This window comes from Companilactobacillus kimchiensis, assembly GCF_001438805.1.
GTDB lineage: Bacteria > Bacillota > Bacilli > Lactobacillales > Lactobacillaceae > Companilactobacillus > Companilactobacillus kimchiensis.
In genome coordinates this window covers 57,672-115,342 of sequence record NZ_JQCF01000004.1, presented here as the reverse complement: position 1 = coordinate 115,342, position 57,671 = coordinate 57,672, and the positions used below count along the sequence as shown (strand labels likewise).

Here is a 57,671-nt window from a genome sequence, read left to right as displayed (position 1 = left end):
AATAACAATTTATGCAATATTTGTAAGCAGACATTTCCTATATTGAAAAATCCCCCCACCGCTTGAACTGTATAATTAGTAAATGCTTTCACATTTATTGACGGATTGTCGAATATCGTGTGGTTAAAAGTGGGGAATTGTGGTAAATTAGGAAGTGTTAAAGAATTGAGGTGAACTGTCCATGTTCATGGGTGAATTTCATCACACACTTGATACTAAAGGCAGGATTATTGTTCCTGCTAAGTTTAGAAAGCTGCTTGGTGAAAGCTTTATAGTCACTCGGGGCATGGATGGTTGCCTTTTTGGTTATCCATTGGAACAATGGGGAAAACTAGAGGATCAGTTGGATAAACTACCTCTAACCAAAAAGGATGCGAGAGCATTTACTCGATTCTTTTACTCTGCTGCTGCAGAGGCAGAATTTGATAAGCAAGGTCGGATTAATCTTTCGACATCACTAATTGAATTTGCCAAATTGAATAAGAACTGTGTAATCGTTGGCGTTTCTGACCGAATTGAAATTTGGGATGAGGAACGTTGGAATAAATTTAGCCAAGAGGCTGAAGATAATTTTGAAGAAATATCGGAGAAAATGACAGACTTTGACTTCTAATGTATATAAACATAAAACAGTATTATTAAAAGAGACTATTGATGAAATTAACCCACATGATAATGGCATCTATGTAGATGCTACTTTTGGTCGTGGTGGACACACCAAAGAATTGTTGAGTCGAGTTCACAATAGCCATCTTTATGTTTTTGATAGAGATGAGGCCGCAATTGAGGTCGGTGAAAGTATTCAAAATGATTCTTCAATAATTGGTGATAACTCATTAACTTTAATTCGTGATAATTTTGAAAATATGCAGGCTCGTTTGAATGAACTTGGTATCGAAAAGGTTGACGGTGTCGTATATGATCTAGGGGTTTCTTCTCCTCAATTTGATGACGCCGTCAGAGGCTTTAGTTATAAAAAAGAAGCACGTTTAGATATGCGAATGGATCAGCGACAAGATCTTGATGCTGAAAAAATCGTTAATGATTGGTCATATAATGATTTGGTAAGTATTTTTTATAAGTATAGTGATGAAAAATTTGCTAAACAAATTGCTCGATCAATTGAACGTATCAGAGCTGAACATCGGATCACTTCTACCTTAGAGTTAGCGGATATCATTAAAAATGCTATTCCAGCTCCAGCTAGAAGAACTGGTGGGCATCCAGCTAAACGTGTCTTCCAAGCAATTAGAATTGCTGTAAACGATGAATTGGGTTCACTTGAAAGATCCCTTGAACAGGCAATTGATTTGCTGGCCCCTAAAGGTCGCATAAGCGTTATAACTTTTCAATCCAAAGAAGACCGAATTGTAAAACACATTTTTAAAAACAATTCATATGTTGATTTACCAAGAGGATTACCTGTTATTCCAGATGATATAAAACCCATTTTAAAACAGATTACTAGGAAACCTATCCTACCTAATACTGAGGAGTTATCTGAAAATAATCGAGCACATAGTGCAAAACTACGTGTCGTTGAAAAGATATAATGGAGAATTATTAATATGAGAGAAGAAAGTACTGCAAGAAATTTACAAGAATATCAAGAAGCTGTTGAACCACAACCAGAACTTCAAGCAGCTCCAAAAACAGGCAGTGTTGCCTTGTCAAAATTTGAGACCCTTTCTATAGTTGGTCTTGGTCTTTTGATGTTGGCACTTATGGTTACTTTAGTGAGTATTAAAGTATCGATGACTTCTTCTCAAAATAAATTAGATAGTTTAACAACCCAAATAACAAAGACTAATACAAGTAATGTTAATTTAAGACAAGAGATTTCGGGGTTAACCAGTTTTGATCGTTTTTCTTCTTTTGCGAAAAAGCATAATTTGAAAATGAGTGACAACAATGTAAGGAACATTTCGAAATGAGTAAGTTTAAAAAATTATTTAAAAATAAGGCAAGACGCAATCATTATATTGTTGGTATGGTCATATTGATTGCGACTGCCTTTTCTTTTATCCTTTTTATCCAAAGATTTGCATATATTGCGATGAGTAAGCAATATGATGGTGTTAATTTGGTACAACGGACCAAACAAAAGTATGAACATGTAACTAAATTAAATGCTAAACGTGGTGAGATTCTAGATGTCGATGGTGATATGATTGCTGGAGATTCAACAATCTATAATATTTATGCGGTCGTTTCACATAAGTCGAAAACTACTGATGGTAAGCCTGACTATATAACGGATAAAGAAAAAACAGCCCGAATATTAAGTAAATATTTACCATTATCACAAAAGCAATTACGTAAGTATCTGACTCCAAAAACAAAAGATCAGTATCAGGTTGAATTTGGACCGGCTGGTCGTAGTCTTTCAATTGAAATCAAACGTAAGATTGCTGCGCAAAAATTGCCGGGAATCCATTTTGTTGAACTCCCATCTAGATCGTATCCCAACGGTGTTTTTGCAACCAATTTAGTTGGTTTTACAAAGGCTGATAACGCGAATGATCAGAACAGTAACATCAGTGGTGTCATGGGAGTTGAAAAATACTTCAATAAGCTTCTGTCTGGTCGTAATGGTAAACAGACTACTAAAGTTGATAACAGTGGTAATGAATTACCAAATTCACAGTTGGTCGAAAAGAGTTCAGCTGATGGTTCAAATATTTATCTAACGTTAAATAGTAAAATTCAGCAGTATACTGAAATTTTGGCGCAAACTGTTGACGAAAAATATGCACCTAAAGATCTACAAATATTGGTTATGAATGCTAAAACAGGTGCAATTGAGGCTGCTACGCAAAGACCAACCTTTAATCCCACAACTGGAAAAGGTTTAAGCAACAGTTGGCGAGATACCTTAGTAGAAGATCAATTTGAACCCGGTTCTGTTATGAAAATATTAACTTTATCGGCGTCAATTGATTCAGGAAACTATGAGCCTAATCAACTTTACAAATCAGGGACAGTTGAAGTTGGTGGTAGAACAATCGGTGATTGGAATACTGCCGGTTGGGGATATATTCCTCTGTCAGAGGCATTCACTAGATCATCCAACGTCGGAATGGTCAAGTTGGAAGAAGAAATGGGCTCTAAAACTTGGATGGAATACATGCAGAAATTTAATATTGGTAAAAAAACTGGGATCGAACTACCTGGTGAAGTTGCCGGTGGTATTTCTTATGAGCATACAAGTGATCAAGCAATGACTTCATTTGGCCAAAGTGTCAACGTCAATACAATGCAAATGCTACAAGCATTTTCCGCAATTGCTAACGGCGGTAAGATGATCAAACCACAAATCGTTCAGAGGGTAGTTGATCCGAATACTGGTAAAACGACTCAAAGTTTTAAACGAAAGGTTGTCAGTCAACCAATCAAAGCAAGTACAGCCAAGCAAGTTCAAAAAGCGATGCGTCAGGTTGTTACTAAGAGTTACGGTACTGGTATGGCTTATAACGTTCCCGGTGTTAAAGTTGGTGTTAAAACTGGTACAGCTCAGATTGCTTCTCCTGAGGGAGGTTATTTGACAGGCTCGAATAACTATATTTTCTCAGTTGCAGGGATGGTTCCATATGATGATCCTAATTACATTGTTTATGTAACAATGAAGCAACCACAGAAAATGACGGAGGCTCCTGAAAAGATTTTGTCAGAAATATTTAATCCGTTAGTTAAAAGATTAGTCAATCAGGGTAAATCACCGGCTAAAACTGCTGAAGCGGGTAGTCAATATGTCAGCATTCCTAGTTTGTTGGATAAATCAACTAATGATTCACTCAATGAAATTAAAAATCTCAAACTGCAATCAGGTGTTATTGGAACTGGTGACAAAGTAGTTCAACAACTACCTGGAAGTGGTGAGAAGGTTATGCCTGGCCAAAGAATTGTTCTTTTGACTAATGGGGCGATGACAATGCCTAATTTATCTGGTTGGTCTAAGAATGATGTTTTGAAGTTTGCCGAAATAACCGGTAAACAGATCACTACTAAGGGTGATGGATATGTTGTGAAACAATCGGTCAAGTCTGGTCATGTGATAAACGGGAGTGGTAAAATTATAGTTACATTGAAAAATAAATAATTAAGGGGATTTTCATGGAATTAAGTCATATTATTTTCACTATAATTAGTTCGTTTGCAATCGTAGCTATCTTCATGCCATTTTTGATAGGATACTTAGTTGCACACAAAGAAGGACAATCGATTAGAGAAGAAGGTCCTAAATGGCACGAAAAGAAATCTGGAACACCTACAATGGGTGGTTTGTTAATTATCATTGCCGCCTTGATCACCAATATTTGGGTCGGCCTTTGGCAAGGTCAATTGACTCATTCATTATTGATTACAACTTTTGTAATTGTTTTGTATGGTTGTATTGGTTTTATTGATGATTTTATCAAAGTATTCAAAAAACGTAATTTAGGTCTACGTGCCTATCAAAAGGCACTTTTGCAGGTTTTAGTCGGAATCATATTCTTATATGTTTACAGTGGTGATCAATTGCCAATGAACTTTACGGTACCTGGTTTATTTTCAATCAATTCAGTTGCAATTTTTGTAATATTTACTATCTTTTGGTTGGTAGGATTTTCTAATGCAACTAATTTAACTGATGGTTTGGATGGTTTATTAGGTGGTTTAGGAACAATTTCGTATGCCACTTATGGATTGATTGCTCTTAATCAAAACCGTTTTGATTTAGCTATCGTTTGTTTCTCAGTAGTGGGAGCTTTGTTGGCTTTCTTAGTCTTTAATCACAAACCAGCTAAGATTTTTATGGGTGACGTTGGTTCATTAGCACTTGGTGCCGGATTGGCAGCTATTTCCATTCTATTAGGTCGTTACTGGTCACTCTTGTTGATTGGTTTCGTCTATGTAGTTGAAACAATGAGCGTTATGTTACAAGTCTTCTCGTTCAAAGTTTTCCATCGTCGTATTTTTAAGATGACACCAATTCATCATCATTTTGAAATGTTGGGTTGGACTGAATGGAAGATCGATATTGTGTTTTGGATCGTCGGTGCAATCTGTTCCGCAATTTATCTAATTTTATTCGTATAGGAAGTAAATAATAGCAATGAAAACAGAGAGTAATTATTCAAACAAGAAGATCTTAGTTTTAGGTTTAGCTAAAAGTGGTTTTGCAGTTGCTAAGCTGTTGAAGCAGATGGGTTCAGATGTCACTGTGGTTGACTCTAATCCGTTAGAAAATAATGCTGAAGCGCATGCGTTGATTGATGCAGGATTCAAAGTGATCACGGGGAGTAACGATGCTAATTTGATCGACGACTCGTTTGATTACTTGGTTAAGAATCCTGGAATCGTTTATGAAAATGATTTGGTTCAACAAGCAGAGAAATTGAATATTCCAGTCATTACAGAACCAGAAATAGCCTATAGTTATTCTGATGCAACGATGATTGCTGTTACTGGTACCAACGGTAAAACAACTGTAACGACTTTGATTCAATTGATGTTGAAACATTCACCAGAGTTTAAAAATTCATATTATGCGGGAAATATTGGTATTCCCATTTCAGATGTTATTCAAAAGGCAACTAAAAATGATGTTGTGGTTACAGAGTTATCAAGTTTCCAACTTCAAGGCACAATTGATTTGCATCCACATGTTGCTGTGCTGAATAATATTTATTCAACCCACATTGATTTTCACAAGACTCGTGAAAATTACATTAAAGCTAAAATGCATATTACTAAGAATCAAACAAAGAATGATTACTTTGTTGTTAACTGGAATACAAAAGAATGGCAAAATTTAGCCCAACAATCAAATGCTCAGATTTTACCTTTCTCTGATAATCAAGAATTAGTTCATGGTGCCTGGATCAAGGATGAGAGTATTTATTGTAATGGCGAACGTATCATGGCTATTAGTGATATTCAAATTCCTGGTGAACATAATGTTCAAAACGCTTTAGCAGCAATCAGTGTTGCGAAGTTATATGATGTAAGTAACGAGGATATCATTGAAGTATTATCATCTTTTAGAGGTGTCAAGCACAGAATACAATATGTCGATACTTTTGGGAGTCATAAATTTTATAATGATTCTAAGGCAACCAACATAGAAGCAACTATTGTGGCCTTGAGCGCATTTAAAAACCCAATTACTTTAATTGCTGGGGGACTTGATCGTGGTAATGGCTTTGATGAGTTGATCCCGGTACTTAAGGGTAAAGTTAAGAACTTAGTTGTTTATGGAGAGACAGCTGACAAAGTTATTGAATCAGCTGAAAAAGCTGACGTTGGTAATATCATCAAAGTAAACAATTTGACTGAAGCTGTTCCGGAAGCTTATAAAGCTAGTGATGAAGGTGATGTTATTTTACTTTCACCAGCAGCTGCTAGTTGGGATCAATTCCATACCTTTGAAGAACGTGGTGACCAATTTATTAAAGAGGTTGAAACTTTAAAGGGAGAAGTCGAATAAATGAAAAAAATGCGCATAATTGTTTCCGGCGGTGGAACAGGTGGACACATTTATCCTGCAATGGCCTTGATTAAGCGTCTCAAGGAACGTGACTTGATTGATGACGTTTTATACGTTGGAACTGAAAAGGGCTTAGAGAGTAAAATTGTCAAGAATGCCGGGATAGACTTTAAGACCATTGAAATTCGTGGTTTTAAACGAAAACTTACCTTGGACAACCTAAAAACAGTAGAACTTTTTCTTTCAAGTATTGGTAAATCGAAAAAGATCATTAAGGAATTTAAACCAGATATTGTAATTGGAACGGGTGGTTATGTCTGTAGTGCGGTAGTATATGCAGCTCATCAATTACATATTCCAACAGTTATTCATGAACAGAACACAATCGCTGGTGTAACCAATAAATTCTTGGCTCATTTTGTTGATAAGATTGCAATTGCTTTTACTGAAGCCGTTGACCAATTCAGTGAAAAGAAAAAAATTGTATTCACCGGTAATCCTCGAGCACAAGAAGTCGTTAATATTCAAAAAAATGATCGGTTGAAAGAATTTAATTTAGATGCCAATAAGGATACAGTAATGATATTTGGTGGTTCTCGTGGTGCAAAGCCAATCAACCAGGCAACTATTGAAACAATGGATAAGTTTATAGAGGCAGATTATCAAGTCTTGTTTGTTACAGGACGAGTACATTATGACAATGTGATTAAATTAATTGATTCTAAGTATTTAAATAGTGCAAATATTTCGGTATTGCCATATATTGATAACATGCCGGAGATTTTACCTGACATTAAGCTGATCGTAGGACGTAGCGGTGCAACCAGCATTGCTGAAATAACTGCTTTAGGAATTCCTGCTATTTTTATTCCTAGTCCTTACGTAACGCATGATCATCAAACTAAAAATGCTATGTCCGTCTCAAAGGTTGGGGCAGCTAAACTGATTCCTGAAAAGGAACTTACTTCTGAGTCATTATTCAAAGAGATTAATGACATTATGAGTGATACGACCGTTCAGCAGACAATGTCAGTTAAGTCCAAAGAAATTGGCGTACCTGATGCTGCTGATCGTTTGATAAAAGTTTTGACTGATTTAGTAAATAAGTAATGTATGAGGATTAATGGTGTTGAAAAAAAGAAGAGTTAGGATAAGTAGAAATAGTCTGATTTTTATCATAGTTTTTGTCATAATATTAATCGCTTATTTTGGCTCATCTTTAAGTAAAGTGAGAAATATCAACGTCAAAGGTGTCAATGACTTAGGTGCACAGCAAGTGATCGATGCTACCAAGATCGATGACAATTCAACTTTATTTAATGTTTTGTTACACCATGGTTCGATTGCAAAAAAAACTGAAAAGAAATTACCATCTATCCAATCGTTATCATTCCGAACACACAATTTACGAGACTTAACGATCAGCGTTAAAGAACATCCAACGTTGGGTTATATTTATAAAGATAGTGGTTATTATCGGATCATCAACGATGGTCAAGTGATAAATCAAAAGATGAGTTCACCGATTGGAAATTATCCAATTTATAGTAACTTTAGTGATAGTAGATTAAAACAGATGTCTAACATTTATGCAGAGTTACCTAGTAATGTGAAGACAAACGTGTCTCAGATTTACAATTCTCCGACCAAATTGAATCCATATCGAATCAAAATTGATATGAATGATGGCAATAAGGTTATTGCCGACATGAGAAGTGTTAAATCAAAATTAAAATATTATCCAGGTATGGCTGCTCAAATGAAAAAAAAGGGCGTTATAGATTTAGAGATCGGTGCCTACTCTTATCCTTTTAAAGACAAGAAATAGGTTTAATATAATCATTTTTGTGTTAAAATTTTTTAGTGAATAGATTTTTCTAGGTAAGGGAGGCTGCCACGATTAATGGACAATTCTGAATTTTTTGTAGGTCTTGATATTGGCACAAATTCGATAAAAGTAGTCGTTGCTGAATCGTCCGACGATAGATTAAGTATCGTAGGCGTTGGAAGTGAGAGATCCGAAGGGGTCAGCCGTGGCGTTATAGTCGATATAGACAAAGCTGCAGGCGCTATTAAGAAAGCGGTCAAAAAGGCTGAAACACAAGCAAATATTTCAATACGTGACGTTGTAGTCGGCATATCGGCGAACATGTTACAAATAGAAAAATGTCAGGGTATGATAGCGGTTGGATCACAATCGAAAGAAATCGCTGAAAATGATGTCCGACAGGTGATGTTGGCCGCCATGGTTCAAAACTTACCTAGTGAGAGAGAGGTTGTCTCTCTGATACCTAAACAGTTTTCTGTTGATGGGTTTAATAACATCCGTGATCCCCGAGGGATGATAGGCGTTCGTTTGGAAATGACTGGTATCATTTATACTGCGCCAAAAACAATCGTACACAATACAAAAAAGGCCATTCAAAAAGCAGGCCTAAATATTATTCATAAGGTTATTTCTCCAATGGCATTGAGCCAAGTCGTTTTAAATGATGGTGAGAGTGACTTTGGAGCTGTAATTATTGACATGGGAGCCGGTCAAACGACTGCCTCTGTTGTGCACGATCATAATTTGAAGTTATCTACAGTTGATTTTGAAGGTGGAGATTATGTTACACACGATATTTCAGTGGTTTTAAATACGACCGTTGAAAATGCCAATCAATTAAAGCTCTATTATGGTAATGCTTCGGCAGACAAGTCAGCAACTGATGAAAACATCAGTGTTGAAGTAGTTGGTAAAAATGAACCTACGATGATTTCAGAAGAGTATCTTTCTGAGATTATTGAGGCCAGACTTAACCAAGTCTTTACCAGACTACAAGCACCACTTGAAGATGCCGGTGCGTTATCTCTACCAGGAGGAATTGTTTTAACTGGTGGAGTCGCTGCTACACCAAATATTGAAGATTTAGCAAAGAAAATATTTGATGTCAAAGTTAGAAGTTATGTACCTACACAAATGGGTATGCGCTATCCTTCGTATTCACTGGGCCTTGGTCTAGTCACGTATGCTTCTAGACTGAATGATATTGGAGTTATCGCTGACAATGTTGTCAATGGTGCAACAATTGATCGTAATAGTAATAGACCACAACCTCAAGTAGCTCCTGAACAAACAATGGAGCGACCTGAACCAATTAGACAAACTCATGAAGATCAGCCAACAGAACAAGAGACAACTACACCTGAAAAAGGTAAGAAGACGTCGAAATTCAAGGACTTTTGGAGCAGATTTTTTGATTAAAAAATAAATAAATTAGATTTAATAGGAGGAACTCCTTAATGGAATATACTTTAGACTCAACCCAAAACAAGGGAGCGGTAATCAAGGTTATCGGTGTCGGTGGTGCCGGTGGCAATGCTGTCAATCGCATGGTAGAAGCAGGAATCAAAGGTGTTCAGTTCATTACTGCTAATACTGATGTTCAAGCTTTGGAAAGCTCAAATGCTGAAACTAAAATTCAATTGGGACCTAAATTAACACGTGGATTAGGTGCTGGTTCAAACCCTGAAGTTGGACAAAAAGCTGCTCAAGAAAGTGAAGAAGCCATTAAAGAAGCCCTTGAAGGCGCTGATATGATTTTTGTAACTGCCGGAATGGGTGGTGGTACCGGAACTGGTGCTGCTCCTATCGTAGCTAATATTGCTAAAGAAAGTGGTGCTTTAACCGTTGGAGTTGTTACACGTCCTTTCGCCTTTGAAGGTGCTAAACGTTCACGTTTTGCTGCAGACGGTATCACGGAACTTAAAAAGGATGTTGATACGCTAGTTATCATTTCTAATAGTAAATTATTGGAAATCGTTGATAAGAAGACACCAATGGGCGAAGCATTCAGTATCGCTGATGATGTTTTACGTCAAGGTGTTCAAAGTATTTCTGATCTTATTACATCTCCTGGTTTCGTTAATTTGGATTTTGCTGACGTTAAGACAGTTATGTCAGACCAAGGTTCAGCTCTGATGGGTATTGGTCAAGCTAACGGTGATAACAGAATTACTGAAGCCACTAAGAAAGCTATTTCTTCACCATTACTTGAAGTTTCAATTGATGGTGCTAAACAAGTATTACTTAATATTACTGGTGGACCAGATTTATCATTATTTGAAGCACAAGATGCAGCGCAAATTGTTTCCGAACAAGCTACATCTGATGTTAATATAATCTTTGGTACTTCAATCGATGACACACTTGGTGATCAAGTTAAAGTTACCGTAATTGCTACTGGTGTCGAAACTGAAGAGAATAAAAAGAGAGAACCAATTAGACGTCCAGCCTTGAACAATCCAAGAGCTACACTAGACAATAGCAGTAATAAGGCTGACAATGGCACAAATGCCACTCAACCAAAGACACAAGCACCATCTTCTAGTGACCCTTTGGCAGATTGGGATATTAATCGTGATGCATCTAAACAAAAGAATGCTTCTGGTGAAAAGGGAGATTTCGAAATTTTCCAAAAGCCTGAAACAATTGATTTGAGTGATGATGATGACGATTCAACTCCTCCAATCTTCAAGCGTCGTAACAATAAATAAAAGGAGATTTTCCTATGGCATTTGAAAAATTAGGCAGTTTCTTTGGTATTAACGATGATGATGAACCCAATGAAAAGAAAGTCATGACTAATACTGAACAACCTAAATCAGATTATTCAAACAATGAAAAGGTCGTATCAATGAGTACAGCTAGTGAGGCAAGAACTAAAGCTAATAGTAAAATTGCAATCTATCAACCAAGAGTTTACTCAGATGCAAAAGTTATTGCCAAACAACTTTTGAATAATAAAGCTGTAATTGTTAATTTTAATAATGTCAATGATGAGCAATCAAAGAGAATCGTAGACTTTTTAACTGGTACTATCTTCGCCTTGAATGGCGAAATTAAACGTGTTGGAGAAAAAATCTTTCTTTGCACACCACCAAAGTTTGAAATCGATGGAAGCATACCAGATATAAACGAATAAAGTCGAGGAAAGATATGGATCGAATTTTAAGTGGATTACCACAGATTATCGGTGGCGCTTTTGAATTATATGAATTTATAATTTTTGTGTATTGTTTGTTATCATTCATACCATCATTAAATAATTCAGTCTTCGGAAGGCTAGTAGCTTCAGTGGTAGATCCATTCTTAAATTTAATTAGAAGAGTTCTGCCGATTGTATCGACAGGTATTCTTGATTTTTCTCCAATAGTTGCGTTGATCCTAATTCAATTATTGCAGAAAGTGATATTTATGATGATCTAACTATGGATGATAAAAAAACAATCATTGGTGGAGGCTATTTCCGTCCGGAAGAGAAGCCTTTCATTGATAAAATGAGTGGTATTTTATTAAAAGCTCAAACAATGTATACTCCACAACTTACCGATTTCTTAAATCTGCGTGAACAAACAATTTTGAATAATCTGATCAACAAGTATAGTGACCTTTATGTGCACTATTTTGGTGGTTATCACAATGCAGAAAGAGTCAGGGGAATAATTGCTCCTGACTATTTTGTGCCTGTGGAAGCGGATTATGAACTCACAATGTATGAGATTCGGTATCCTGAAAAATTTGCTAATTTGCATCACGGTCAAATATTAGGTTCCTTAACCGGATCAGGCGTCGAGCGTGATCGTTTTGGGGATATTATTACCGATGGCGAGAATTGGCAATTTTTTGTATTTAAATCAATGGGGTCATATATTGAAGATCAAGTTAAAAAAATTGGGCCTTATAAGGTTCATTTGATTGAAAAAAACTTGAATGAATTACTTTTACCAAGAGATGAATCAACTGACGATACGATCAATGTTCAATCATTGCGATTGGATTCGATTATTGCGACCGTCTATAATTTGTCGCGGCAGAATGCTAAAGCACTAGTTGATCATGGGAAAGTTCAAATCAATTGGGTTGTGAACAAAAATGCTAGTTCATTTATTACAATTACTGATACACTAAGTGTCAGAGGCTTTGGCCGAATAAGAATTAATGATATTATGGGACGAACGAAGAATGAAAAGTATATTCTTTTCGTGAATATCATTAAGAAATAATAGGGGCGTGAAGTTATGGTATTGTCACCAGTAGAAATACAGGATAAAGAATTTGATAACAAATTTCGAGGCTATGACCGCGACCAAGTTGACAGCTTTTTGAAACAAGCAGCCCAGGATTATAATTTAGCACTTCAAAAGAGTGCTCAGTTAGAAAAAGAATTAAAGGATACTTCAGAACAACTGAAATATTTTACTGATATGAAGGATGCTTTGAATCAATCTATTTTGGTGGCTCAAGAAGCAGCCGAAAAGGTTAAGACTGAATCTGAACAAGAGGCTCAAATAATTGTTGAAGAATCACAGAAAAAAGCTCGTGATTTACTCAATCAATCAACTGAGAAATCTAATCAAATTCTTCAAGATGCATCTGATCGGGCCAGACAAGTGACGATTGAAACTGATAATCTGAAGCGAAGTGTTAATTCTTTCCGTAAGGGATTGCAAGGAATGTTGCAGCAACAAATGGAAATGGTTGATAACCCCGAGTGGTCCAAGCTTAATGACAGTACGTCTACTGACAAATTGAAACAAGAAGTTGGGACTCAACCGGATGCTAATTCGACGAATAATTATCAAAATAATTCACAGGATTATGAAAACTCGCAAGATTCAGTTTTCAATTCGGATCAAATGAACTATAATAACAATATTCAGGATGACCAACCAGACGAATCGTACACGATTAATCATCAACAAAATGAGCCAACGTTTAATTTTAAAGATGATCAGTCTAAGGGAAATCCTAAAAATAATTAAAAGAACAAGTGCTTTGGAGATATTTTTTCAGCGAGCTAGTGAATGGTGTGAGACTAGTAAAAATTATCTATGGTATATCAACTTTTAAACATTTTATTTGAATTACCAATAGGTGGTATAACGAAGAACTCGTCCTAGAATTGGATGAGTTCTTTTTAATTTCAGAAGGGGTGCAAGAATGCGAGTAAAAGATACTTTAAATTTAGGTAAAACTAAATTCCCAATGCGCGGCAGCTTACCAACCAAGGAAGCTGAATGGCAAAAAGATTGGGAAGAAAACAAACTTTATGAACAACGTCAAAAATTAAATGAGGGCAAACCAACTTTTAATTTACTGGATGGACCTCCATTTGCTAATGGTGATATCCATATGGGACACGCACTAAACAAGATTTCAAAGGATATTATTGTTCGTTACAAGTCAATGGATGGTTACCGTGCACCATACGTACCAGGATGGGATACTCATGGTCTTCCAATCGAACAACAATTAGCTAAGCAAGGTATCAAACGTAAGGAAATGAGTCTTTCAGACTACCGTAAATTATGTTTTGACTTTGCTCAAGGTGAAGTTAAGAAACAAATGGCAGGTTTCAAACGTCTCGGTATTTCCGCTGACTGGGATCACCCATATATTACTTATCAACCAGAATTTGAAGAAGCTGAAGTTAAAGTTTTCGGTGAAATGGTCGACAAGGGCTATATCTATCGTGGTAAAAAACCAGTTTATTGGTCACCATCTTCAGAATCAACTTTAGCTGAGGCTGAGGTTGAATATAAAGATGTTAAATCACCATCGATCTTTGTTGCTTTCAAGGTTCGTGATGGCAAAGGTTTAGTTGATGATGATGCCAGATTCATTATTTGGACAACAACACCATGGACAATGCCTTCAAATATGGCTATCTGTGTTAATCCTAAATTTATCTACGCTGAAGTAAATGCTGATGGTAAGAAATATGTTGTTGCTCAAGAAAGACTTCAGTATGTTCAAGAACAATTAGGATGGGAAAATGTTGAGATCCTAAAGACTTTCAAGGGTAAAGAACTTGAAGGCGTTGAAGCAACTCATCCATTCTATGATCGTAAGTCACCATTAATTCTTGGTAACCACGTTACACTTGATGATGGTACTGGTTTAGTACATACAGCTCCTGGATTTGGTGCTGATGATTTTGTTGTTGGTATGAAATACAAGTTGCCTGTTTTCTCACCAATCGACGCTCAAGGTCGCTTTACAGATGAAGTACCTGAATATGAGGGTGTTTTCTACGATGATGCTAACAAGTTGATTGCTGACCGTATGAAGGAAAATGGATCATTACTTAAACTAAGTTTCTTCACTCACAGTTATCCACATGATTGGCGTACTAAGAAACCAGTTATTTTCCGTGCTACACCACAATGGTTTGCTTCAATCGACAAGTTCAGACAACAAATTCTTGATGAAATTGAAAAGATCGACTTTATGCCTGATTGGGGTAAAACTCGTCTTTACAATATGATTCGTGACCGTGGTGACTGGGTAATCTCAAGACAACGTGCTTGGGGTGTTCCACTACCAATTTTCTACGCTGAAAATGGTGATCCAATCATGACTAAGGAAGTTATCGATCACGTAGCTGAATTGTTCGGCAAGTACGGTTCAAATGTTTGGGCTGAACGTGATGCTAAAGATCTTCTCCCAGATGGCTATACTAATCCAGGTAGTCCTAACGGTAAGTTCACTAAGGAAACTGATATTCTTGATGTTTGGTTTGACTCCGGAACAGCTCACTCAGGTGTTGCTAAGGCCCGTCCAGAATTAAGTTTCCCTGCAGATTTAATTCTAGAAGGTTCTGATCAATATCGTGGTTGGTTCAACTCAATGTTAGTAACTTCAGTTGCTGCATACGGTGTTGCTCCATATAAGGCTATCCTTTCACAAGGTTTCACACTTGATAAGAAGGGTGTCAAGATGAGTAAGTCATTGGGTAATGTTATTGCCCCAGCCGATATTGAACGTCAATTTGGTGCTGAAATTATTCGTTTATGGGTTGCTTCAGTTGATTCAAGTTCTGATGTAGCCGTTTCAGTTGACTCATTCAAACAAGTATCAGAAACATATCGTAAGATCCGTAATACGATCAGATTTATGTTAGCTAATACAACTGACTACGATCCTAAGACCAATGCTGTTTCTTACGATGACCTTCGTCCAGAAGACAAGTATGTAACTGTTAAGTTGAATGATTTGGTTAAAGATGTTTTGGCTGATTATGACAAGTATGACTTTGCTGATGTAGCTAAATCAGTTGTTAGTTTCATTGTTAATGAAATGTCAACTTTCTACTTAGACTTTGCCAAAGATGTTGTTTACATCGATGCTGAAGATTCACATGCCCGTCGTTCAATGCAAACTGTTATCTACAACGTAGTTGTTAAGCTAGCTAAATTGTTGACACCAATCTTGCCACATACAATGGAACAGGTTTGGGATTACTTGAATGAACCAGAAGATTTCGTTCAATTAGCAGAAATGCCTAAGGTTGAAGAGATCGCTGATGAGGCTGAAATCGAAGCTGATTGGGCAACTTTCATGAACTTTAGAGATAATGTCTTGAAGTCTCTTGAAGTCGCTCGTACAGATAAGATGATCGGTAAATCACTTGAAGCTAAAGTTACCGTTTATCCAGGTGCAGAACTAAAGACGGTGCTTGCTAAGATCGATAGTAACTTTGGTCAATTGCTGATTGTTTCTCAATTTGAACTTTCAGATCAACCCGCTCCAGAAACAGCTGACAAGTATGAACTTGCTAGTGTGCTAGTAGAAAAGGCTGAAGGGGAAGTTTGTCAAAGATGTCGTATGGTGAAAACTGACGTCGGAAGTGACACACATTATCCAACATTCTGTGCTAGATGTGCTAAGATTGTAGCAGCGGAATATCCAGAAACTGCAACTGATGGCTTTGATGAATAGGATTGGTGAATAATGTTCACAGGAAAAATTGTAAGATTTAATAAAAACCGTGGTTTTGGTTTTATCAAAAATGAAGGATCTGATATCTTCTTCTTTGCTGATTCAGTTCTTAACCGTGATGATTATTTCATCAAGGATGGATTGTACGTCAGCTATGAAATTGCTCCCGGTTATAAGGGACCACAAGCTGTCAACTTAACTATTATTGATGAACCAGAAGAACCAGAAGAACCAGATGATCAAGACGAAGAAAGCACATTTTAGTGCTTTCTTTTTCTTTTTGCATGAAAGCTCAATTTCTGATAAAATAACTGCCAATGTCAATCCGGGCGTTTCATGGTACAATGACATTTGCAGTTATTATTTGTTTAATCGTCGCTAGTCGACTGTAAGCACAAGAAAATCAAGAAGGTCAAACAATGGATAAAGAAGATTCAAGATATTATGAAGCAGTAATCGCTAAGAAAAGAATGTTTGGCGGTAAAATTTTTAATGTTGATGTTGAACAAGTTGTATTACCTAATGGAATCCCTGATATTCGTGAAGTGGTCGAACACCATGGTGCTGTGGCAATTGTACCCTTTACTGATGATGGAAAAATGGTTTTTGTCAGACAATGGCGAACACCATTAGATCAAGAAACCTTAGAAATTCCTGCCGGAAAAATTGATCCGGATGAAGGCGATGACTTAAAAGAAGTTGCCTTACGAGAAATGGATGAAGAACTTGGTTTAACAACCGATAGTCTAGAAAAAATTACCGCCTTTTTTGCTAGTCCCGGTTATTCAAACGAAAAATTGACTATGTTCAAAGCAACTAATTTAAAACAGGTTGAATTTAAACGTCCACTTGATCCTGATGAATTTCTAAATGTTGAGACTTTGACCTTGGCTGAAGCTAAAACTCAAATTGAAGCTGGTGTGATCTGTGATTCGAAGACAATTTATGCCATTACTTATTGGGAATTACTTCAGGCAAAGGAAAAATAAATGTTTTCGAAAATAAAAGATTTTTTTGATTCCAAAATCAAAAAAGATGATCAACCACAGACTGTTGTTCGAGCTGATCAAGTGGAAGCACAGCAACAGCGCATTCGAGAACAGGCGCAACAACGTTCCGAGGCAGATTATCAACAGCAGCATCCAGAACAAATTATTGAAAAAAATTTACAGTCTTTTGAGAATAAGACAAATAAATTGAAAAAAAAGTTAAATATTGCGATTATTACAATATTCGGCTTAATTATTCTCGTGTTTTTAATATTATTTTATATATAAGGGGTTAAAGTATGAAAATTGGCGTAATTGTTCCTATGGAAGAAGAAATTAAATTAATGAAAGAATCACTCACTGATATCACAAATGATTCAGTTGCAGGAGTCGGTATTACTGTTGGTAACTATAAAAATCATGAAGTTTATTTGGCCCAAAGTGGTATTGGTAAAGTTCAAGCTGGTATGACAGCCACAATTATCAATGATCATTATCAACCTGATTTAGTCGTTAATACTGGTTCAGCTGGTGGGATTGGCGAAGGTCTTCATATTGGGGACGTTGTTATTTCTAATAAGATGGCTTATCACGATGTTGATGCAACCGGTTTTGGTTACGAAGTAGGTCAACTTCCACAGCAAGAACTATACTTCAATGCTGACCCTGATTACGTTGATTCAATTGCTGCCGCTGCTAAAAGAACTGGCTTGACTTCTCGAGTTGGTTTGATCGTCACCGGAGACCAATTTGTTGACGCAAAAGAAAAAATTGCTACAATTAAAAAGTCGTTCCCAGATGCTTTAGCAGCTGAAATGGAGGGTGCAGCTGTGGCTCAAGTCTGTACTCAATTCCAAACACCATTTGTCGTAATTCGTTCAATGAGTGATGTGGGGGACGAAAGTGCTAGCGTAAACTTTGACGAATTTGTTTTACAAGCTGGACGCAAGTCAGTAACAATGTTATTGAACTTTTTAGACCAAGAATAGAGGGGATTTATTGTGGCATTTATTTATTTGGATAATGCTGCCACCACACCAATGGCTACGCCTGTAGTCGATGTGATGCACGATCAGATGGCTCATAATTTTGGTAACGCATCTGCTACCAATTATTTTGGACGTCAGGCTCGTAAAGTATTAGATGAAAGTCGTCATACGATCGCCCAGAGTATCAACGCGAAGGATTCAGAAATTGTGTTCACAAGTGGTGGTACCGAGAGTGACAATACGGCCGTAATCGAAACGGCATTATCTAGACAAAAACTAGGTAAACATATCATAACAACTGCTATTGAACATGAAGCAATCATTAAACCAATGGCATATCTTGAATCATTAGGTTTTGAAATAACTTATTTGAAACCCAATGTTCGTGGTGAGGTTTCTGCCCAACAAGTTAAAGATGCCTTAAGAGATGATACGATTTTAGTATCGATCATGTACGGTAATAACGAAGTTGGTTCAATGAATCCAATTAAAGAAATTGGTGAAGTTGTTAAAGATCATCAAGCTTTTTTCCATACAGATGCTGTTCAAGCTTTTGGCATGGAAGATATTGATGTTAAAGCTGAACATATTGATATGTTATCAACATCAGCTCATAAAATTAATGGGCCTAAATTTATCGGTTTTCTTTATATAAATGATAAGATTCATATTCCATCATTTATTAAAGGTGGCGATCAAGAAACCAAACGTCGTGCCGGAACAGAAAATGTTCCTGGAATTGCTGGTTTTGCCAAAGCCGTTGAATTAATTACACCGGAAGTTAAACGAGAACGTCAAAGTCGTTATTTCGGTTTTAAACAAAAAATTCAAGCAATTCTTAAAGAAAATAAAATTAATTTTGAAATTAATGGACCAACTGATGAACATGCTTTAAATCATGTTATGAATTTGTATTTACCAGGAATTAATCGGGGCGTTTTGTTAACTCGTCTTGATCTTGAAGGTTTTGCCATTTCTGGTGGTTCCGCCTGTACTGCAGGTAGCTTGGAACCATCACATGTTTTAATCGCAATGTTTGGTGAAGACAGTCAAAAAATTGATGATTCAGTTAGAATTAGTTTTGGTAAAGATAATACGGAAGCAGAAGTTGTTAAATTTACTAATAAGTTAATTGAAATTGTAGAAGACTTGACTAATTAGTGGATTTTATTCAAACTTATAATTAATAGAAAATTTTTTATAAGGGATGATTAAAATGGATAAAACACAAGCTCAAGTTCAAGGGGACGAAGAAGTTTATCAACTTAGCCCTGAAGTAAAGAAATATTCACTTTTAGATGCAGGTTTCATGGAAACTAATAAAGGCAGTTTTCGTTTGGAGCATCCAATCAATGGATCTTCTCCATATGCTGCTAGATATTATTTACGTGCTACTGTTAGTAAAGATTTGGATAGTTTAAAGTTAGCTATTACCGATAAGAGCGGTATGCACAATATCAATATGTTTAAGGTCAAGGACACTGAAAATGAAATCAGTGACTACCGATACTTAATGAACTTTTTGAAAGAAAAAAATGTTTTAGTCAAATAAATGAGGTTTTTAAAATGGATAATAAGAAGAAGCGTGTTGTAGTAGGTATGAGTGGTGGCGTTGATTCGTCAGTTAGTGCACTTCTTTTGAAACAACAAGGCTATGAGGTTATCGGTGTATTCATGAAGAATTGGGATGATTCTGATGACGCCGGTGTATGTACTGCCACAGAAGATTACGAGGATGTAGCAAAGGTTGCTAATAAGATTGGTATTCCTTACTATTCAGTTAACTTTGAAAAGGAATATTGGGATCGTGTCTTTGAATATTTCTTGGCAGAATATCGTAAGGGTAGAACTCCAAACCCTGATGTTATGTGTAACAAAGAGGTTAAGTTCAAGGCTTTCCTTGATTATGCTAACAAATTAAATGCAGATTATATTGCTATGGGTCACTATGCCCAATCATTCCGCGATGACAACGGTGTAGTTCACTTGCTTCGTGGTGGCGATGCTAACAAGGATCAAACATATTTCTTGAGTACCGTACAACAAGATCAATTACAAAAGGCATTGTTCCCAATCGGTGGGATGCAAAAGTCAGAGGTTCGTCGTATTGCTGAGGAAGCTGGACTTGCTACTGCTAAGAAGAAGGACTCAATGGGTGTATGTTTTATCGGTGAGAGAGATTTCCGTAAGTTTTTGACAGAGTTCTTGCCTGCCCAAAGTGGACAAATGATGACACCTGATGGCGTTGTTAAAGGTCAACATTCTGGTTTGATGTACTACACGATCGGTCAGAGACAAGGTCTTGGAATCGGTGGCGATGGTAAGTCAAACGAGCCTTGGTTCGTAGTTGGTAAGGATATGTCAAAGAACATTCTTTATGTCGATCAAGGATATGACAATCCTGCACTATATGCAGACCATTTGGATGCATCTGATCTATCATTTATCACTGGTCTTGATTATGGTGAGAGCTTCCATGCCACAGCCAAGTTCAGATATCGTCAACAAGATGTTGGAGTTACTGTCAACGTATTAGGTGATGGCAAGGTCAACGTTGTGTTTGATAACCCCGTACGCGCTATTACACCAGGACAAGAAGTTGTCTTCTATGATGGTGAGGAGTGCTTAGGTGGAGCTACTATCGATGCTGCTTACATGGCAGAGAAGAAGTTGCAATACATCTAAGATAGATAGTTGAGCGGATAAGTTAAGAATAACTTTTTGCTCTAATGCAACAAATACAAACTAAATTTCAACAAAACAACCAAATGGAGCTAACTCGAATATCGGGTTAGCTCTTTTTGTAACTAATTACGAATATTTTCTGTAAAAATCCGGTCGAACTTGAAAAAAGTTCTTAAAAAATCCATAATTATACTTAATTAACTTTGTAGGTGAGAAAAAATGGAATTGTACTTTGTCAGACATGGAAAGACCGAATGGAATTTAGAAGGAAAATATCAAGGTGGGCATGGAGATTCACCACTTTTGGAAGAAAGTTTGCATGATATTACACTGTTAGCGAAAAGGATGCAGGATATAGTAATCGATCATATGTACTCTAGTCCATTGCCACGTGCTAAAACTACGGCTGAAACTTTGATCAAAGATTTAAATCGTCAGGTTCCTTTTTCAATTGTTGACGGTTTACGTGAATTTGATTTAGGAATTATGGAAGGTCGAAAGTTTTCGGAATTAGAAAATGAAATGCCTGAAGTAATTTATGCTTTCAGACATCAACCTAAAGATTATGATTATTCTTTGATCCGTGGGGAATCATTTGAACAAGTAGCCAAACGAACAACAGCTGCAGTTGAAAAAATTGTAGCTGAAAATAAAGCTCAAGCTAATATTGTAATTGTTAGTCACGGAGCAGCTTTGGTAACAATGATCCAATCGTTGTTGGGTACCAGTGTGGCTGATATTAGAAAAAATGGAGGGCTCTCAAATACTAGTTTGACTCATTTACAATATAACGATGGTAAATATAAATTAATTAAATGGAATGAAACAGGTTATCTGAACAAGCAACTTGAGAGTTCAGATACGATTTGAGGTATTAGATGAACAAGAGAGCAGAACAATTATTTAACAAGGGTGATAAAACTGCAGCAATTAAGTTGGTTGTGGCTGATTTGAATCAGGATCCAAAACAATTACCAGAAATATTGCAACTGTCGACTTATTTGGTTCAAGCTGGTGATTTGGAACAAGCTGAGGAATTATTGGCACGTTCATTGGAGTTATTTAAGGACAATCAAGATTTACTTTATAATTTGGGAAACGTTTATTATTTAGCAGATGAATTTGACAAAGCCAATGGTATTTTTCAAAAGTTAGTTGATGATAATTATGCTTTTGAAGCTTATTTCATGATGGCTAAAACACTTAATCAACAAGGAGAACGTCAATTAGCAGTCATGTATGCCTTAACTGCAGTCGAAAAAGCTCCCGATGATTTACAAGCTAATGAGTTGTTAGCCGATTTATTGCTTGCTAACGGTAATTTTAGTGAGGCCCTAGGGTTTTACAAGAATGTCAACAAAACCAAGCCACAGGCGAAATATTACTTTAATATGGCCTTGTGTGCGATGAACTTGAAACAAGATTATCAAGAGTACTTAAATGAATCTAAGAAGCTTGATGAAAAGTATTATTTAAAGAACGAAAAAAAGTTGTCAGATTTACAAGAATATATTAAGCAAGGAGATAGCAATGGCGGAGAATGAAAAACCCTATTTTGTCGGGACCGTTAAAGCCATCTTTTTTGAGAACCCTGAGAACTTGTACAAGATATTTACAATTAAAGTTAAAAAGACCAATACCGATTGGGATGCAGGCGATATTGTCGTAACTGGTAGTTTTGGCGAGATATCTGAAGAAGAAGAATACCGTTTTGAAGGTCAGATTATTGATCATCCTAAATATGGCAAACAATTCCAGGCAACAACCTACAAACGAAGCCGTCCCAATGGTCGTAAAGAATTGATCAATTTTTTCTCTAGTGATGAATTTCCTGGTATCGGTAAGAAAAAAGCTGAAAAGATTGTTGATGAATTAGGTAATGATGCAATTGATAAAATTCTTCAGGACCCACATGCGTTAGATTTTTTGAAATTGGGTGAAGAGAAGACTAAAAATATTATTGATCAGATCTCAAATAATCATCAAACTGAACAAGCACTGTATCAACTAAATAATTATGGTTTTGGAGCCACGTTAAGTGCCCGGATCTATCAAAAATATGGAGTTCAAACATTAGAGAAAATTACTGATGACCCTTATCAATTGGTTTTGGACGTCAAAGGTGTTGGATTCAAGCGAGCTGATGAATTAGCTAAAAGGCTGGGAATTACTGGTGACGATCCGCGAAGAATCAAGGGTGCTTTAATTCAAATGGTTACGTCGATGGTCAATGAAACTGGTGATACTTATGTTCCTGGACAAGAATTGATCCGACGTGTCAGTGGAGTTCTAAATTCTAATTCAACTGATGATCTGTCTGATAAGCTGGTTGAAGGATTGAGGAATTTAGTCAAAGATGGTGTTTTATTAGTTGAAGATGGCAATGTTTATGAAAAAGGTTTGTCTGACAGTGAGTGGTCGATTGCTCAATCTTTGAAAATGATCACGGATACTTTCAAGGGGGTTGCTTGGACAAAGCACGCCTTTAAAAGGGAATTAAAACATGTTGAAACCAATTTCAAGGTTAAGTATGATGAGTCTCAAGAAAAAGCTATTGAGCAATCGTTGACTCATCCAGTTTTTCTTTTAACTGGGGGTCCCGGTACTGGTAAAACAACAATCATTAACGCGATAGTTGCGGCTTATGGAAAACTAAATGATATGACACTGGATCCAGCTTCAGATGATTATGCGATTTCTTTAGCGGCACCGACTGGACGTGCGGCAAAACATATGGGTGAATCAACTGGTTTACCAGCTATGACGATTCATCGTTTATTAGGTTTGACTGGAACTGAAGATGATGATTTTGCGGAACCAAGTTTAGATTGTAAGTTGTTGATCATTGATGAGATGTCGATGGTTGATACGAAGTTATTTAAAACTTTGATTAAAGCGGTTCAACCGGGAACGCAAGTTGTTTTAGTTGGAGATAAAGATCAATTGCCATCTGTTGGGCCGGGGCAGATATTCTCGGACTTGATCAATAGTCAGGTTTTTCCAACAACTATTTTGAAGAATATTCATCGTCAAGATGAGGATTCTACCATTATTCAACTAGCACATGATATTAACGAGGGAATAATTGTTGATGGTATCTTTCAAAATCGGGCTGATCGCAGCTTTATTAATAGCAACAGTCGTAATGTTCCAGAAGTTCTGTCACAAATTATCAGTAAATCAAGTGAGCGTGGTTTTGATATTTCTGATGTACAGGTTTTAGCACCGATGTATCGTGGTCAGGCTGGAATCGATAATTTAAATTTTGTGATCCAAAATGTAGTCAATCCAATGACACTCAAGAGAAAAGAAGTTTCCATGGGTAATATCAAGTATCGGATCAAAGATAAAGTTGTTTATTTGGTCAACACGCCTGAAGACAATGTCTTTAATGGTGAGATTGGTAAAATTATTGGAATTATTTTAGCTAAAGAGAATACTGATCATGTTGATAAGCTGATCATTGATTTTGATGGTAATGAAGTTACTTTGGACCGAAAAGATTGGTTAAATATTACTTTAGCTTACTGTACGTCAATTCATAAGTCACAGGGTTCAGAATTTGAAATGGTGATTCTACCATTGGTCAATGAAGAATCGCGCATGTTGCGTCGAAACCTCTTATATACAGCTGTAACAAGAGCCAAAAGACTCTTGATCATGGTGGGTGACAGGTCAGCGTTTGAACGTTCAATTAGAGATCAATCGAGTGAACGTCAAACAACCTTAAAGGAGCGAATTTTTACAACCTTTAAAGTTAAATTAGTCGCCAAAGAGGATACGGAAACCATTTCGGAAACCACAGAACCGAAAGATTATGTATTGACTATGGATATGGTAATGAATAATGCGATTAATCCTATGATTGGAATGGAAAATGTCATTCCTAGTGATTTTATCGAAAAAAAAGAAGCCTAGAAATTTTATTTTCTAAGCTTCTTTTTTGATGGGTAACCAAAATAATTGTTGGCTGATGTGAAAGGTTAAAGCAAATTTGTGTTGATTCAATTCTTCACCATCCATTTGTCCTTGTTGCTTGGTTTGATTCATCAGAGTGAACTTTTTAGTTTCAATATGCCAGACATTTTTATCCTGAAGATGTGAACCATTGAATAAGAGGCGGCCAAAGAGTTTAACAAAAGTTAAACCAGTGATTTTATTGACTACAACTAGATTTAAATGATGGTTGAAAGGATCAGCGGTTGGGTCAATCGCAAATCCCCCACCAAAATAAGGGTGGTTGGTGGCAACAACAATATATGCTGAATCGAAGTATTTCTTGTGTTCCTTAAAGGTAACCTTTAAACCGAAGGCTGGTTGACGTTTGATGACTTTTAACAAATTAGTAAAATATGATAAAGTTCCCAGATGCATCTGATTAAGAAATTCTTTTCGCTTTGAATGATTGGTGTAATAAACTGTATTGGCGTCAAAACCGATGCCGATATTATTGATAAAGTAATGTGAAAAATTTTCGCCAGTTGCATAACCGACATCAATTTTTCGGGGCTGTTCCATTGAGAGGATGGCTTGCATTAAAATAACGGGGTCTTTAATTTTTAATTTAATACCACGGCAAAAATCATTGCCAGAGCCACCTGGAATATAACCTAGGGCAGTATCAGGGAAATGAGAACTTTTTATACCATTAACAGCCTGATTGAGAGTTCCATCGCCACCAATGACGACAATCTTTGAAGTTAATAGTTTAAGATCGGCTAATTGTCGAGCAATTCTTATGGCATCACCATCTTTTTTGGTTAAATGAACCTCGTATTCCAAAGAAATTTTGTCTAAAAACTCAGTAATTGTCCGACAAGCGTTTTTAGAACGACCATTGCCGGCATGTTGATTGAGAATAATTTCAATTTTATCTGTCATCTTAATTCCTTTAAATAAAAAAAGTAGATCAAATGATCTACTTTTTAGTTAGATTGAAGTTCCGATTAACATTGGTAAGATCACAGGATTTCTTTCAGTACGTTTGTACAAGAATTCTTGTAATCCTTCAATAATAAGACGTTTGAGAATTGCTTCAGTAACAGGATTTTCTTCATCATCGAAAGCATTCTTAATTAAGTGGAAAACACGTTTTTGTGCTTGGTTGATCAATTCACCAGATTCACGCATATAAACAAAACCACGGGAAAGAATATCTGGTCCAGCTAGGACAATATGTTTTTGATAATCAATAGTTGCAACTACTACGACCATTCCTTCTTCTGAAAGAACACGACGATCATGGATCACAACGTTACCGATATCACCAACACCCTTACCATCAACGTAAACATCTCCAGCAGGGAAGTGACCAACAACATGAGCAGTGTCTTTAGTAAGTGCCAAAACATCACCGTTTTCCAAAAGGAAGGAGTGATCTTGAGGAACATCACAAAGCTCGGCTAACTCAGTATGAATCTTTAACATCCGGTATTCACCATGAATTGGCATAAAGAATTTAGGTTTCATCAAGCGAAGCATTAATTCTTGTTCCTCTTGGCCACCATGACCAGAAGCATGGATATTATTAACTTTACCATGAATAACTTCCGCACCAGCTTCAGAAAGTTGGTTGATCAAGTGGTTAACACTGATAGTGTTACCAGGAATAGGATTACTTGAGAAGATAACTGTATCACCAGGTTGAATTGTGATCTGTCTGTGGGTACCGTTAGCGATACGACTCAAAGCAGCTAATGGTTCACCTTGTGATCCAGTACATAAAATCAAGGTTTCGCTTGCAGGTGTCTTGTTCAAAGCATGAGGATCAATCAACATATCATCAGTGATATTGAGGTAACCCAATTCACGACCATTTTCAATTGCTTGTTCCATGCTTCGTCCAAAGACCGCAATCTTACGACCTTGTTGAATAGCCGCATCAACCGCTTGAGAGATACGATAAATATTTGAGGCGAAGGTAGCGAAAATAATCCGACCTTGAATAGTTTCAAATATTTGATGAATTGTTAAACCAACAGAACGTTCTGACTTAGAGAAGGTAGGTATTTCAGCGTTAGTACTATCTGATAGTAAACATAAAACACCCTTAGCACCAAGTGCAGCCATTTTTTGTAAGTTAGGTGCTGGTAATCCAGCAACTGGAGTTAGATCAAATTTGAAATCTCCAGTTTCAACGATAATTCCTTGTGGTGTATGAACAGCAACACCAAGAGTATCAGGAATTGAGTGAGTTGTTCTAAAGAATGAGACACTCATCTTGGGGAATTTGATGACATCGTCTTCACTAAGAACATGCATTTCGGTAGTTCTTAGTAAATCGTGTTCTTCCAATTTACCCTTAATCAATGCACAAGCTAATGGACCGGCATAAACTGGTATATTGGGAAGTTGTTGAAGAAGATATGGAATACCACCAATATGATCTTCGTGACCGTGGGTAATAAATAATCCCTTGATCTTATCTTTGTTTTCTACTAAGTAACTGTAATCGGAAATGACATAGTCAATTCCTAAGAGTTCATCTTCTGGAAACTTGATTCCGGCATCAATAACGATCAATTCGTCTTGATATTGAACTCCGTACATATTTTTACCGATTTCGCCAAGGCCCCCGATGGCAAAAACAGCAACTTCATTATTTTTAACTTTAAAGGCCATTAATTAAAGCTCCGTTAATTTGAATTCAGGGTTTTTCTTCTCGTATTCTAAATGCTTTTCATCGAGTTCCTGAATAAATTCAATTTCGTAGTTGGTTTTTTGTTCAACTGCTTGACGTACCTCAATACTTGAAGCAGCGTCCATGTATAGTGAATGTGTAAATTCACGACGGGGGTTATCTAGTTCACTTGTTTGATATAAAACTTTATAAATCAATATAGTTTTCTCCTTTAATCGAATTAAATGAAACAAGTCAGTTTCATTTGACGTTTTTTCCAGTCCATTTGTGCAGTATTCAATAGATAGCACAATTCTACCATATCTACTATGGTAAGTATACTTATGGAATTTTGAATTAAGAAATCACAACAGTACTTGGATCGATTTCAAATGGTTCCTTTTTGTCGATCTTGTCATAGTATAAATGACCATTTAAATGGTCGATTTCGTGTTGACAAACAATAGCAGGGTAACCCTTAACACGCAAGGTTTGTGAGTTACCTTCAAAATCATCATATTTAATAGTAATACGATCAGCTCTAGGGACGAATCCAGGAACATCTTTATCAACGGAGAGACAACCTTCACCTTCGGATAGAGCGGCACGTTGGACCGAGTTTCTAATGATAACAGGATTGATCAAGGTGATTTTTAGAAGTGGTTTTTCCTCATCTTCATCATCGTCAGGAACGAGAACTGCGGCCATCATTTCGGAAACACCGACTTGAGGTGCGGCCAAACCAACACCAGCTCTTAATTGATGTTTTTCAGCATAATCTTGGTCTTGACTCTTAACAAGATATTCCATCATGTTTGCAGCCAAAGCCTTATCTTTATCACTTAGTGGAAATTGAACTTTTGCGCCAACTTCTCTTAAAACGGGATCGCCATCACGGACGATATCTTTCATAAAATACATAGTTTCCTCCAAATGTTTAATTGTACAAAATTACCTTAGTATATCTATTATAGATTATTTTTCTAAAAAAATAGAAACATTTGAAAAAATATTTTTTCATCATTTCAAAGTAAACGCTGACATACTTTTGATATGACTCACAAGGGTATATCTTTGTGGTATTCACCGGCAAGATGATAAAATATTAATTGTATATGTTACCGATTTCATGTTGGAAACATAAAATAGGTACCGTTGGAGGTTTTACAAATGAAATTAATTGATTTTGGTGTCAGGGAAGATGAGAAGAAATATATTCAAGAATGGTCCCAAGACAATAAGATTGAAGTAAAAATCGTTTCGGAATTGTTAACACCGGAAACAGTTCAGTGGGCAAAAGGCTATGATGGCATTGTTGCCTATCAACAATTACCATATGATGAAAAAATTTTTGACACAATGAATGAACTTGGAATTCATGTCATTTCATTGAGAAATGTCGGAGTTGATAATGTTCCTATTGAGGCATTGAAGAAAAATGATATTCGTTTAACGAATGTTCCCAGTTATTCACCTGAAGCAATCGCAGAGTATTCAGTGGCTGGTCTAATGGCACTTTTGCGAAATCTCAAACATATGATCAGAAAAGTTGATAAACATGACTTTAACTGGGCTCCTGATATTGGTCGCGAATTAAATGAATTAACAGTTGGGGTTGCTGGGACTGGAAGAATTGGTCGCGCAGCAATTAAAATTTATCAAGGATTTGGTGCAAAAGTTATTGCATTCGACAAATTTCACAATCCTGAGATTGAAAAAGAGGGGCTATATGTAGACAGTTTGGATATTTTGCTCAAGCAGTCTGATGTAGTAACTCTACATATTCCAAGCTTAGGTAAAGGTCATTCGGTTATTAATGCTGAAACTATTTCAGAAATGAAGGATGATGCAATCGTGGTTAATACAGCCCGTGGTGATCTCATCAATACCAAAGATCTCTATGACGCCGTAGCCAATGGCAAGCTCTATGGTGCGGTGATGGATGTTTATGAAAATGAAGTAGGTATTTTTAATACTGATCTGAGCAATCAGGAATTTTCTGATCAATTATTGGATAAAGTAATCAAGAGTCCAAGATTCATCCTAACGCCACACATCGCTTTCTATACGACTAAAGCGGTTAAGAATATGGCAACCATTTCTTTAAATTCAATGGTCGACGAATTAAAGACGGGTAAGTCTGAAAATGAAATTGATTTAGATAAATAGTTACTTTTTTCACAATCATTAAACAAATTTTTTTAAAGCGATGAATGCCTAAACTACTTGTTTTTTGACAGATCAATGTTAGACTAAAATTATATGAAAGCCCTTACAATATTCACAAGGGATGAGTTTTTTTATGAAAGGACTGTGGAGAATGGCAAATAAACCAATTGTTGATTTTGAAGCAATTAAAAATAACTTATCAAATGTTTCAAAACCCATTCAAGTATTGAATGAAAACGCAGAAATAACAGATCAAGAGATCTTTGATACTTTTTCAGATGATGATCTTGTAGAATTTATGAAAAAGATGGTTTGGGAGCGTGCATTACACGAACAGACTATGAACTTCTCACGTCAAGGACGCATGGGCTTCTATGCACCTACTGAAGGTGAGGAAGCTTCAGAGATGGGAACTGTTCTAGCAATGAAGAAACAGGATTATTTATTGCCTGCTTATCGTGATGTTCCACAATTGATCCAACATGGTGCTACTGTGACTGAAGCATATCTTTGGTCAAGAGGTCATGTGATCGGAAATAAATTTAAGGCACGTTCAATGATGCCACAAATTATCATTGGGGCCGCTTACGTTGAAGCCGCCGGTGTTGGTTTGGGAATCAAGAAGAACAAAGAAGAAGATACAATTGCCTTTACCTATACAGGTGATGGTGGTACTTCTCAAGGTGATAGTTATGAAGGGATGAACTTTGCTGGAGCTTATCAAGCACCAGTACTCTTCATTGTTCAAAATAATGGCTTTGCCATTTCAACACCTCGTGTTAAACAAACTGCTGCACCAACATTAGCTCAAAAAGCTGTTGCTGCTGGTATCCCTAGTGTCCAAGTTGATGGTATGGATATCTTAGCTTGTTATGCCGTTGCTAAAGCTGCTCGTGATTATATGGTAGCTGGTAATGGTCCAGTCTTGATTGAAACTTTGACATATCGTTTCGGTGCTCATTCAAGTGCTGGTGATGATCCTAAACGTTACAGAACTAAGGAACAAGAACAACCTTGGTTTGAAAAGGATCCGTTGATTCGTTTAAGAAAAGTTTTGACTGACAAGGGATTATGGTCAGAAGAACAAGAAGATAAATTAACTGATGAATATAAAGCCTCATTTAAGGAATCAATCAAGGAAGCAGACGCTGTTCCCGCTGATACAGTTTCCGATATGTTGAAACGTACTTTCGAAATTCCAACTCCAGAAATGAGAAAAGAAATCGATAAATTTGAAGCAAAGGAGTCGAAGTAAAAATGGCTAAGAAAACTTACATTCAAGCAATTACAGATGCCTTAGACATTGCTCTGGAAGACGATCCCAAGACATTGATTTTCGGTGAAGATGTTGGTAAAAATGGTGGTGTTTTCAGAACTACTCAAGGTCTTCAAGAAAAATATGGTGAAGACCGTGTCTTCGATACTCCATTAGCAGAATCAGGTATTTTAGGATTAGCAACCGGTTTAGGTTTAACGGGCTGGCGTCCAATCCCTGAAATTCAATTTATGGGCTTTTCATTTGAAGCGGTTGATCAAATTGCTGGTCAATTAGCTAGAATGCGTTTCCGTTTCGATGGAACTAAGAATGCTCCTGTTACGATCCGGACACCTTACGGTGGTGGTACTCATACTGCTGAAATGCACGCCGATAACTTGGAAAACTTCTTTACTGGAATTCCCGGATTGCGGGTAGTAATGCCAAGTAATCCATATGATGCTAAAGGATTATTGATTTCATCAATTGAAAATAATGATCCAGTATTATTTATGGAAAATCTAAAATTATATCGTTCAATGAAAGACGATATTCCTGATGGTAAATATACCGTTCCTTTGGATAAAGCAAATGTTGTTCGTGAAGGAAACGATGTTACTATCGTCGCTTATGGTGCAGAAGTTAATGAAGCACTTAAGGTAGCTGATACTTTAGCAGAAAAGAACGTTTCGGCTGAAGTGATCGATCTTAGAACAGTTTCACCAATTGATACTGATACGATTTTTAAATCAATCGAAAAGACTCACAAAGTTGTAATCGTTCAAGAAGCTCAAAAGATGGCTGGAGTTGGCGCTCAAGTTGCTTCAGCTATTGCCGAAGATGCTATTCTTTCTCTCGATGCACCAATTGGTAGAGTTGCCGCCCCAAATAGTGTTTATCCATTTGCACTTGGTGAGGATATTTGGATTCCACGTGCTAAAGAAATTGAAGAAAAAGTAAATGAAATTCTCAACTACTAATTAATCGAAGGAAGGGAAAAAACTATGGCATACAAATTTAAATTACCAGAGCTAGGCGAAGGTATGGCCGAAGGTGAAATTGCTAGCTGGCTAGTAAAAGAAGGGGACACCGTTAAAGAAGATGATTCCCTGGTAGAAATTCAAAATGATAAATCAGTTGAAGAACTACCTTCTCCAGTTGCCGGAACAATCAAGCAAATCGTTGCTAAAGAAGGAGATACCGTTGAGATCGGTGATACATTGATCGTGATCGATGATGGTTCTGCTGATACCGGCGATGATGCAGCACCTGCACCAAAGTCTGATGAAAAATCAGCACCAGCAGCAACTACTGCATCAAAAGCCGCCGCACCTGCTACTGGTTCCGCTGACACACACTACTTAGCAATGCCATCAGTTCGTCAATATGCTCGTGACCAAGGCGTTGACCTTGCACAAGTTACACCTAGTGGTAAGCATGGACAGATCACTAAGACCGATATTGATTCCTACAAGAGTGGCAATCCAGCTGCTGTTGCTCCAAGTTCTACAGCTTCAGCTACAACATCGGCTCCCGCTGCACCTGCACAGCCAATCACACCATATAAGTCAGCTACCCCAGAACTTGAAACTCGTGAAAAGATGTCACTTACTAGAAAAGCAATTGCTAAGGCAATGTTGACAAGTAAGCATACAGCTCCACATGTAACTAGTTTTGATGACGTTGAAGTATCTGCTTTGATGGCTAACCGTAAGAAATATAAGGCTATTGCCACTGACAAGGGTATTCATTTAACATTCTTGCCATACATTGTTAAAGCACTAGTTGCTGTTATGAAGGCTTATCCTGAATTGAATGCTTCAATTGATGATTCAACTGAAGAAATTGTTTACAAACATTATTACAATGTTGGAATTGCTACAAATACTGAACATGGACTTTATGTTCCGAATGTTAAGAATGTTGATTCCAAAGGGATGTTTGAAATTGCTAAGGAAATCACTGAAAATTCCCAAGCCGCTTATGATAATAAGTTGAGTATGGATAAGATGTCCGGTGGTTCAATTACAATCAGTAACGTTGGTTCAATCGGTGGTGGCTGGTTTACTCCAGTTATTAATTACCCAGAAGTTGCTATTCTAGGAGTTGGTAAGATTGCCAAAGAACCATATGTTGATGAAGACGGCAATATTCAAGTAGGTAATATGTTGAAGTTATCATTAAGCTATGATCACAGATTGATCGATGGTGCCTTGGCACAAAATGCTTTGAACCTCTTGAAGAAATTGTTGCACGATCCAGATATGTTATTAATGGAGGGCTAATTTAAAATGGCAGAAAACGTAATAGAAAAAGATACCGTTATTATTGGTTCAGGCCCTGGTGGTTACGTTGCAGCAATCAGAGCTTCAGAATTAGGACAAGATGTAACTGTAATTGAAAAATCAGATACAGTTGGTGGAGTCTGTTTGAATATTGGCTGTGTGCCATCTAAAGCTTTGATCACTGCCGGTCATAGACTTCAACAAGCTAAGGATTCTTCAACTTATGGAATTACAACAAGTGATGCCACAATCGATTTTACGAAGACTCAAGCTTGGAAAGATGAAAAAGTAGTGGCTAGAATGACCAACGGAGTTCAAATGTTATTGAAGAAACACCATGTTGAACTTATCAACGGTGAGGCTTATTTGGACAGCGATACACAACTACGTATCATGCCAAGTGGTCCTAGACAATTCATGGACAATGGTGGTGGTCAAACTATCAAGTTCAAGAATTTGATTTTGGCAACTGGTTCACGTCCTATTGAAATTAGAGGTTTCAAGTTTGCTGATCGGGTGATCGATTCAACTGGTGGTTTGAACTTAAAAGCTGTTCCAAAGGAATTTGTCATCATCGGTGGCGGTTATGTCGGAACAGAATTAGCTGGTGCTTATGCTGACCTTGGTTCTCATGTAACGATCCTTGAGGGATCTCCAAGTATTATCCCTAATTTTGAAAAAGATATGGTTTCAATTGTTAAAAAGAACCTTGAGAAAAAAGGCGTTACAATCATTACTAACGCAATGGCTAAAAAGAGCGAGAACAAAGGTGACAGTGTTGATGTCACTTATGAAGTTGATGGTCAACCTACAACAATCACTGCTGATTACTGTATGGTAACTGTTGGCCGTCGTCCAAATACAGATAATTTTGGACTTGAAATGACAAATGTTAAGTTAACTGACCGTGGACTTGTTGAAGTTGATGAACAAGGAAAGACATCAGTTGATCATATTTATGCTATTGGTGATATCACACCTGGACCAGCATTGGCTCACAAGGCCTTCTTTGAGGCTAAGACCGTTGCTGGAGCAATTTCTGGTAAACATACTGCAAATGACTATATCAGCGTTCCTGCTGTTTGTTTTACCGATCCTGAGCTAGCTACAGTGGGGCTAACTGAAAAAGATGCTAAAGACAAAGGTATCGATGTCAAAGTTGCAAAATTCCCATTTGCCGGTAATGCCCGTGCTGTCTCTTTGGATGCAGCTGAAGGATTTGTCAAATTGATTGCTGAAAAGGATAGTGGCACACTCTTAGGTGGTCAAATTGTCGGCCCTGGTGCTAGTGATTTGATTTCTGAATTAAGTGTTGCTGTAAACTGTCAATTGAATGCTGAGGATATTGCTTTAACTGTTCATCCACATCCAACACTAGGTGAACCTATTCAGGAAGCAGCCGATATTTTGATTGGCTACCCAACTCATATTTAAAATTAGATTATATTTAGAAACCGAAATAGTTTGTTTCGTATACTAAATAATTGATTTACTAAAAAAGCGATGCATTTGTATCGCTTTTTTTGTATAGTAGAGTAAACGTGAAGGGAGTTATTCTATGCAAGATAATTACAGTTATCCTCTTGATGAAACTTGGACACAAAGTGAAATGGTGACCGTCATTGATTTGTACAATGCAGTTGAGAAAGCATACGAATCGGGCGTAAAAAGAGATGAATTTTTGCAAAAATATCGCTCATTTCAGCAAGTAGTTCCCATGAAAATGGAACAAAAGAGATTAGATAAAGAATTTGAATTAGAATCAGGTTATTCGATCTATCAAGTTTTTAAACGTTGTCAACAAGCTAAAAATAGCGAGAAAGTCAGGATTCAAAATGAAAGTAGATAGTAAAAAAATCGATGGTTTTTTAGTTAAACTTTTGACTCGAGTTGGAGAAAATTTACGAAGTGATTCTATTCAAAAAATGTCAGTTGCTACTAAAAAAAATCGCAATGATTTAGTGACAAACTTTGATAAAAAAACTGAAAAGTTTATTAATGGCGAAATTAAACAAGCATATCCAGAGGCTACAATTGTTAGTGAAGAGGGTTATGGCGATCTAGTTAAGGATATGTCAGGACTAGTATTTTTTGTCGATCCTATTGATGGAACCATGAATTTTGTGAAGCGTGGAGATAATTTTGCATCAATGATTGGCGTTTACATCGACGGTGAACCACTAATTGGTGCTATTATAGATGTTATGGATAATGAAATTTATCATGGTGGTAAGGAAATTGGATTATTTGTCAACGATAAGAAGATCGATGATCCAAAGAATCTACCTTTGGTAGAAGGGCTTGTTGATGTATCTGCTCCAATGGCGTTGTCAAACAGATTTTCTGTTCAAGACGTTATTAAAAAGAGCAGTGGCTTTCGAGTGTACGGAAGTGCCGGAATAATTTTTGGTCACCTTCTGACTGGAAAAGAAGTCATGTATATGTCATACTTAGCTCCTTGGGATTTAGCCGCTGGACGCGTTATGTGTGAGGCAGTAGGGATGAGTGTCGTAGGTATTGACGATGCCCCATTAAATATGTTAAAATCACAAGTCGTAATAGTTGGTACTCAGAAAGTTGTTTCTGAAGCGCTTGAGACACTAAAAACGCGTTAGTGAACTGTGACAGTCATTCACAGTTTTTTTATTGCAAAACATTATAAACATTGTATTTATGGAAGGAAGAACTAACTTGACTAAGATAAGAGAAGATATTAGAAACATTGCGATCATCGCCCACGTTGACCACGGTAAAACTACATTAGTTAACGAAATGCTTAAACAATCAGACACATTGGATTCACATTCAGAGATTCAAGATCGTGCCCTTGATTCAAACGCTATTGAAAGAGAACGTGGTATCACAATCCTTTCAAAAAATACAGCTGTTGATTATGATGGCAAGAAAATTAACATTTTGGATACTCCAGGACACGCCGATTTCGGTGGTGAAGTTGAACGTATCATGAAAATGGTTGATGGTGTATTACTTGTTGTTGATGCTTATGAAGGAACAATGCCACAAACACGTTTTGTTTTGAAAAAGGCTTTGGAACAACATCTAACACCAATCGTTGTTATTAACAAAATTGATAGACCAGGTGCTCGTCCTGCAGAAGTTGTTGATGAAGTTCTTGAATTATTCATCGAATTAGGTGCTGACGATTCACAACTTGATTTCCCTGTTGTTTATGCTTCAGCTATCAACGGTACTTCAAGTTATGATGCAGATCCTGCTAAACAAGAACACACAATGAACCCTGTCTTTGATACAATTTTGAAGACAATTCCAGCTCCAATTGACAACTCAGACGAACCTTTACAATTCCAAGTTGCCTTACTAGATTACAACGATTATGTTGGACGTATTGGTATTGGACGTATTTTCCGTGGAAAGATTGCCGTTGGTGATTCTGTTACGGTTATGAAGCTTGATGGTTCTACAAAGAATTTCCGTGTTACTAAATTGTTTGGTTTCATGGGTCTAAACCGTGTTGAAATTCAAAGTGCTAAAGCCGGAGATCTTATTGCCGTTTCTGGTATGGAAGATATCTACGTTGGTGAAACTGTTACACCAGTTGACCATGAAGAAGCACTTCCATTGCTACGTATTGATGAACCAACACTTCAAATGACTTTCTTACAAAACAACTCACCTTTCGCTGGTCGTGAAGGTACAGAAGTTACTGCTAGAAAGATCGAAGATCGTTTAAGAAGACAACTACATACTGATGTTTCTCTTAAAGTTGAGAACACAGACCAAGCCGGTTCATGGTTAGTTTCAGGTCGTGGTGAACTTCACTTGTCAATTCTTGTTGAAGAAATGCGTCGTGAAGGTTTCGAATTACAACTATCACGTCCAGAAGTTATCTACAAGATGGTTGATAACAAGAAATGTGAACCTTTTGAAGAGGTAACTATCGATACACCTGACGAATATGTTGGATCAGTTATTGATTCAATGTCACAACGTAAAGGTGATATGCAAAACATGGAAAGTACTGGAAATGGTCAAACTCGTTTGATCTTCAGTGCACCATCACGTGGTTTGATTGGTTATTCAACAGAATTCCTTTCAATGACTGGTGGTTACGGAATCTTGAACCACACATTCTCAGAATACAAACCAGTTGTTAAGAACTGGAACCCTGGTAGAAGAACTGGTGCTTTGGTTTCAATTAACCAAGGTCCATCAACTACTTACTCACTACAATCTGTTGAAGATCGTGGTAAGTTATTCATTGGTGCCGGTATTGACGTATATGAGGGTATGATTGTTGGTGAAAGTAGTCGTGATCAAGATATCGCCGTTACTGTTACTAAGGGTAAGAACCTTACAAATACTCGTGCATCTGGTAAAGATCATGCTGCTGCTATCAAGACACCTAGAGCTATGTCACTAGAACAATCTATCGAATTCCTAAACGAAGACGAACTTTGTGAAGTAACACCTAAGAGTGTTAGATTACGTAAGAAGATCTTGAGTACAAATGATCGTAAGAAGTTTGATAAATCAAAGAAAAACCAAAAGTAATTTAAAACTTAAAAGAGGGGTTAGGGACATTTGTCCTTAGCTCTTTTTGTTTTGACAAATTGGTATGCCAAGTGTGGTTTTTTTCTCCATTTGTTTGGTGGTATAATCTTATTATCAGATTTTAGGAGTTCAAATGTGAAAAAATTAAGGAAAATAGACTTATGGATAGTCATTCCATATATTTTACTATTGGGAATTGGAGTTGTTATGGTGTATTCTGCCAGTTTTTACAACGCCCTAATAGTTGGTGGTAAGACTGATCAGTATTTGATCAAACAAGCCTCCTATGCGGTTTTAGGACTCTTTCTTTGTTATGTAGCTTTTATGCTTAAAGAGAAGATTCTTAAGAGTCAGCGCATTCTGAGTTTTGTTATGATCGTAACTTGTGGTTCATTGTTTTATTTGTTGGGCCGGGCTTATCTGGTACCAAGTAGCCGTGTTAATGGGGCATCAGCTTGGATCAATTTAGGTTTGATCAATTTTCAACCACTAGAATTAGCTAAATTATTTTTAATAATGTTTTTAGCATTAATGCTGACTAATAAGCAGAATCGTTTGCTCAATAAGCAAGGCTGGAAAGAAGTCGTGCGAGAAGTGTCTCAGCCATTGTTAATTGTTGGATCAATCATTATCATGGTTTTTTTTCAACCAGATATTGGTGGAGCGCTGATATTATCTTTAATCACGTTGGTATTGATCTCCTCATCAACGATTCCTGGTAAACTAATTGCCGAACTTAGTGGAGTTTTGTTGACAGTTTTTATTGCCATGATTGTGATCATCACTAAATTCCCACCAGCTTTTGTAAAGCATAATTATGCTTATCAGCGTTTTCTAGCAATGCAACATCCGTTTCAATTGGAACAAAAAGCTGGAGCACAGTTGGTCAATTCATTTTATGCAATCAGTAATGGTGGTGTTTTTGGAGATGGATTGGGAAATAGTATCCAAAAACGTGGTTATCTGCCGGAGCCGCATACTGATTTTATTATGTCGATCATTAGTGAAGAATTAGGTTTTGTAGGTGTCTTCATCGTACTTAGTTTACTAATGATATTAATCTTGAGAATGATCTCATTGGGATTTCGTTCTAAGAAAACCTATAATTCTCTGGTCTATTATGGTGTAGCCACAATGATCTTGGCACAGATCATCTTAAATGTTGGAGGACTTTTAGGATTAATTCCGCTGACAGGTGTTACTTTGCCATTTATCAGTTATGGTGGTTCTAGTATGCTAGTCTTATCAGTTGCTTTGGGAATTGTTTTGAACTTGGAAGCGACTGCTAAATTTGAAGAAATAAAAAAAGGGTGAGTTTATGTATAAAAAAGTGGAACGTCAGGCCTTGTATGTCTGGGTCTACTCGTTAAAGTGGAGAAAAAAATTACAACGATACGGTACGATTTATTACACATCTCCCAAAATGAAATATGTTATGTTGTACGTTAATGCTAATAAGGCTCCTGAAGTTAAAAAGGAATTGATTTCCAAAAACTTTGTTAAAAGAGTGTCATTTGCGCATCGTAAAGAATTGGATGAACATTATATATTGAAAAATAAAGATGGCGAAGAGGAAGCTTAATGAAAGTTGTTTCAGGAAAATTTCGTGGTTTAAATTTAAAAGCAGTACCGACTGATAATACGCGTCCAACGTCCTCCAAGGTCAAGGAAGCAGTTTTTAGCATGTTGTCGCCATACATGGTGGATGGGAATGCTTTGGATCTTTTTGCAGGTACTGGAAGTTTGGGGATTGAAGCAGTCTCAAGAGGTTATGAGAAAGCTTATTTGGTTGATAAGGCTTATAAGGCCATTAACACGATCAAAGAGAATATCGAGAAGACACATGAAGAAACAAGTTTTGTCGTGATGAAATCTTCAGCAACGGATGCATTGCAAAAGTTTAAAACTGATGGCGTAAAATTCGATTTAGTCTTTCTAGATCCACCTTATCGAATGAAAATCACTGAACAAATTATTAAAGATATGGTCGAGCAGGATCTGTTGAATGATGGGGCTGTGATTGTAGATGAAACCGACTATGATATTGATTTAAGTGACTTTGATCGAATCAATTTACTTAAAGAAAAGAATTATAAAGATACAAAAGTTGCTTTGTATCAATTTGGAGGCTAATATGGCACAGAAAGTAGGACTTTATGCGGGAAGTTTTGATCCCATTACGAATGGTCATTTAGATATCATTCGTCGGGCCTCAAGATTATTTGATAAGTTATATGTTGTTCCTATGACTAATACCTCAAAAAATTATTTGTTTACTTATGAAGAGAAGAAAAAATTTATTGAAGATGAAATTCCTGATTTAAATAATGTGGCGGTTATTGATGGTAAAGATGAGTTATCAACTACCTTAGCCAAACAAGTTGGAGCCCAATTTATGATTCGTTCAATGCGTAATTCTGATGATTTTGGATATGAGTCAGGTGTGGCTTCGATCAATAAGGTTTTGGACGATGAGATTGAAACAGTATTCCTACTTGCTAGTAATAAATATGCTACGATATCTTCATCAATGATGAAAGAGGTTGCCAAATTTGGGGGAGATATTTCTGAATTTGTACCTCAAACAGTTGCACAAGCATTGGTAAAGAAGCTGAGAAGGGAATAAGTAACCTTGAAATTTAATAAAACTAGAAATAAAATTTTTGGAGCACTATTTATCTTTATTGTAGTTGTAGCTTTCTTCATGGTTCCAACGGGTTATTATTTGGAAGTTCCCGGAACGGCTGAAGATACCTCACAATTTGTTAAGGTTGATGGAAAACATGATAAAAAGAAGGGGAATTTACTGTTAACAACGGTAGGAATCGTTCCCGGAACAGCTTTTACTATGTTAAAGTCCATGGGGAATAGTTTTGAAACTATTTATTCACAGCAAGATCTTATGGGTGATGAAAATAGTCAAGAATATTTCCGTGTGCAACAATATTATATGAAATCAGCTACTAATAATGCTATTCAGGCTGCCTATACTAAGGCTGATAAACCTTTTACTAAGAAATATCTGGGTGTCTATGTAATGGATGTAATGGATAATTCTGACTTTAAGAAGAAATTACAAATTGGTGATACGATCACATCGATCAATGGATATCATTTTAATAATGCTGATCAGTTTATCAAATATGTAAAAAAGCAAAATAAACATTCAAACGTTAAAATTGATTTTTTACGTGATGGTAAGGCTAAGACAACTTCTGGTGGTTTAGTTAAACTAGCTGATACGAAACGATTCGGTTTGGGAATTACCTTGACTGATAACACTGAAGCTAAGGGGAATCCATCAACAAAGATCAATGCAGGAGATATTGGAGGCCCATCAGCGGGATTGATGTTTACATTACAGGTTTATTCCCAGGTGGCCAATAAAGACCTCAAAGCTGGACGAACGATTGCAGGTACTGGAACAATTGCTCCTGATGGGACGGTTGGACCAATTGGTGGAATCGAAAAGAAAATTTATGCTGCTTCCGAAGAAGGTGCTACTGTCTTCTTTGCACCAGATGATCCGGTAACTAAAGAAATTAAAAAGTATGAACCCGGTTATGTGAATAATTATCATTTGGCATTGCGCGCCGCCAAAAAAATTCATACTAAAATGAAAATTGTACCGGTGAAGAACTTAAACGATGCAATTAATTACCTTGAAAAAACTAAACAGTCCAAATAAGGGCTGTTTTTTTTGCGTAGTTTTTATACGAGGTGATAAAAATGGAAACTATTTTGAACTATTTAAAGAAAAATATTCTAAGTTCGTTGGTTATATTGATTGTGGTAGTGGCAACATCAGGTTATTTTTTAATGCATAAGACGGCATCTACACAGCCAGTTAAAAATGAATTGAGAACTGAGATTAAACCAGCTAAGAAGGTAGCGACAAAGGAAAAACCAGCTAAAGCAAATGTCTTGGTAGTTGATATCCAAGGAGCCGTTAAAAAATCCGGCGTTTATCGAGTTAAAAATGGTGCGATAGTTCAAGAAGTTTTACAAATGGCGGGAGGATTAAATAGTAACGCTGATACCAAACAAATAAATCAGGCGCAACGGGTGACTGATCAGATGCAAGTTTATGTACCTTATCAAGGAGAAAAAGTTGCTTCAACGTCTAATAAAACCGGTAATAAAGAAAGTAAATTAGTTAATATTAATTCGGCCACAGTTGATGACTTTAAGGATGTTACAGGAATTGGTCCTAAAAAGGCTGAGAAGATTATTGCTTTTCGTGAGAAAAATGGTAATTTCAAAGAATTACATGACTTAACCAAAGTTTCAGGTATTGGTGAGAAAAGTTTAGATACTTTAAAAGATCAATTGACCGTTTGATCAATGAAAGGACGCTGGATATTTTTAGGCTTAATAGTGATATTGATTATTTTTAGTTATTTTGAAACTAAATTTTTTCTGATATTGTTAATTTTGTTAGGGCTAAGGATTTTAATTCTCAAAGATTTAAAACTGAATTTATTGATAGTTATAGTGGCTGGAATGTTTTTAGTTAGATGTCAATTGATCAAACAACAACAGATCCATGAACCACAAGTTCGAGTGGGTTTATTTTCTCCAGATAAATTAACGGTTAATGGAAATAGTTTAAGTGGTGAATTAAAAGGTGAAACTGAGTCTGTTCGTTTTATTTATCAATTAAAAAGCCAAGCGGAACAAAAATATTGGCGCAATTTGCGAGAGATTGTTCAGGCACATGTGATTGTAAAAAAGATAACTGATATTTCTGGACCGAGAAATATTGGGGAATTTAATTTTAAAAAATATCAAAATAATAAAGACATTCATTATTCACTACAAGTGGTTACAATCGAGCAACCACAAGTTTTTAAACCAAAAACTATTAGTGATAAAATAAATGTTTTACGAATACATATAATTAACTATTTGGCTGCTTTGCCCCATTGGTTAAGGGTTCATAGTCAAAGTCTATTAGTTGGTTATACTGGTTACACGGATAAAGATTTTCTGAAGATCCTGAGTGTTTTGGGAATAATCCATTTATTTAGTCTGTCAGGGTTACATGTTTTAATATTATTGACACTGATTCTAAAACTTACCTCTGCCATTAAGATGCCAGTAGAGTGGGTCAATACGAGTATGCTTGCAGTATTACCTTGTTATGGGTTATTGGTGGGGTCCAAAAGTGGAATCTGGCGAGCGATTGTATTAGTGATGGTAGGAATTATCTTTCAAAAATTAAAAATATCAGTTAGTCGTTTGGATATTTTTAGTGTAACTTTAATAATTTGTCTATGGATTTATCCATTTGCAATTGTTGAGATGGGAGGACAGTTAAGTTTTTTGCTTTCGTTTGCCATACTTTATTTATACCGCCAAGCGAGTTTTTTACTGACGATTTTTAAAATGAATTTAGTCAGCTTGCCAATAATTTGTTTTTATACATATCAATTCAATTGGTTGAGTTTACTGATAAACTTTTTTTTCGTACCAATTTTCACGTATTTTATTTTACCCATTACAATTATTTCGGCACTAACCGTGAAGTGGTCCTATTGGAAAACAATCAATTATGTTTTTGATGAACTATACAGGCACTTAGATATTATTGCTAATGATCCTAATTTTATTTTTATCACAGGTCACTTTTCAGAGGGATTAGTGGTTATTTTAGTGATAATAGTTTTATTTTATGTAGAAAGCCGTAATTTTTTTAATAAATATTTGTTACAATATTTAATTGTTTTGAGCATTTGTATTCTCATCAACAAATTCCCAGTATTTGGATCGGTGAATCTAGTTGATGTTGGTCAGGGAGACAGTATCATGATTACGACCCCGTTGAATCGGAAAACTTTTTTGATCGACACCGCAGGTAAATTAAGTTTTCCTGTACCAGGGTGGGCAAAACGAGTCAATAGTGATCAAGTTACTAACAGTACCATTCCGTTCTTAAAATATCGGGGAATTACTCACATTGATAAATTATTTTTAACGCACAAGGATGTCGATCACGTAGGTAATTTGGAGAGGCTGTTAAGCACGTTTCGGGTTAATGAGGTTAATTTTGGTGTCGGTTTAGAGAATAATCCACGAATTAAAGCGGCAATTAAAGCTCACCCGACGATTAAATTTAAAAATTTGCGACAAGGAGATATTGTAGATACTGGATTTATTAAGTGGCAAGTATTGTGGCCTAAAGTCAGTAGTGTTGGGGAGAATGGTGATTCTTTGACATTATTAGCCCAAATTAAACATAAAAAATGGTTGTTTACGGGTGATTTAGATAGTGAGAGTGAAAAGAAGATTCTTTTTGATCATAATTTTCAAGTCGATTATTTAAAAGTTGGTCATCATGGTTCGAAAACAGCCACGAGTAATCAATTATTGGATGCCATCCAACCAAAATGGGGTTTTATTTCTGCAGGAATTGATAATCGCTATGGTCACCCAAACAAAGAAACCTTAGAGCGGCTTGATAATCATCAGGTCAAATATTTAAATACGGCTGAATATGGTATGATATCTTGGTATTATTATTTCTTTAATGATGAGGAAAAGATAACGACTTTTTTAAAGGGTGACTTGATTGAAAATAATAGAACTAAAAAATAATTTAAAACAAGGTAATTTGAACAATGTTTATTTAATTACTGGTAAAGAACGGGTTTTTATTAAGGATATTCAGAAATCATTTAAAGAAATTATGTCCCCTGAAGAACAGGAGATGAATTTCTCTAACTTTGACTTAGAAGAAGTTTCTTTGAGTGATGTGATTAATGAGGCCATTTCGGCACCTTTTTTTGGGGAAAGAAGATTAGTTTTTGCTGAAAACCCCTATTTTTTAACTGCTGAAAGAACGAAAAACGCAATTGAACAAGATGCTGATTTATTGTTGAGATATATTCAAAATCCAACACCATCGACAATTTTGGTTATATTTGCTTCATACGATAAATTAGACGCACGTAAAAAAATTGTTAAACAACTTAAAAAATTGGCAGCAGTTGTTGATGCGGGTCAAATGGAAGGTCCAGCGTTAACTAGGACCGTAAAAAATGATCTAAATAATGCTGGTTATCAAATTGATCCAGATGCTCTAGATTTATTGATCAATAAAACCAAGGGAAATTATTCGCTGATTATCAATCAATTAGATAAATTAAAGATGTATTCCTTAAAAACCAAACAAATTGATCGGAATGCTATTACGGAATTAGTTCCACAATCACTGGAAGATAATGTATTTGATTTGATGAATGAGATTTTAAACAAAAATATTTATCAAGCAGAGGAACTATATCATCAATTTTTATTACAAAAAATCGATCCAATTTTATTGGTGGCCATTATAACTTCGCAATTGCGCCTATTAATTCAGGTCAAAATATTATCTGAGAAGGGTTTGTCAGAAGCTACAATTTCTAAAAACCTAAAATTACATCCATATCGAGTTAAATTAGCTCATCGTCAGATAAGGGCTTTGCAGATGAGACAGTTGCAGCTCATGTATGGCGATATTGTTAATCTAGATTATCAAATTAAATCTGGACAGGGTGACAAAGAATTGCTGTTTGACCTGTTTATTGCTAAATTTGCCTAAAAAAAGAGACTCAGAATTTATTCTGAGTCTCTTTTAGTTTTTGATAAAATAAAAAAGCAACCTAACGGCTGCTTATCATTAATTCAATTTTGAAAGTCGTGACTTGTCGCGAGCAGCCTTGTTAGCCTTGATTAGGCCTTTAGACTTAGCCATATCAATGGCGCGGACAGCTGTCTTGAATAAATCTTCTTTGTTGTCAGCGTTGTTAGCAGCTGAAGTTTCGAAACTCTTGATTGCTGAACGCATTGAACTTCTTTGTGCGTTGTTACGAAGATTTGCACCTTCTGCAGTCTTGACACGTTTCATTGCTGATTTAATTTGTGGCATTAATTTCACCTCCGATTACCTAGTAAGCTTAAAACTCAATACATAGAATTATACATAATTCCTATTGCCAATGCAATAAAATGTCGATTTTTTTTCAGTATTGCAAAATTAACCATTATGTAGTAAATTAGTTAGTTGTGTTAACCATGCTCTGTTTGACGAATCACCAACGCAAACATAGTCTGGCTAAATATATAAGGAAAAGGTGAATGAAATGGCTATTTCAAAACAAAAGAAAAACGAAATCATTAAACAATATGCACGTAAAGATGGAGACACTGGTTCTCCAGAAGTACAAGTTGCTGTTCTAACTTACGATATTAACGCATTGAACGATCACTTGAAAGTTAACAAGAAAGATCACCATTCATATGTTGGTCTACTTAAGAAAATTGGTCACCGTCGTAATCTATTAGGTTACCTACGTGGCAAGGATATTCAACGTTACCGTGACTTGATCCAATCATTAGGTCTACGTCGTTAATAATGATTTTAGGAGTTTCCAGCGATGGAACTCCTATTTTTTTTGCATATTTTTTCTAAATAGTCGTGAATATGGTAAAATAGCAATCAGGTATAGCTTAAATAGTCTTAAAAGACTTAAGAATCACAATAGAATATTATGATCTATGCTATTTTAATGAAATGAGAGATGAATATGAGCAAAAAAATTAAGATAATTTTGTTAAGTGGCGTACGTGAAACTGGCAAGAATATGTACGCAGTAGAAGTAAATGATGAGATTTATATTTTGGATATTGGTTTACAGTATCCTGATAATGACCTTTATGGTATTGATGTAGTCGTACCTGATATGACTTATATCAAACAGAATATTGATAAAGTGGTGGGAGTATTCCTATCACATGGACATGCTGATGCTATTGGAGCTTTACCTTATTTAATCAGTGAATTTGATATTCCAGTCTTTGGTTCAGAGATGACCATTGAACTAGCAAAGATCGTTTGTTCAAATGATCCACGTAGTAAAAAATTTGCTAATTTCCATGTTATTGATGAAAATACAGCGATTGATTTTGAAGAGGCATCAGTTTCATTCTTCAAGACGACTCACTCAATTCCTGGTTCTTTAGGAACAGTTATCAAAACTAGTGAGGGTCAAATTGTTTATACTGGTGACTTTAAATTTGATCAAGCTGCTACACCAATATATAAAACTGATTATGGTCGTATTGCTAAAATTGGTAGTGAACGTGTTTTAGCTTTATTAAGTGACTCGGCTAATGCTGAATCACCATATGAAAACTCTAGTGAAAAAGATATTTATGAATATATCCTTGATACCTTTAATTATCACAATGGTCGAATTATTGTGGCTCAGGTAGCTTCTAATATTCAAAGAATGCAACAAGTAATTGATGCAGCTGCTAAGACAGGGAGAAGAGTCTTTCTTTCTGGTACTGATGCCGAGAAGATTTTGAAAACAGCCTTAAAATTAGGCTATTTAACACTTTCTGATAAGAACTTGATTGTTCAACCTAAAGAACTAGATGATATTGATAACAATAAATTAGTTATTATTGAAACTGGTAAAATGGGTGAACCAGTTAAATTGCTTCAAAAGATGGCTAATCCAGCTGCCAAAACAAAATTCCAAGTAGTAGAAGGAGACCTAGTCTTTATTGCTACAACACCTTCACATGCTATGGATACAACAGTTGCTAAGGCACGTGATGCCATTTATCGTACAGGTGCAGAAGTTAAAGCATTGGGTGATGATAAGCATTCATCAGGTCATGCAAACAAATCTGACCTACAATTAATGATCAATTTATTGAACCCAGAAAACGTTATTCCTATTCAAGGTGAATATCGTTTACTCGATTCTCACGCTAGAATTGCACATGAAACCGGTATTCCATATCAAAATATTTTCCTAACTAAGAAGGGTGATGTTTTGAATTATGAAAATGATCAATTCTATCTTGGAAAAGGTGTCGATGCTGGAGATACTATGATCGATGGTATTGGCGTTGGTGATATTGGTAGTATTGTGCTTCGTGATCGTGAATTATTGGCCGAAGACGGTGTCTTTATCGCAGTGGCTACAATTGACCGTAAGAAGAAAAAAGTCGTTGCTAAGCCTAAAATAACTGCACGTGGCTTTGTTTATATGCGCGCTAGTCGTGATTTGCTTAGTGAAAGCTCAGATATCATTGTCAATACAATCGTAGATTATATGCAAGATAGTAAAGATTTTGATTGGTCAGACTTAAAACAAGGTGTTCGTGACAAGTTGAATCACTTCTTGTATGAACAAACTAATCGACACCCAGTTATTTTGCCAGTAATCATGGAAGTTAATCAAAATAGACACAGAAAAGCAAAAAAATAGAATGATTTAATTTGTTCAAATATTGTTGAGGTACTTTATGGACGGAGACTCAGATAATCTGAAAAAAATTATCGATCAGGCCGACGAAGCTTTTGAACAAGGAAATTGGGACGAATCGGCTGATTTATATACACAGGCATATGCGATGCAGCAAACTTTTTCAATAAATAAAGGGCTTGCTGCATCTTTATTGAATCAAAAACGTCCAGGTGATGCTGAAGCTGTGATTTTAGATTATTTTAATTATTACCTCAGTGAACCGGACACGGCGGAATTGGCATTAGATATTATTTTAGAGAATAATGACTTTTTATTAGCTAATCAAATGTTAAGTTTCTATGACAATAATCAACAACCAAACATCAAAAATGATGTAATTGATGATTTTATCCGTCGAATTAAAGTGGCAGAAGATAGACATGAAAGATCATTTAAACCAGAAAAAGAAAAAATAACGAGTCGGTTGTTGTCGATCGTTACAGAACCCACAGCTGAACAAATTCAGTTACTCAGAAAGTTAAGGGAATTTAACAAAGATGATTACATCAATAGTGCAAAAGTATTATTGGAGAATCCCTTGCTACATCCGCTTTTAAAGAGTGAAGCACTGGAGAATTTATTGAAGCTGGGAGTCGATGAAACGGTTGATATTTCATTCTATGGTAAAAATAAGACTTGCATTCCAAGCAAGCTAATGCCTATCATGTCAACTGATGTCTATTTGAAAATGTGTGACGAATTAGAAAAATTATTAACTGATGAGAACGAATCACAAGCAGAGAACTTCAAAGGTGAGTTATCGCTGTACGCCGCTTTTGTATACCCATTTGGAAAAGAAATAATAAAAGACCCTGCCCTCTGGACAAAAGCAATGCTTTTAAGGTATGGTTTAGTAGATGAATCACAGATGCGTGATAATCAGGGGCTAGATGGAGTAAATACTTGGTTGAAAAGGTTCGATGAACTGATTAATACCTTCCAGGAGTAAAAAAATTAAACTTTTTTCACTTTGAGTATTTACAATTCCGTTTACTCCCCGTATAATCCAAAGAGTATATTTTTGGTCGGTGATTTGCGTTGAATTACTTTGCTTTCACCTCTGAAAGTAGTATAATTTTTCAGTAAAGAGTCGTCTAAAGAGCATTTTCTTTGGATCAATCTTATGAAATGAAATTTTAGGAGGATTCTTTGTAATGGCAGAAAAAGAACATTATGAGAGAACAAAGCCCCATGTAAATATTGGGACAATTGGTCACGTTGACCACGGTAAGACTACTTTAACAGCAGCAATCACTAAGGTATTGGCTGACAAAGGTTTAGCTAAGGCTGAAGATTACGCTGATATTGATAAAGCCCCAGAAGAAAAAGAACGTGGGATTACTATCAACACAGCCCATGTTGAATACGAAACTGAAAAGCGTCACTATGCCCATATCGATGCTCCAGGACATGCTGATTACGTTAAGAATATGATCACTGGTGCTGCACAAATGGATGGTGCCATCCTTGTTGTTGCTGCAACTGATGGTCCTATGCCACAAACACGTGAACATATCTTGCTTGCTAGACAAGTTGGTGTTGGTTACATTGTTGTATTCTTGAACAAGACTGATCTTGTTGATGATCCAGAACTTACTGACCTTGTTGAGATGGAAGTTCGTGAATTATTATCAGAATACGATTTCCCAGGGGATGACATTCCTGTTATCCGTGGTTCAGCTTTGAAGGCTCTTCAAGGAGACCCTGAAGAAGTTAAACACGTTGAAGAACTTCTTGATGTTGTTGATGAATATATCCCAACTCCAGAACGTGATAACACTAAGCCATTTATGATGCCTGTTGAAGATGTCTTCACAATCACTGGTCGTGGTACTGTTGCTTCAGGACGTATCGATCGTGGACAAGTTAAAGTCGGTGATGAAGTTGAAATTGTTGGTTTGAAGCCAGAAGTTACAAAATCAACTGTTACTGGTCTTGAAATGTTCCGTAAGACACTTGACTTAGGTGAAGCCGGAGATAACGTCGGTGTACTACTACGTGGTATTAACCGTGATCAAGTTGAACGTGGACAAGTTCTTGCTAAACCAGGTTCAATCAAGACTCACAACAAGTTCAAGGGTGAAGTTTATATCATGAGTAAAGAAGAAGGTGGACGTCATACTCCATTCTTCTCAAACTATCGTCCTCAATTCTACTTCCATACAACTGATGTTACTGGTGTTATTGAATTGCCAGAAGGTGTAGAAATGGTTATGCCTGGTGATCAAGTTACTTTTGAAGTTGACTTGATTGCTCCAGTTGCTATTGAAAATGGAACAAGATTTACTGTTCGTGAAGGTGGCCGTACTGTTGGTGCCGGAGTTGTTACAGAAATCTTAGACTAATTTTTAAATTAGTGATGATAATTAAAAAAGAGTTGGTTAATCCAGCTCTTTTTTTTATGCTTAAATGTTCAAAAATGAGTCAAAGTATCATATAATAGAAAAATGATGTCTTAAAAAAATCTAGAAATCACGTCAAATGTTTACAATATTATCTTTTTAAGGTAATATTACAAAGTATGAGATCGTTGAAATACCGGAGGGATAATATAAATGTCTGCTAAGGCTAAATATACAAAAAAAGAAAACAATACTGGTGAATTAAAATTTGAAATTGACCAAGAAACTATCAAGAACGGTTTAAACACTGCTTTTGATCGTGTAAAGAAGAACTTAAACGTTCCTGGTTTCAGAAAAGGTAGAGTACCTCGCCAAATCTTCAACCGTATGTACGGTGAAGAAGCATTGTACGAAGATGCTCTAAATGCTGTTCTACCAGTTGCTTACGAAAAAGCTGTTGGTGAAGTAAAAGTAGAACCTGTTGACCAACCACAAATTAGTGTTGACTCAATGGAAAAAGACCAACCTTGGGAAATTACAGCTACTATTACTGTTAAACCTGATGTTGAACTTGGTAACTACAAGGGTCTTGAAGTTAAGAAGCAAAAACGTAATGTTATGAAGGCTGACGTTGAAGACCGTTTGGCTGAATTACAAAAACAACAAGCTGAACTTGTTCTTAAAGACGGTAAAGCTGAAAAAGGCGACACAGTTATTATTGACTATGTTGGTACAGTTGATGGTAAAGAATTCGATGGTGGTAGCGCTCAAAACTACTCACTAGAACTTGGTTCAGGTACATTCATTCCTGGATTCGAAGACGAATTGATTGGTCACGCTGCTGGTGAAGACATTAACGTTAACGTTACATTCCCAGAAGATTACCAAGCAAAAGATTTAGCTGGTAAAAAAGCTGTCTTTGCTACAAAACTTCATGAAGTTAAAACAAAGGAATTACCTAAGTTAGATGATGACTTTGCTAAGGATGTTGACGAAGATGTTGACACACTTGAAGAACTAAGAACAAAACTTCACGATGAAATCAAAGATTCAAAGAAGGATGCTGCTGAAGAAAACATTCAAGAAGAAGCAATTGCTGCTGCAGTTAAGAATGCTAAAATCGACTCAATTCCTCAATCAATGATTGATACAGAAGTTGAAAACCAATTGAACCAATACTTGGCTAACCTTCGTCGTCAAGGTATCGATCCTAAATTGTACTACCAAATGACTGGTACAACTGAAGATAGCTTGAAACAACAATTTGCTAAAGATGCTCAAGAACGTGTTAAGACTGATCTTGTTATCGAAGCAATCGTTGCTAAAGAAGGAATCAAACCTTCAGAAGACGAAATCAAGAACGAAATCAAATCATTATCTACTGAATATAAGATGGAAGAATCAGCTGTTAGAAATGCACTTTCTGACGAAATGTTGGCTCATGATATCGCTGCTAAGAAGGCAATCGAAATGATTGTTGACTCAGCCGAAGAAAAGTAATCAATACTTTTTAATAAAAATCAGGAAGCCGCGAGGCTTCCTTTTTTTATAAAAGAGGGTATAAAACTAATTACTTTACTCTTAATTATTACAATGCTAGACTTTCAAAGTATTGGAACTATTGAAGGAGAAATTGCATATGTTTGATAGTACAGAAAATACTGGCACAATTAGCTGTTCATTTTGTGGTAAGACACAAGATCAAGTTAAAAAGATAGTTGCCGGACCCGGTGTCTATATTTGTAATGAATGTATAGATTTATGCAAAGAAATAATAGACGAAGAACTAAATGAAGCTACACCATTAGATTTAGATAATATTCCTACACCTATTGATATCAAGAAAATTCTTGATGATTATGTAATCGGTCAAACTGATGCTAAACGAGCTTTGTCAGTGGCTGTTTATAATCACTATAAGAGAATTAATAAAATGGAACATCTTAAAGATGGCGAGACTGAATTGCAAAAGAGTAATATTGCCTTAATTGGACCTACTGGTTCAGGTAAGACTTTCTTAGCTCAAACGTTAGCTCGTATTCTAAAAGTTCCATTTGCGATTGCTGATGCCACAACACTTACAGAAGCTGGTTATGTTGGGGAAGATGTTGAGAACATCTTATTGAAGCTTTTGCAAAACGCTGATTTTGATGTTGATAAAGCCGAACATGGAATTGTTTATATCGATGAAATTGATAAGATTGCTAAAAAGAGTGAAAATGTTTCAATCACACGTGATGTTTCTGGTGAAGGTGTCCAACAAGCACTTTTGAAGATTCTTGAAGGTACCATTGCCAGCGTGCCACCACAGGGTGGGAGAAAACATCCTCAGCAAGAGCTTATTCAAATCGATACAACTAATATCTTATTTATTGTCGGTGGTGCTTTTGATGGTATCGAACAAATTGTTAAAAATCGTTTAGGCGATAAGACAATTGGTTTTGGTGCCGAACAAAAAGTAACGATTGCGGAAGAAAAGAGTTTGATGCAACAAATCATTCCTGAAGATTTGATGAAGTTTGGTATTATTCCAGAATTTATCGGTCGTATTCCAATCGTAACAGCCCTTGAGAAGCTAACTGAAGATGACTTGGTTAATATCCTTACTAAGCCTAAAAATGCCTTGATCAAGCAATATAAGGAATTATTAGAGCTTGATGGTGTTAACTTACTCTTTACCGATGGTGCACTTAAAGAAATTGCCAGATTATCGATTGAACGTGATACTGGTGCCCGTGGTTTGAGATCAATCGTTGAGGAAACTATGTTGAATACAATGTTTGATATTCCTGGTCGCGATGATGTCGAGAGTGTTAAAGTTACTAAAGATGCTGTTAGAAAAGTTAAAGAACCTGAATTGATTCTTAAAAATGGAGAGGTTGCCTAGTAGGCAACTTTTTTTATTTTTCTATGGTAAAATTATTTCATTGAGGTGAATTATGCAAGTAAATAATGTATCAATGAATTTAAGTGCTGTTAGTTCAAAACAGTATCCAGGCGAAGGATACCCTGAGATTGCTCTTTTAGGCCGTTCTAACGTCGGTAAATCATCTTTGATTAATACACTTATAAATCGTAAAAGTTTTGCTAGAACGTCAAGTACGCCCGGTAAAACCCAAACTCTTAACTTTTATAATATTGAAGACCTATTATATCTAGTTGATGTTCCTGGTTATGGCTTTGCCAAGGTTTCTAAGAAACAACGTGAAGAATTTGGAGTCATGATCGAAGAATATCTAACAACGCGTCAACCATTGCGTGGAGTAGTTATTTTAGTTGATGGTCGTCATACACCTAGTGAAGATGATATTTCGATGTATCAATTTGTTAGTTATTATCATATTCCAACTTTGATTGTTCCTACTAAAATGGATAAAATCAAAGGCAATCAATGGAATAAAACAGTAAATGCAGTTAAGAAATCCATGGGTATTAATCAGACTGACGATTTACAATTATTTAGTGCTGAAACTAAATATGGTAAAGAAGAAGTTTGGACTTGGATCGAAGATCATATGAAATAAAAAAATACAGTGTGGGATAAAGACATCTTTCACTGTATTTTTTGTTTTTTTCGATTTTTCTTTGTTATGGTAGAAGTAACAAAAATGTTTTAGGGGGAGATTTATTTGAAAAAACTTACATCGATTTTATTAAGTGGTTTATTTATTTCAGGAATGGTATTTAGCGGTGGAATGACAACAACCGCTACGAATATTATGGCTGCTGATACTTCAACGACTACAGACCAGGCTGATCAGGTTACCAATACGGTAGTTTTTAAAGACTTATACGGTAAAACAGTTGGATCTGGGAAGGTAATGGGTAACGCTGTTGGAGACGCAATTGATTTAAAGATGCTTGACTCGATTAAACCAAAAGATTCTTATGTTTATCTAGAAACACCACTTTTTTTTAAGGCCGATGGCAGTAGTCAAAGTGTCACTGACTATCCAGAAGGAATGAATCACTTTTATGGTGTTGTCAGAATCAATGATAAAACTGAACACAGTTTTGGAGCTCCATTTTATCCCTTTGCGGGTGTTGATAACCTTGAGTTTGCTCCAACAAACTATGGATTGCCAAATGGAACTGAATGGAAAGTTTTTGAAATTTCGGTTGTAGACGATAATGATTATTATTATCGAGTAGATAATACCGATTGGATCAGTGCCAAAGATATGACTCTGATTTCAACTACACCAATTACTGCGGATAATTCAATGCGGAAGTCTGACCGAAGTATTATAACGACTAAAAATCATATTGCATTTTTAACTAATCTAGACGGTAAACAGGTTTATGATCGAGCTTTAGCTCCTAATACACCTTGGTATACTGACAAAATGGCCCTAATTAATGGAGTTAAAATGTACCGTGTTTCTACAAATGAATGGGTTAAAGAAAGTGATTTAACTTATAAAGTAGCTTAATCCATTGAGATAAAAGAAAAAATCGATAACAATATTAAATATTATTATCGACTTTTCTTTTTATACGTTAATTAATTTTTCGAAAATAAATTTATTATTCTCAAAACTAAACTTTAAAATACTGCAATTGGTAAAACCGCCGTCTCGTAATTTTTGCATATCAGTCCAAAGATCAGAGAACATCATGCAAGCACCAGCATGGCTAACTGCTAAAACGGTACTATTGTCCTGATTCATGATTTCTAACAGGGTTTTATTGACACGTTGTTGTGCAGCCAGGTTATCTTCGCCACCAAATTGGACATAATAATCACCAAAATGTTTTTTAGGATCATCCTTGGGATGTAAATATTCCTGTTCGCCTTCAAAAGCGCCAAAGGAAAGCTCTCTGAGCCCTTTTAAACGTGTATATGGCAGATTAGTGACAAGTTCCAACGTATCGCTAGAACGTTCTGCTGTTGAACAATAGGCAGCATCAAAATCAATCTCATTGTCGTTAAAATATTTTTTGGCGGCTTGAGCTTGTTTGATACCAGTTTCAGTCAATGGTGAATCACACCAGCCTTGAATTTTGTGTTGAACATTAAATAACGTTTGACCGTGACGCATTAAATAAAGTGTTTTTTTCATAGTTTCCCCCTCAAAAGAAAGCAATTACATTATACAATAATCAATGTCTTTTCAAAAAAATCCTTGATAAATAATCAAGCTCTGTGTATCATCATACCTATAAATAGATTTTAGTTTTAATTTAAGTAGTAATTTACTTCAGTGTTCAGAGAATTGACGGTTGGTGGGAGTCAAGCAGGGTAAATTATCAAATACTAGACTGAAATTCGTGTCCTACGTTATTAGGAGTAAAGAGCAAGTCAATTGACTTGAATTTGGGTGGTACCGCGCAAATAGCGTCCCTGCATAACTGCAGGGGCGCTTTTTTTATTCCCATGACTAAGGATAACCATTAGGAGGAAAATTTATGAATATTATCGACGAACTAGCATGGCGTGGTTTGATCAATCAACAATCAGACGAAGAAGGTTTACGTGATTTAGTTGATTCAAAGGATATTTCCCTATATTGCGGAATGGATCCAACTGGAGATTCAATGCATATCGGACACTTGTTGCCTTTTATGACTTTGGAAAGATTTGGTAAGTTTGGTCACCATCCATACATTGTTATTGGTGGAGCGACTGGTTCAATTGGTGATCCCAGTGGTAAAAAGGCTGAACGTCCTATGCAAACAATGGACCAAGTTAATCACAATGTAAAAGCTTTGAGTGATCAAGCTAACAAAGTCTTTACCGGTTTCACAATGGTCAACAACTATGACTGGACAGAACCAATTGGTATCCTAGACTTTCTTCGTGATTACGGTAAATTATTCAATGTTAATACCATGCTTAACAAGGAAATTATTTCTAGTCGTCTAGAAGCTGGTATTTCCTTCACTGAATTTACTTACCAAATTTTACAATCATTAGATTTCCTAACTCTTTACCGCGAACACAACGTGCAATTACAAGTTGGTGGTGGTGATCAATGGGGTAACTTAACTGCCGGTCTTGATTTGATCCACAAGGCTGAAGGGTCAGATGCTAAAGTTTATGCATTAACAATTCCTTTATTATTAAAATCTGATGGTACTAAGTTTGGTAAAACAGCTGGTGGTGCTGTTTGGCTTGATCCTAAAAAGACTTCACCATATGAATTTTACCAATTCTGGTTTAACCAAGATGACAAAGATGTCGTTAACTTGTTGAAGAAATTCACGTTCCTTTCTAAAGAAGAAATCGACAAGTTAGAAGACTCAGTTAAGACAGCTCCTGAAAAACGTCTAGCACAAAAAACTTTGGCACAAGAAGTTACAACCTTTGTCCATGGTAAAGAAGCTTTACAAACAGCTGAAAAGATCACTGACGTACTATTCTCAGGTGAAATTCAAGAATTGACAACTGCTGAAGTTGCTGAAGCCTTCCATGGTGTTCCTAGTGCAGAAATCACAGCTGATTCAATCAATTTAGTTGATCTTTTGATTGCGACAAATGTTGACAAGTCGAAACGTCAAGCTCGTGAAGATATTCAAAATGGAGCCATCAGAATCAACGGTGAAAAATTAACTGATACAACCATTGAGATTGCTCCAAAAGATTCATTTGACGGTAAATATATTGTTATTCGTCGTGGTAAAAAGAAGTATTTCTTGGCTATAATTAAATAAAACTATTGACTGAAAACGTTAAATCGGATATATTATTTGCAACGAAAACTTTTAAACAAGTCCTGTGAGGCTTGGAAGGTTACTTACACATTTAACAACCAAAGTGTAAACTTCCTCTCCTTGTGGGTAGGAAGTTTTTTGTTTACTTAAGAAAAAATCAGGGAACTTTTAAATAGATCCGGCGAGGTCTAAAAGGTTGATTGGGATAATACCAAACTTTTAGGGGTAGCCGGATAAGGGCTATCCCTTTTAATTTGGAGGAAAACAATGAAAAACATACTTTCTATGTCACAACTATCAAACCAAGAGGTCTATGACTTAATAGACTCAGCTCTGGAGTTTAAGGCTGGCAAAAAATCGGTGATCGGTCAAAATAAATTTGCCATCAATCTTTTTTTTGAGAATAGTACAAGAACTAAATCAAGCTTCCAAGTCGCTGAAATGAAATTAGGGATGAACGAAATTGAATTTGAAGCTGCAACATCATCAACTACTAAAGGTGAAAGTTTATATGACACGGTCAAAACTGAAGAAAGTATTGGCGCTTCAGTAGCTGTCATTCGCCATAGCCAAGATAAATATTATGAAGATTTAGTTAACAATCATGAT

At 36.2% G+C, this 57,671-nt stretch carries 57 protein-coding genes (1 of these 57 only partly in view); 51 read left to right on the top strand and 6 right to left on the bottom strand.

The annotated features are described in order from the left end of the window. Positions 1 to 181 precede the first annotated feature (181 nt). From mraZ to recD2, 25 genes are all read left to right on the top strand, one after another. Positions 182 to 613 (top strand): division/cell wall cluster transcriptional repressor MraZ, encoded by a 432-nt coding sequence (mraZ, locus tag IV57_RS03625; RefSeq protein WP_057880135.1) that lies wholly within the window; start codon positions 182 to 184, stop codon positions 611 to 613. Then, positions 603 to 1,553, top strand: a complete 951-nt coding sequence (rsmH, locus tag IV57_RS03620; RefSeq protein WP_057880134.1) for a 16S rRNA (cytosine(1402)-N(4))-methyltransferase RsmH — start codon at positions 603 to 605, stop codon at positions 1,551 to 1,553. The genes mraZ and rsmH overlap by 11 nt, the downstream gene beginning before the upstream one ends. Positions 1,554 to 1,568: 15 nt before the next feature. Beyond that, a complete protein-coding gene (gene ftsL, locus IV57_RS03615) occupies positions 1,569 to 1,934 on the top strand; it encodes a cell division protein FtsL (protein WP_057880133.1) in 366 nt (121 codons plus the stop codon). Beyond that, positions 1,931 to 4,099, top strand: coding sequence for a penicillin-binding transpeptidase domain-containing protein (locus IV57_RS03610; protein WP_057880132.1), 2,169 nt, complete (start codon positions 1,931 to 1,933; stop codon positions 4,097 to 4,099). The genes ftsL and IV57_RS03610 overlap by 4 nt, the downstream gene beginning before the upstream one ends. A 14-nt stretch (positions 4,100 to 4,113) precedes the next feature. Then, the gene (mraY, locus tag IV57_RS03605) at positions 4,114 to 5,079 is read left to right on the top strand and encodes a phospho-N-acetylmuramoyl-pentapeptide-transferase (protein ID WP_057880131.1); all 966 of its coding nucleotides are present in this window, start codon (positions 4,114 to 4,116) and stop codon (positions 5,077 to 5,079) included. Positions 5,080 to 5,095: 16 nt separating this feature from the next. After that, positions 5,096 to 6,469 (top strand): UDP-N-acetylmuramoyl-L-alanine--D-glutamate ligase, encoded by a 1,374-nt coding sequence (gene murD / locus IV57_RS03600; RefSeq protein ID WP_057880130.1) that lies wholly within the window; start codon positions 5,096 to 5,098, stop codon positions 6,467 to 6,469. Positions 6,470 to 6,478: 9 nt separating this feature from the next. After that, positions 6,479 to 7,579 carry an undecaprenyldiphospho-muramoylpentapeptide beta-N-acetylglucosaminyltransferase gene (murG, locus tag IV57_RS03595; RefSeq protein ID WP_057880156.1) on the top strand — a complete coding sequence of 367 codons (1,101 nt, stop codon included), beginning with the start codon at positions 6,479 to 6,481 and terminating at the stop codon, positions 7,577 to 7,579. Between the two features lie 19 nt (positions 7,580 to 7,598). Continuing rightward, the gene (locus IV57_RS03590) at positions 7,599 to 8,297 is read left to right on the top strand and encodes a cell division protein FtsQ/DivIB (RefSeq protein WP_162261210.1); all 699 of its coding nucleotides are present in this window, start codon (positions 7,599 to 7,601) and stop codon (positions 8,295 to 8,297) included. A gap of 75 nt (positions 8,298 to 8,372) precedes the next feature. Next, entirely contained in the window at positions 8,373 to 9,716 is a 1,344-nt protein-coding gene (ftsA, locus tag IV57_RS03585; protein WP_057880128.1) for a cell division protein FtsA, read from the top strand. A gap of 38 nt (positions 9,717 to 9,754) precedes the next feature. Further along, complete coding sequence (gene ftsZ, locus IV57_RS03580) at positions 9,755 to 11,008, top strand: cell division protein FtsZ (protein WP_057880127.1); 1,254 nt, start codon at positions 9,755 to 9,757, stop codon at positions 11,006 to 11,008. A 14-nt stretch (positions 11,009 to 11,022) separates the two neighbouring features. Further along, positions 11,023 to 11,436 carry a cell division protein SepF gene (locus IV57_RS03575; RefSeq protein ID WP_057880126.1) on the top strand — a complete coding sequence of 138 codons (414 nt, stop codon included), beginning with the start codon at positions 11,023 to 11,025 and terminating at the stop codon, positions 11,434 to 11,436. Positions 11,437 to 11,450: 14 nt separating this feature from the next. Beyond that, complete coding sequence (locus IV57_RS03570) at positions 11,451 to 11,720, top strand: YggT family protein (protein ID WP_057880125.1); 270 nt, start codon at positions 11,451 to 11,453, stop codon at positions 11,718 to 11,720. A 2-nt stretch (positions 11,721 to 11,722) separates the two neighbouring features. Beyond that, positions 11,723 to 12,517: a YlmH family RNA-binding protein gene (locus IV57_RS03565; protein WP_057880124.1), complete on the top strand. Its 795-nt coding sequence runs from the start codon at positions 11,723 to 11,725 to the stop codon at positions 12,515 to 12,517. A gap of 15 nt (positions 12,518 to 12,532) precedes the next feature. Continuing rightward, positions 12,533 to 13,276 carry a DivIVA domain-containing protein gene (locus IV57_RS03560; protein WP_057880123.1) on the top strand — a complete coding sequence of 248 codons (744 nt, stop codon included), beginning with the start codon at positions 12,533 to 12,535 and terminating at the stop codon, positions 13,274 to 13,276. Between the two features lie 178 nt (positions 13,277 to 13,454). Then, positions 13,455 to 16,235 carry an isoleucine--tRNA ligase gene (ileS, locus tag IV57_RS03555; protein ID WP_057880122.1) on the top strand — a complete coding sequence of 927 codons (2,781 nt, stop codon included), beginning with the start codon at positions 13,455 to 13,457 and terminating at the stop codon, positions 16,233 to 16,235. Positions 16,236 to 16,247: 12 nt separating this feature from the next. Then, a complete protein-coding gene (locus IV57_RS03550; protein WP_057880121.1) occupies positions 16,248 to 16,499 on the top strand; it encodes a cold-shock protein in 252 nt (83 codons plus the stop codon). Between the two features lie 155 nt (positions 16,500 to 16,654). Next, a complete protein-coding gene (locus IV57_RS03545; RefSeq protein WP_057880120.1) occupies positions 16,655 to 17,224 on the top strand; it encodes an NUDIX hydrolase in 570 nt (189 codons plus the stop codon). Further along, positions 17,225 to 17,512, top strand: coding sequence for a hypothetical protein (locus tag IV57_RS03540; protein ID WP_057880119.1), 288 nt, complete (start codon positions 17,225 to 17,227; stop codon positions 17,510 to 17,512). An 11-nt stretch (positions 17,513 to 17,523) separates the two neighbouring features. Then, the gene (locus tag IV57_RS03535; protein WP_057880118.1) at positions 17,524 to 18,213 is read left to right on the top strand and encodes a 5'-methylthioadenosine/adenosylhomocysteine nucleosidase; all 690 of its coding nucleotides are present in this window, start codon (positions 17,524 to 17,526) and stop codon (positions 18,211 to 18,213) included. Between the two features lie 12 nt (positions 18,214 to 18,225). Next, positions 18,226 to 19,374 (top strand): cysteine desulfurase family protein, encoded by a 1,149-nt coding sequence (locus IV57_RS03530; RefSeq protein ID WP_057880117.1) that lies wholly within the window; start codon positions 18,226 to 18,228, stop codon positions 19,372 to 19,374. Between the two features lie 55 nt (positions 19,375 to 19,429). Then, positions 19,430 to 19,765, top strand: a complete 336-nt coding sequence (locus tag IV57_RS03525; RefSeq protein ID WP_057880116.1) for a hypothetical protein — start codon at positions 19,430 to 19,432, stop codon at positions 19,763 to 19,765. A 14-nt stretch (positions 19,766 to 19,779) separates the two neighbouring features. Beyond that, complete coding sequence (gene mnmA / locus IV57_RS03520; RefSeq protein WP_057880115.1) at positions 19,780 to 20,898, top strand: tRNA 2-thiouridine(34) synthase MnmA; 1,119 nt, start codon at positions 19,780 to 19,782, stop codon at positions 20,896 to 20,898. A 219-nt stretch (positions 20,899 to 21,117) separates the two neighbouring features. Continuing rightward, on the top strand, positions 21,118 to 21,768 hold the full coding sequence (locus tag IV57_RS03515; protein ID WP_057880114.1) for a histidine phosphatase family protein: 651 nt from the start codon (positions 21,118 to 21,120) through the stop codon (positions 21,766 to 21,768). 8 nt (positions 21,769 to 21,776) lie between these two features. After that, positions 21,777 to 22,442 (top strand): tetratricopeptide repeat protein, encoded by a 666-nt coding sequence (locus IV57_RS03510; protein WP_057880113.1) that lies wholly within the window; start codon positions 21,777 to 21,779, stop codon positions 22,440 to 22,442. Continuing rightward, the gene (gene recD2 / locus IV57_RS03505; protein WP_057880112.1) at positions 22,429 to 24,816 is read left to right on the top strand and encodes an SF1B family DNA helicase RecD2; all 2,388 of its coding nucleotides are present in this window, start codon (positions 22,429 to 22,431) and stop codon (positions 24,814 to 24,816) included. Before IV57_RS03510 ends, recD2 begins: the two co-directional genes overlap by 14 nt. Before the next feature lie 12 nt (positions 24,817 to 24,828). Here the strand turns inward: recD2 and IV57_RS03500 are convergent, their stop codons facing one another. The 4 genes from IV57_RS03500 to def all read right to left on the bottom strand — a co-directional run bounded on the left by IV57_RS03500 (position 24,829) and on the right by def (position 28,438). Further along, a complete protein-coding gene (locus IV57_RS03500) occupies positions 24,829 to 25,779 on the bottom strand; it encodes a diacylglycerol/lipid kinase family protein (RefSeq protein WP_057880111.1) in 951 nt (316 codons plus the stop codon). A gap of 48 nt (positions 25,780 to 25,827) precedes the next feature. Further along, positions 25,828 to 27,519, bottom strand: a complete 1,692-nt coding sequence (gene rnjA / locus IV57_RS03495) for a ribonuclease J1 (protein WP_057880110.1) — start codon at positions 27,517 to 27,519, stop codon at positions 25,828 to 25,830. A 3-nt stretch (positions 27,520 to 27,522) separates the two neighbouring features. Next, positions 27,523 to 27,735, bottom strand: a complete 213-nt coding sequence (locus IV57_RS03490; protein ID WP_057880109.1) for a DNA-directed RNA polymerase subunit epsilon — start codon at positions 27,733 to 27,735, stop codon at positions 27,523 to 27,525. 139 nt (positions 27,736 to 27,874) lie between these two features. Next, complete coding sequence (gene def, locus IV57_RS03485; RefSeq protein ID WP_057880108.1) at positions 27,875 to 28,438, bottom strand: peptide deformylase; 564 nt, start codon at positions 28,436 to 28,438, stop codon at positions 27,875 to 27,877. A 249-nt stretch (positions 28,439 to 28,687) separates the two neighbouring features. On the opposite strand from def, the gene IV57_RS03480 reads away from it, so the two are divergent. From IV57_RS03480 to holA, 16 genes are all read left to right on the top strand, one after another. Then, a complete protein-coding gene (locus IV57_RS03480; RefSeq protein WP_057880107.1) occupies positions 28,688 to 29,686 on the top strand; it encodes a D-2-hydroxyacid dehydrogenase in 999 nt (332 codons plus the stop codon). Between the two features lie 151 nt (positions 29,687 to 29,837). Next, positions 29,838 to 30,941 carry a thiamine pyrophosphate-dependent dehydrogenase E1 component subunit alpha gene (locus IV57_RS03475; RefSeq protein ID WP_057880155.1) on the top strand — a complete coding sequence of 368 codons (1,104 nt, stop codon included), beginning with the start codon at positions 29,838 to 29,840 and terminating at the stop codon, positions 30,939 to 30,941. Positions 30,942 to 30,943: 2 nt separating this feature from the next. Beyond that, on the top strand, positions 30,944 to 31,921 hold the full coding sequence (locus IV57_RS03470; protein WP_057880106.1) for an alpha-ketoacid dehydrogenase subunit beta: 978 nt from the start codon (positions 30,944 to 30,946) through the stop codon (positions 31,919 to 31,921). A 24-nt stretch (positions 31,922 to 31,945) separates the two neighbouring features. Continuing rightward, a complete protein-coding gene (locus IV57_RS03465) occupies positions 31,946 to 33,226 on the top strand; it encodes a 2-oxo acid dehydrogenase subunit E2 (protein ID WP_057880105.1) in 1,281 nt (426 codons plus the stop codon). A 6-nt stretch (positions 33,227 to 33,232) separates the two neighbouring features. Then, positions 33,233 to 34,660, top strand: coding sequence for a dihydrolipoyl dehydrogenase (gene lpdA / locus IV57_RS03460; RefSeq protein ID WP_057880104.1), 1,428 nt, complete (start codon positions 33,233 to 33,235; stop codon positions 34,658 to 34,660). A gap of 124 nt (positions 34,661 to 34,784) precedes the next feature. Beyond that, positions 34,785 to 35,075, top strand: coding sequence for a UPF0223 family protein (locus IV57_RS03455; protein ID WP_057880103.1), 291 nt, complete (start codon positions 34,785 to 34,787; stop codon positions 35,073 to 35,075). Next, on the top strand, positions 35,062 to 35,841 hold the full coding sequence (locus IV57_RS03450; RefSeq protein WP_057880102.1) for an inositol monophosphatase family protein: 780 nt from the start codon (positions 35,062 to 35,064) through the stop codon (positions 35,839 to 35,841). The genes IV57_RS03455 and IV57_RS03450 overlap by 14 nt, the downstream gene beginning before the upstream one ends. Positions 35,842 to 35,899: 58 nt before the next feature. Next, positions 35,900 to 37,759: a translational GTPase TypA gene (gene typA, locus IV57_RS03445; protein WP_057880101.1), complete on the top strand. Its 1,860-nt coding sequence runs from the start codon at positions 35,900 to 35,902 to the stop codon at positions 37,757 to 37,759. Positions 37,760 to 37,894: 135 nt separating this feature from the next. Further along, the gene (locus IV57_RS03440; RefSeq protein WP_057880154.1) at positions 37,895 to 39,073 is read left to right on the top strand and encodes an FtsW/RodA/SpoVE family cell cycle protein; all 1,179 of its coding nucleotides are present in this window, start codon (positions 37,895 to 37,897) and stop codon (positions 39,071 to 39,073) included. Positions 39,074 to 39,077: 4 nt separating this feature from the next. Next, positions 39,078 to 39,341: a YlbG family protein gene (locus IV57_RS03435; RefSeq protein WP_057880100.1), complete on the top strand. Its 264-nt coding sequence runs from the start codon at positions 39,078 to 39,080 to the stop codon at positions 39,339 to 39,341. After that, entirely contained in the window at positions 39,341 to 39,892 is a 552-nt protein-coding gene (rsmD, locus tag IV57_RS03430) for a 16S rRNA (guanine(966)-N(2))-methyltransferase RsmD (RefSeq protein ID WP_057880099.1), read from the top strand. The genes IV57_RS03435 and rsmD overlap by 1 nt, the downstream gene beginning before the upstream one ends. Position 39,893: 1 nt before the next feature. Next, positions 39,894 to 40,385 (top strand): pantetheine-phosphate adenylyltransferase, encoded by a 492-nt coding sequence (gene coaD / locus IV57_RS03425; RefSeq protein WP_057880098.1) that lies wholly within the window; start codon positions 39,894 to 39,896, stop codon positions 40,383 to 40,385. Between the two features lie 6 nt (positions 40,386 to 40,391). Further along, positions 40,392 to 41,447 carry a SepM family pheromone-processing serine protease gene (locus tag IV57_RS03420; protein WP_057880097.1) on the top strand — a complete coding sequence of 352 codons (1,056 nt, stop codon included), beginning with the start codon at positions 40,392 to 40,394 and terminating at the stop codon, positions 41,445 to 41,447. A 41-nt stretch (positions 41,448 to 41,488) separates the two neighbouring features. After that, positions 41,489 to 42,100 carry a helix-hairpin-helix domain-containing protein gene (locus tag IV57_RS03415; protein WP_057880096.1) on the top strand — a complete coding sequence of 204 codons (612 nt, stop codon included), beginning with the start codon at positions 41,489 to 41,491 and terminating at the stop codon, positions 42,098 to 42,100. 162 nt (positions 42,101 to 42,262) lie between these two features. Then, complete coding sequence (locus IV57_RS03410) at positions 42,263 to 44,356, top strand: DNA internalization-related competence protein ComEC/Rec2 (protein ID WP_162261209.1); 2,094 nt, start codon at positions 42,263 to 42,265, stop codon at positions 44,354 to 44,356. After that, complete coding sequence (gene holA, locus IV57_RS03405) at positions 44,331 to 45,344, top strand: DNA polymerase III subunit delta (RefSeq protein WP_057880094.1); 1,014 nt, start codon at positions 44,331 to 44,333, stop codon at positions 45,342 to 45,344. The genes IV57_RS03410 and holA overlap by 26 nt, the downstream gene beginning before the upstream one ends. Before the next feature lie 78 nt (positions 45,345 to 45,422). Here the strand turns inward: holA and rpsT are convergent, their stop codons facing one another. Then, a complete protein-coding gene (gene rpsT / locus IV57_RS03400; protein ID WP_057880093.1) occupies positions 45,423 to 45,671 on the bottom strand; it encodes a 30S ribosomal protein S20 in 249 nt (82 codons plus the stop codon). Positions 45,672 to 45,885: 214 nt separating this feature from the next. Between rpsT and rpsO the strand changes: the two genes are divergently transcribed. The 8 genes from rpsO (at position 45,886) to IV57_RS03360 (ending at position 54,841) form a co-directional block, all read left to right on the top strand. Further along, positions 45,886 to 46,155, top strand: a complete 270-nt coding sequence (gene rpsO, locus IV57_RS03395; RefSeq protein WP_057880092.1) for a 30S ribosomal protein S15 — start codon at positions 45,886 to 45,888, stop codon at positions 46,153 to 46,155. 174 nt (positions 46,156 to 46,329) lie between these two features. Beyond that, positions 46,330 to 48,027, top strand: a complete 1,698-nt coding sequence (locus IV57_RS03390; protein ID WP_057880091.1) for a ribonuclease J — start codon at positions 46,330 to 46,332, stop codon at positions 48,025 to 48,027. 37 nt (positions 48,028 to 48,064) lie between these two features. Then, entirely contained in the window at positions 48,065 to 49,015 is a 951-nt protein-coding gene (locus IV57_RS03385) for a tetratricopeptide repeat protein (protein WP_057880090.1), read from the top strand. Positions 49,016 to 49,220: 205 nt separating this feature from the next. Then, complete coding sequence (gene tuf, locus IV57_RS03380; RefSeq protein ID WP_057880089.1) at positions 49,221 to 50,411, top strand: elongation factor Tu; 1,191 nt, start codon at positions 49,221 to 49,223, stop codon at positions 50,409 to 50,411. Positions 50,412 to 50,621: 210 nt separating this feature from the next. Next, a complete protein-coding gene (tig, locus tag IV57_RS03375; RefSeq protein ID WP_057880088.1) occupies positions 50,622 to 51,908 on the top strand; it encodes a trigger factor in 1,287 nt (428 codons plus the stop codon). Positions 51,909 to 52,047: 139 nt separating this feature from the next. After that, positions 52,048 to 53,295, top strand: coding sequence for an ATP-dependent Clp protease ATP-binding subunit ClpX (gene clpX / locus IV57_RS03370; RefSeq protein ID WP_057880087.1), 1,248 nt, complete (start codon positions 52,048 to 52,050; stop codon positions 53,293 to 53,295). A 52-nt stretch (positions 53,296 to 53,347) separates the two neighbouring features. Beyond that, positions 53,348 to 53,932: a ribosome biogenesis GTP-binding protein YihA/YsxC gene (yihA, locus tag IV57_RS03365; RefSeq protein WP_057880086.1), complete on the top strand. Its 585-nt coding sequence runs from the start codon at positions 53,348 to 53,350 to the stop codon at positions 53,930 to 53,932. Between the two features lie 105 nt (positions 53,933 to 54,037). Beyond that, positions 54,038 to 54,841 (top strand): hypothetical protein, encoded by an 804-nt coding sequence (locus IV57_RS03360; RefSeq protein ID WP_057880085.1) that lies wholly within the window; start codon positions 54,038 to 54,040, stop codon positions 54,839 to 54,841. Between the two features lie 60 nt (positions 54,842 to 54,901). Here IV57_RS03360 and IV57_RS03355 read toward each other — a convergent pair whose 3' ends face one another. Continuing rightward, positions 54,902 to 55,471, bottom strand: coding sequence for a histidine phosphatase family protein (locus IV57_RS03355; protein ID WP_057880084.1), 570 nt, complete (start codon positions 55,469 to 55,471; stop codon positions 54,902 to 54,904). Between the two features lie 346 nt (positions 55,472 to 55,817). Here IV57_RS03355 and tyrS point away from each other — a divergent pair, with 346 nt between their 5' ends. Together tyrS and IV57_RS03345 are read left to right on the top strand one after the other, a co-directional pair. Further along, positions 55,818 to 57,062 (top strand): tyrosine--tRNA ligase, encoded by a 1,245-nt coding sequence (tyrS, locus tag IV57_RS03350; RefSeq protein WP_057880083.1) that lies wholly within the window; start codon positions 55,818 to 55,820, stop codon positions 57,060 to 57,062. A 267-nt stretch (positions 57,063 to 57,329) separates the two neighbouring features. Continuing rightward, positions 57,330 to 57,671, top strand: partial view of an aspartate carbamoyltransferase catalytic subunit gene (locus tag IV57_RS03345; RefSeq protein ID WP_057880082.1) — the beginning only. Its footprint extends 606 nt past the window's final position; only the first 342 of its 948 coding nucleotides appear in the window; it begins with the start codon at positions 57,330 to 57,332; its stop codon lies beyond the right edge, outside the window.

Excerpts from the sequence above, each read along its gene's own strand:
- mraZ (WP_057880135.1), top strand. The coding sequence starts at position 182 with ATGTTCATGGGTGAATTTCATCACACACTTGATACTAAAGGCAGGATT.
- ftsL (WP_057880133.1), top strand. The coding sequence starts at position 1,569 with ATGAGAGAAGAAAGTACTGCAAGAAATTTACAAGAATATCAAGAAGCT.
- IV57_RS03610 (WP_057880132.1), top strand. The coding sequence starts at position 1,931 with ATGAGTAAGTTTAAAAAATTATTTAAAAATAAGGCAAGACGCAATCAT.
- mraY (WP_057880131.1), top strand. The coding sequence starts at position 4,114 with ATGGAATTAAGTCATATTATTTTCACTATAATTAGTTCGTTTGCAATC.
- murD (WP_057880130.1), top strand. The coding sequence starts at position 5,096 with ATGAAAACAGAGAGTAATTATTCAAACAAGAAGATCTTAGTTTTAGGT.
- murG (WP_057880156.1), top strand. The coding sequence starts at position 6,479 with ATGCGCATAATTGTTTCCGGCGGTGGAACAGGTGGACACATTTATCCT.
- ftsA (WP_057880128.1), top strand. The coding sequence starts at position 8,373 with ATGGACAATTCTGAATTTTTTGTAGGTCTTGATATTGGCACAAATTCG.
- ftsZ (WP_057880127.1), top strand. The coding sequence starts at position 9,755 with ATGGAATATACTTTAGACTCAACCCAAAACAAGGGAGCGGTAATCAAG.
- IV57_RS03575 (WP_057880126.1), top strand. The coding sequence starts at position 11,023 with ATGGCATTTGAAAAATTAGGCAGTTTCTTTGGTATTAACGATGATGAT.
- IV57_RS03570 (WP_057880125.1), top strand. The coding sequence starts at position 11,451 with ATGGATCGAATTTTAAGTGGATTACCACAGATTATCGGTGGCGCTTTT.
- IV57_RS03565 (WP_057880124.1), top strand. The coding sequence starts at position 11,723 with ATGGATGATAAAAAAACAATCATTGGTGGAGGCTATTTCCGTCCGGAA.
- IV57_RS03560 (WP_057880123.1), top strand. The coding sequence starts at position 12,533 with ATGGTATTGTCACCAGTAGAAATACAGGATAAAGAATTTGATAACAAA.
- ileS (WP_057880122.1), top strand. The coding sequence starts at position 13,455 with ATGCGAGTAAAAGATACTTTAAATTTAGGTAAAACTAAATTCCCAATG.
- IV57_RS03550 (WP_057880121.1), top strand. The coding sequence starts at position 16,248 with ATGTTCACAGGAAAAATTGTAAGATTTAATAAAAACCGTGGTTTTGGT.
- IV57_RS03545 (WP_057880120.1), top strand. The coding sequence starts at position 16,655 with ATGGATAAAGAAGATTCAAGATATTATGAAGCAGTAATCGCTAAGAAA.
- IV57_RS03540 (WP_057880119.1), top strand. The coding sequence starts at position 17,225 with ATGTTTTCGAAAATAAAAGATTTTTTTGATTCCAAAATCAAAAAAGAT.
- IV57_RS03535 (WP_057880118.1), top strand. The coding sequence starts at position 17,524 with ATGAAAATTGGCGTAATTGTTCCTATGGAAGAAGAAATTAAATTAATG.
- IV57_RS03525 (WP_057880116.1), top strand. The coding sequence starts at position 19,430 with ATGGATAAAACACAAGCTCAAGTTCAAGGGGACGAAGAAGTTTATCAA.
- mnmA (WP_057880115.1), top strand. The coding sequence starts at position 19,780 with ATGGATAATAAGAAGAAGCGTGTTGTAGTAGGTATGAGTGGTGGCGTT.
- IV57_RS03515 (WP_057880114.1), top strand. The coding sequence starts at position 21,118 with ATGGAATTGTACTTTGTCAGACATGGAAAGACCGAATGGAATTTAGAA.
- IV57_RS03510 (WP_057880113.1), top strand. The coding sequence starts at position 21,777 with ATGAACAAGAGAGCAGAACAATTATTTAACAAGGGTGATAAAACTGCA.
- recD2 (WP_057880112.1), top strand. The coding sequence starts at position 22,429 with ATGGCGGAGAATGAAAAACCCTATTTTGTCGGGACCGTTAAAGCCATC.
- IV57_RS03500 (WP_057880111.1), bottom strand. The coding sequence starts at position 25,779 with ATGACAGATAAAATTGAAATTATTCTCAATCAACATGCCGGCAATGGT.
- rnjA (WP_057880110.1), bottom strand. The coding sequence starts at position 27,519 with ATGGCCTTTAAAGTTAAAAATAATGAAGTTGCTGTTTTTGCCATCGGG.
- def (WP_057880108.1), bottom strand. The coding sequence starts at position 28,438 with ATGTATTTTATGAAAGATATCGTCCGTGATGGCGATCCCGTTTTAAGA.
- IV57_RS03480 (WP_057880107.1), top strand. The coding sequence starts at position 28,688 with ATGAAATTAATTGATTTTGGTGTCAGGGAAGATGAGAAGAAATATATT.
- IV57_RS03475 (WP_057880155.1), top strand. The coding sequence starts at position 29,838 with ATGGCAAATAAACCAATTGTTGATTTTGAAGCAATTAAAAATAACTTA.
- IV57_RS03470 (WP_057880106.1), top strand. The coding sequence starts at position 30,944 with ATGGCTAAGAAAACTTACATTCAAGCAATTACAGATGCCTTAGACATT.
- IV57_RS03465 (WP_057880105.1), top strand. The coding sequence starts at position 31,946 with ATGGCATACAAATTTAAATTACCAGAGCTAGGCGAAGGTATGGCCGAA.
- lpdA (WP_057880104.1), top strand. The coding sequence starts at position 33,233 with ATGGCAGAAAACGTAATAGAAAAAGATACCGTTATTATTGGTTCAGGC.
- IV57_RS03455 (WP_057880103.1), top strand. The coding sequence starts at position 34,785 with ATGCAAGATAATTACAGTTATCCTCTTGATGAAACTTGGACACAAAGT.
- IV57_RS03450 (WP_057880102.1), top strand. The coding sequence starts at position 35,062 with ATGAAAGTAGATAGTAAAAAAATCGATGGTTTTTTAGTTAAACTTTTG.
- typA (WP_057880101.1), top strand. The coding sequence starts at position 35,900 with ATGGAAGGAAGAACTAACTTGACTAAGATAAGAGAAGATATTAGAAAC.
- IV57_RS03435 (WP_057880100.1), top strand. The coding sequence starts at position 39,078 with ATGTATAAAAAAGTGGAACGTCAGGCCTTGTATGTCTGGGTCTACTCG.
- rsmD (WP_057880099.1), top strand. The coding sequence starts at position 39,341 with ATGAAAGTTGTTTCAGGAAAATTTCGTGGTTTAAATTTAAAAGCAGTA.
- coaD (WP_057880098.1), top strand. The coding sequence starts at position 39,894 with ATGGCACAGAAAGTAGGACTTTATGCGGGAAGTTTTGATCCCATTACG.
- IV57_RS03415 (WP_057880096.1), top strand. The coding sequence starts at position 41,489 with ATGGAAACTATTTTGAACTATTTAAAGAAAAATATTCTAAGTTCGTTG.
- IV57_RS03410 (WP_162261209.1), top strand. The coding sequence starts at position 42,263 with ATGTTTTTAGTTAGATGTCAATTGATCAAACAACAACAGATCCATGAA.
- rpsT (WP_057880093.1), bottom strand. The coding sequence starts at position 45,671 with ATGCCACAAATTAAATCAGCAATGAAACGTGTCAAGACTGCAGAAGGT.
- rpsO (WP_057880092.1), top strand. The coding sequence starts at position 45,886 with ATGGCTATTTCAAAACAAAAGAAAAACGAAATCATTAAACAATATGCA.
- IV57_RS03390 (WP_057880091.1), top strand. The coding sequence starts at position 46,330 with ATGAGCAAAAAAATTAAGATAATTTTGTTAAGTGGCGTACGTGAAACT.
- IV57_RS03385 (WP_057880090.1), top strand. The coding sequence starts at position 48,065 with ATGGACGGAGACTCAGATAATCTGAAAAAAATTATCGATCAGGCCGAC.
- tuf (WP_057880089.1), top strand. The coding sequence starts at position 49,221 with ATGGCAGAAAAAGAACATTATGAGAGAACAAAGCCCCATGTAAATATT.
- tig (WP_057880088.1), top strand. The coding sequence starts at position 50,622 with ATGTCTGCTAAGGCTAAATATACAAAAAAAGAAAACAATACTGGTGAA.
- clpX (WP_057880087.1), top strand. The coding sequence starts at position 52,048 with ATGTTTGATAGTACAGAAAATACTGGCACAATTAGCTGTTCATTTTGT.
- yihA (WP_057880086.1), top strand. The coding sequence starts at position 53,348 with ATGCAAGTAAATAATGTATCAATGAATTTAAGTGCTGTTAGTTCAAAA.
- IV57_RS03355 (WP_057880084.1), bottom strand. The coding sequence starts at position 55,471 with ATGAAAAAAACACTTTATTTAATGCGTCACGGTCAAACGTTATTTAAT.
- tyrS (WP_057880083.1), top strand. The coding sequence starts at position 55,818 with ATGAATATTATCGACGAACTAGCATGGCGTGGTTTGATCAATCAACAA.